Consider the following 44,364-nt stretch of genomic DNA (forward strand, 5'->3'; position numbering starts at 1 on the left):
GAAGATCGTCGAGACCCTGATCGAGGAGGCCCTCAAGCTCGCCGAGCAGATGCAGGCCGACGGCGTCGAGTCCGGCGCCCCCACCGTCACCGCCGGGGAGTGACCGGCGGACGGTAGTTTCCGGAAGCGGGGCCGTCCGTCCACGGACGGCCCCGCGGCCGTAGCCGGGTGGGGCCACGGAGTAGGGTGCGGCCAGAGTCGTCTCAGTGAGGTGCTGTCTCGATGCTCGATCGAGGTGTGATGCTCCCCAGCTCGTTCCAGGTCGCCCGCGCGCTGGCGACCACCCGTGTCCTGGAGGCACCGGACCTGGCGGACACCCTGGAGGTGCTGCGCCGCAACCCGGTCGCCAACGCCTTCGTCGCCACCCGGGTCGAGGCCGTCGGGCTCGACCCCTGGCGGCTCGGCGGGGAGATGTGGGGCTGGTACGACGAGCACGGCGAGCTGGACGCGCTCTGCTACGCCGGGGCCAACCTGGTGCTGGTGAACGCCGGGCCGGCCGCCGTCCAGGCCTTCGCCGAACGGGCCCGCCGCCAGGGCCGCCGCTGCTCCTCGATCGTCGGCCCGGCCGACGCGACCGCCGCGCTCTGGGCGCTGCTGGAGCGCAGCTGGGGGCCGGCCCGCGAGGTCCGGGCCCACCAGCCGCTGATGGCCGCCACCGTGCCGTCCGCCGAGATCGCGCCCGACCCGCTGGTGCGGCGGGTGGAGCGCAGCGAGGTCGAGACCGTGATGCCGGCCTGCGTGGCGATGTTCACCGAGGAGGTCGGGGTCTCCCCGCTGGCCGGGGACGGCGGGCTGCTCTACCAGGCCCGGGTCGCCGAACTCGTCTCCACCGGGCGCTCGTTCGCCCGCTTCACGGACGACGGCCAGGTGGTCTTCAAGGCCGAGATCGGCGCCGTCACCGAGGGCGCCTGCCAGGTCCAGGGCGTCTGGGTGGCCCCCGAGTACCGCGGCCGGGGCCTGTCCGAGACGGGCATGGCGGCCGTCCTCGACATCGCCCTGCGCGAGGTCGCCCCGGTGGTCTCGCTGTACGTCAACGACTACAACCTGCGGGCCCGCGCGGCCTACCGCCGGGTCGGCTTCCGCGAGGTCGGCGCCTTCATGAGCGTGCTGTTCTGATCCCCGACCGCGTTCGGGCCGTACGGGTAGTAACGTCCGGGGCATGGATCAGCTGACCGGGGTGACGATCGAGGCCATCGACCTTGCGGCCTGGGCGCCGCAGGCGCTCGAGGTCCAGGCGGTGGCGTTCGGGCTGACGCCCGAGGAGGTCGCCGTCCGGCTGCACATCGTCGGTCGGCACGCCCAGCAGCCCGGGGTGATCGCCTTGGGGGCGCTGAGCGGCGACCGGCTGGTCGGCTTCGGGTACGGGATGCCCAACCGCCGGGAGCACTGGTGGAGCACGGTGATCCAGCCCTACCTGGAGCAGCGCGGGTACGGGGACTGGCTGGACGAGGTCTTCGCGATCACCGAACTGCACGTGCTGCCCGGGTTCCAGGGCCAGGGCATCGGCTCCTCGCTGATCCGCACCCTCTGCGAGCGGTCCGGGCTGCGGCGCAGCATCCTCTCCGCGATCGACGCCGAGACGCCCGCGCGCCGGCTCTACCGGGCGCTCGGCTACCAGGACCTCGCGCGCGCCGTGCACTTCCCGAACACCGACCGGCTGTACGCGGTGATGGGCGCCGCACTGCCGCTGCGCGGGCGGCCGGATCAGAGCGCGCCGGCGAACTCCAGGTAGAGCTCGGCGTCCTCCCGGCGGCCCACCGCGAGGGCGCGCAGTCCGGTGGCCGCGGCGCGGAACAGCGTCCAGCCGCGCAGGCGCTCCTGGTCGACCTCCAGGGCGTCGGAGAGCTGGTGCAGCCGGCGGCGGACGGCGGCGGCCGCGCCGGGGGAGCCGATCAGGGTGTCGGCCCGGTCCATGGCCAGTCGGGCCAGGTCGTAGGCGCGCTCCCCGACCAGCGGCCGGGGGTCGATCGCCAGCCAGGGCGCGCGGTCGGCGGCGAGCACGTTGCCGTGGTGGAAGTCGCCGTGCAGCAGGAAGTCCTCCGTGGCGGAGGCGGTCAGGCCCTCGGCGCGCTCCAGGGCCTCGGTGACCAGGGCGTCGGCGTCGGCCGCGCCGGGAAGTTCGCGGTGGCGGCGCAGTTCGTCGGAGGTGGTCGCGACCCGGTCGGCGAGCGAGGGGAAGGGGTGGCCCTTGGAGGCCGGCACCCAGAGGCGGTGCAGCAGGCTGGTGGCCTCCAGCGTGGCCTTCGCCTCGGCGAGCGAGCGCAGCGGGATGTCTCCGTGCAGCCGCTCCAGCAGCAGGACCCCCTCGGCGGGGTCGGCGGCGAGCAGCAGGACGGCGCCGCGGCCGGCCCAGTGGGTGAGGGCGGCGTGCTCCTGGGCGGTCTCCGGGGTGACCAGCCCGGTCTTCAGGACGGCCGGGGTCAGGTCGTCGCGGTGGACGTACCCGACCAGGCTCAGACTGCCCCCGGGGTCGAGCACCCGCTCCAGCGTGAGGTCCCAGCGCGCGAGGTGGGCGGCCACCCGGGCGGGCAGCTCCGTGAGCCACTGCCGTCCTGCCGCGCCCCCGCCCTCGCCGACGCTTCGCGCCAGCCACTCGGGGACGGTGATCTGCCCTGGTGCTGCCGACATGCTGGCCTTCCGGTTGGTGCTTCCCCCGTGGTGCTACCTGTCCATTGTCGGCCATGCGACCGAAACCGCAGGTCAGCGATGAGGAGGGCGCGGGGGCCGGCTCAGGGGGCGGTGGTGGGGGAGGGCGTGGGGGCCGCAGAGCCGGTCGGGGAGCCGGTCGGGGAGCCGCTCGGGGAGCCGGACGGGCTGGTGGCGGGGTCGGGGTCGGGGAGGCCCGGGAAGGCGGTGGGGGCGGCGCCCCAGCGCTTGGCGCGCAGGGCGCTCTCGCGCAGCGCGTCGGCTGCGGCGGTGCGCTGCGGGCCGGTGACGGCGGTGACCAGGTCCGCGTAGACCGTGGTGAGCCTGGTCTCGAGGTGGGCGGCGAGCTTGGCGGCGCCCGCCGCGTCGGTGACCGCGAACGGCAGCTGGTAGCCGGCCGCGGCGGCACTCGGGGTGGCGCCGGTGCTGCTCACCAGCCGCTGCCAGGCGTCCCGCCGGGCCTGGTGGGCGGCGTAGGCGGTCCGGGCGTCGGTGCGCTGGTCCTCCGGGAGCCGGGCTCCGACCACGCCGTAGCCGTAGACGGCGGCGTGTTCGGCGCTCAGCGCGCCCTGGAATGCGGCGACCGCCTCGGCGCCGAGCGCCGCCCCGGTGCCGGACGCAGCGGCCGAAGCGGAGGCGGAGCTGGAGGGGGACAGCGAGGCCGATGCGGAGGCGGACGTGGAGGCCGACGGCGAGGCGGTGGGGGAGGCCGGGGTGGACGCCGTGGGCGCGCCGGTCTGCACCGGGGCCGGGGCGGCGGCGAGCGGGGCGCTGTCACCGAGCGCGACGGCGTGCAGCACCCCGGCGGCGGAGACCGAGGCGAGCAGCCGGGCCAGCTGCGGGGAGGCGGCGCCGAGGTCGGCGAGCCGGGCCTGCGCGGTCTGTCGTTCGAGCGAGGCGAGCGCCGCGGCGGTGGCGATGCCCGTCCCGGCGGCGGGAGCCGACGGCGAGGCCGCAGCGGAGCCCGCAGCGGAGGCCGGAGCGGAGGTGGTGGGGGAGGCCGATACCGGAGTGGAGGGGGAGGCCGACGGCAGCCCGGCGGCCAGCGCCGCCCGGTGCTGGACGACCTCCGCCCGCAGCGGCTGGAGCTGCGCCGCCTGCCCGGCGCCGGGGCCGGTCAGCAGGGCGTCGTACCCGGCGAGCAGCGTGTCGGTGGCGGCGACCGCGCGCAGCCGGACCGGCTCGTCCGGGTCCGGCCGGCGGCGTTCGCCGGGCGCGGTTGTGGTGTCCTTGCCGTCGTCGGTGCACGCGGTGAGCGCCGCGCCCGCGGCGAGGAGCACCCCGAAGGCCAGGAAGGTCCGTCGGCTGGGCGGCTGCATCGGCGTCACTCCGGGGCGTGTACGGGAGGACGGCCTGCCCGCCTGCCCTCGTTGGCGTGAATGATTACAGAATCCTCACGTTACCGGGCCCCGATTTCGCCGAGCGGTACCGCGGTCGACCGGTGTGAGCTTGCTCGCAGTGGGTGTCGCACGGCGGCCGGGCGCCGTGCGGAATCGGTGGTTGGCTCCCCGACCGGATAGGCTTTGGGCCGAGCTGCCGCGACCCGGCCTGCGCCGAACCGGGCGCCAGGGGGCGCGGTGCGACCTTCTGACAACAGCAGACGCGGCCGAGGAGTCCACCCGGATGAGCACCACCCACATCGACCGGCTGCGTGTGTTGCTGGAGCCCCTGGCCGCCCAGGCGGGCCTGGACCTGGAGGACGTGAAGGTCACCCAGGCGGGCAGTCGCCGGCAGGTGCAGATCGACGTGGACGCCGACGGCGGCGTGGACCTCGACGCCATCGCCGAGTTCAGCCGCGAGGTCGGCGAGGCCCTGGACGCGTCCGACGTGATGGGCAGCGGCGCGTACGTGCTGGAGGTCGGGTCGCCGGGGGCCGAGCGCCCGCTGGGCGAGCCGCGCCACTGGCGCCGCGCCGAGGGCCGGCTGGCGAAGATCCACCTGGTCGACGGCGGGGAGATCGTCGCCCGGGTACTGGAGGCCGACGAGGACGGCGCCCTGGTCGAGGTGCAGCCCGTGAAGGGCCGCGGCCGCGCCAAGGAGCGCCGTCTGGAGTACTCCGAGGTGGACCGGGCGCGCGTCCAGGTGGAGTTCAACCGCAAGGACGAGAAGCTCCTCGACGAGGCCCCGGACTTCGCGGACGACGAAGCCGACGAAGCCTCCGAGGAGGGGGACGACGGTGTGCAGTGAAGGCCTGCGCACCGACCGCACCATGACGAACGTGACGAAAGACGAGGAGGCGTAGCCGTGGACATCGACATGAGTGCCCTGCGCACGCTGGTCAACGAGAAGAACATCCCTTTCGACCTGCTGGTCGAGTCGATCGAGTCCGCCCTCCTCACCGCGTACCACCGCACCGAGGGCTCGCGCCGTCGGGCCCGGGTCGAGCTGGACCGCAAGTCCGGCCACGTCACGGTGTGGGCGACGGAGGACCCGGCGGAGCTGGACGAGGGCGTCGAGCCCAAGGAGTTCGACGACACCCCGAACGGCTTCGGCCGGATCGCGTCCAGCATCGGCATCCAGGTGATGATGCAGCGCCTGCGCGACGCCGCGGACGACCAGACCTTCGGTGAGTACGCCGGCAAGGAGGGCGACATCGTCACCGGTGTCGTCCAGCAGGGCAACGACCCGAAGAACGTGCTGGTCGACATCGGCAAGCTGGAGGCCATCCTGCCGCCGCAGGAGCAGGTCCCGGGCGAGGACTACCGGCACGGCACCCGCCTCAAGTGCTACGTGGTCGCGGTCCGGCGCGGTGTCCGCGGTGCGTCGGTGACGCTCTCGCGCACCCACCCCAGCCTGGTGAAGAAGCTCTTCGCGCTGGAGGTCCCGGAGATCGCGGACGGCAGCGTGGAGATCGCGGCGATCGCCCGCGAGGCCGGCCACCGCACCAAGATCGCGGTCTGGTCGCGCCGGGCCGGCCTGAACGCCAAGGGCGCCTGCATCGGCCCGATGGGCAGCCGGGTGCGCGCGGTGATGGGCGAGCTGCACGGCGAGAAGATCGACATCGTCGACTGGTCGGAGGACCCCCGGGACATGGTCGCCTCGGCGCTGTCCCCCGCGCGGGTGACGAGCGTCGAGATCGTGGACCTCCAGCAGCGCTCCGCACGGGTGATCGTGCCGGACTACCAGTTGTCGCTGGCGATCGGCAAGGAGGGGCAGAACGCCCGCCTGGCCGCCCGCCTCACCGGCTGGCGGATCGACATCCGTCCGGACACCGAGGGCCAGCCGGAGGACCGCCCCGAGGGCGGCCACCGGGAATCCTCGGACCAGTAGTCAGCGTTGTCCTGGGCTCCCCGCCGGTCCTCCCCGGATCGGCGGGGCGGCGCCATGTCCCTTCGGAGGGGTAGACTTGCCTTCGTCTGGCCGGACGCATGTCCGAGCACGCCCGGAACGCACCTGCGTGGGCTGCCGCAAGCGAGCGGCCAAGCACCAGCTGTTGCGTGTCACGGCGGTTGAGGGCGTCTGCGTCCCCGATCCCCGTGGCGCACTGCCGGGCCGGGGCGCGCACCTGCACCCCGATCCGACCTGCCTCGACCTCGCGGTCCGCCGCCGGGCGTTCCCCCGGGCCTTCCGGCTCCAGGGCACGCTCGACACGGAGCGGCTCCGCGAGTACATCGGGGAGCGGGTGGACGGCACCCCGGCGCCCTGATCCACTCAGGCCCGTTCGGCGGAGCACCACCCGCTACGGCCGCCGCTCCACGCGGCGGAGAACCACCGCAACAAGCACAGTGCGCGGGCAGCCGCACGCCGTGCCACCAGTCAGGTACCTCGCGATGTGGAAGTAGGTCGAGATTGCGATGAGCACTCGATGAGTACGCGATGAGTACGCGATGGGTACGCCCATGAAGTAGCGACGGTCCGGCGGACGAGACACCCCGGACTCATAGACAGGAGTGAAGTGGCTAAGGTCCGGGTATATGAACTCGCCAAGGAACTTGGCTTGGAGAGCAAGGCCGTCATGGCCAAGCTCACCGAGCTCGGTGAGTTCGTCCGTTCGGCGTCCTCGACCATCGAGGCGCCGGTCGTACGCAAGTTGACTGACGCGCTGGGCGTCGCCCCCACCGGTGGCGCTGCCAAGCCTGGCCCGCGGAAGCCCGCGGCGCCCCAGCCGGCCGGCGGTTCCGCCGCCGGTTCGGCCGCACCCAAGCCGGGTGCCCCCACCCCGGGTCCGCGCCCCGCCGCGACCCCGGGACCTCGTCCCACCCCCGCTGCCGCGGCGCCCGCCGCCCCGGCCGCGACCCCCGCCGCCGCCCCGCGCCCGGCCGGTGCGCCGACCCCGGGCCCGCGCCCGGCGGCCCGCCCGGCCACGCCGGCGGCTCCGGCCGCCCCGGCGGCCGAGTTCTCCTCGCCGGCCCCCGCCGGTGACGCCGCTCCCGCCGAGCGTCCGGCCGCCCCGGCCGCGCGTCCGGCTGCGGCCGCTCCCTCCGCCGGTGCCGGCGCCCGTCCGGGCCCGCGTCCGGCCGGTCCGCGTCCGGGCAACAACCCGTTCACCTCCGGCAGTGCGACCGGCATGGCCCGCCCCGGCGACCGCCGTCCGGCCGCGCCGGGTGCGCGTCCGGGTGCCGGTGCTCCCGGTGGCGAGCGTCCGCCGCGTCCCGGTGGCGACCGCCCCCGTCCGGGTGCCGGTGCTCCCGGTGGCGAGCGCGCGCCCCGTCCAGGTGGCGACCGTCCGCGTCCGGCCGGTGCCCCCGGTGCCGACCGTGGCGCCCCGCGTCCCGGTGGCGACCGTCCGCGTCCGGCGGGCGGCCCCGGTGCCCCCGGTGCCGGTGCCCCCCGTCCGGGTGGCGCCCCGCGTCCCGACGGCATGCCCCGTCCGGCCGGTCCGCGTCCCGGCGGCCCGAGCCCGTCCGGCATGCCGCGCCCGAACCCGGGCATGATGCCGCAGCGTCCGGCTCCGGGCCCGCGTCCCGGCCCCGGTGGCCGTGGTCCCGGTGGCCCCGGCGGCCGTCCGGGTGGTCCCGGTGGCGCCGGTGGCGCCCGTCCGGGCTTCGCCGGTCGTCCGGCCGGTCCGGGCTCGCGCCCGGCCGGTGGCTTCGGCGGCCCCCGTCCCGGTGGCGGTGCCCCGGGTGGCGGCGGCGGCTTCGGCCCCCGTCCCGGCGGCTTCGGCGGCCGTCCCGGCGGCCCGGGTGCCCGTGGTGGCACGCAGGGCGCCTTCGGTCGTGGCCCGGGCGGTCGCCCGGCTCGCGGTCGCAAGTCGAAGCGGGCGAAGCGCCAGGAGTACGAGGCCATGCAGGCCCCGTCCGTCGGCGGTGTGATGCTGCCTCGCGGCAACGGCCAGACCGTTCGCCTGTCGAGCGGCGCCTCGCTGATGGACTTCGCGGAGAAGATCAACGCCAACCCGGCCGCGCTCGTCTCCGTCATGTTCAACCTCGGTGAGATGGTCACCGCGACCCAGTCGGTCTCCGACGCCACGCTGCAGCTGCTGGCGGACGAGATGGGCTTCGTCCTGGAGGTCGTCAGCCGCGACGACGAGGACCGCGAGCTGCTGGAGTCGTTCGACATCGACTTCGGCACCGACGAGGGCGACGAGGACCAGCTGGCCCCGCGCCCGCCGGTCGTCACCGTCATGGGTCACGTCGACCACGGTAAGACCCGACTGCTGGACGCGATCCGCAAGTCGAACGTGGTGGCCGGCGAGGCGGGTGGCATCACCCAGCACATCGGCGCCTACCAGGTGGCCACGGTCGTGAACGGCGAGGACCGCCCGATCACCTTCCTCGACACCCCGGGTCACGAGGCGTTCTCCGCCATGCGTGCCCGTGGTGCCAAGTCCACCGACATCGCGATCCTGGTGGTCGCGGCCAACGACGGTGTCATGCCGCAGACGGTCGAGGCGCTCAACCACGCCAAGGCCGCGGGTGTGCCGATCGTGGTCGCCGTCAACAAGATCGACGTCGAGGGCGCCGACCCGACCAAGGTCCGCGGTCAGCTGACCGAGTTCGGTCTGGTGGCCGAGGAGTACGGCGGCGACACCATGTTCGTCGACATCTCCGCGCGCCAGGGTCTGAACATCGACCAGCTGCTGGAGGCGGTCGTGCTGACCGCCGACGCCTCGCTCGACCTGCGGGCCAACCCGGACCAGGACGCGCAGGGTATTGCGATCGAGGCCCACCTCGACAAGGGCCGCGGCGCCATGGCGACCGTGCTCGTGCAGCGCGGTACCCTCCGCGTCGGCGACTCGATCGTGGTCGGCGACGCCTACGGCCGCGTCCGCGCGATGCTGGACGAGAACGGCAACAGCCTCAGCGAGGCCGGCCCGTCCCGTCCGGTGCTGCTCCTCGGTCTCACCTCGGTGCCCCGCGCCGGCGACAGCTTCATCGTCGTCGACGAGGACCGCACCGCGCGTCAGATCGCCGAGAAGCGCTCGGCCCGTGACCGCAACGCCGCGTTCGCGCAGCGCCGGGTCCGGGTGTCCCTGGAGGACCTGGACAAGGCCATCGCCGCCGGCGAGATCGAGCAGCTCAACCTCATCATCAAGGGTGATGTCTCCGGTTCCGTGGAGGCCCTGGAGGACGCGCTCGTCAAGCTGGACGTGGGCGAGGAGGTCGAGCTCCGCATCCTGCACCGCGGTGTGGGTGCGATCACCGAGTCCGACGTCAACCTGGCGATGGGCTCCGACGCCATCATCATCGGCTTCAACGTGCGCGCCGAAGGCCGTGCGCGTACCGCGGCCGACAAGGAAGGCGTGGACGTCCGGTACTACTCGGTCATCTACCAGGCGATCGAGGAGATCGAGTCGGCCCTCAAGGGCATGCTCAAGCCGGAGTACGAGGAGGTGCGCCTCGGTTCCGCGGAGGTGCGCGAGGTGTTCCGTTCCTCCAAGTTCGGCAACATCGCCGGTGTGCTGGTCCGCGAGGGCCTGCTGCGCCGCAACGCCAAGGCCCGCCTCATCCGCGACGGCCGCCTGGTGGCGGAGAACCTCTCCATCGAGGGTCTGCGCCGCTTCAAGGACGACGCGACCGAGGTCCGCGAGGGCTTCGAGGCCGGTGTGACCCTGGGGTCGTTCAACGACATCAAGGTCGACGACGTCATCGAGACCTACGAGATGCGCGAGAAGCCGCGCGGCTAAGCAGGGCTCACCGGGGCCGGTCGACGGGTGGAAATTCCCGTCGACCGGCCCCGGTCTCGCTGTGTAGGGTCCGGGGTAGTCAGACGAGCACCACCAGCCCGGTTCAGGGCTGTCCCCGAGGCCCCCAGGTCGGCGAGACCTGTCATACATGTTCGTGGGAACACTCACCTTCGACCTGCTGCTGGGCGACGTCCACTCGCTCAAGGAGAAGCGTTCGATCGTGCGGCCCATCGTGGCCGAACTGCAGCGCAAGTACAGCGTGTGCGCTGCCGAGACCGGGAACCAGGATCTGCACCGCAGGGCCGAGATCGGCCTCGCGGTGGTGTCCGGCGAAGCCGGGTACGTCACCGAGATCCTGGACAGCTGTGAGCGGTTGGTCGCCGGCCGCCCCGAGGTACAGCTGCTCTCCGCCAGGAGGCGCTACCACAACGACGACGATGAATGAGGTCTGCGGTGAGGTCCGGCGCACGTCGCCGTTCTCACACAGATCAGGACCGAGAGCGCCCACAAGGCTGGGCGCGGGCCGGTACTTTGGGGCATGGGCCCCGACGGGTGAGCGATCGACCCGGATACCCGGCCCACTGCACGAGGAGGCAACGTGACCGACACCGCAAGGGCGCGCAAGCTCGCCGACCGCATCCAGGTGGTCGTCGCCCAGACCCTGGAGCGCAGGATCAAGGACCCGCGTCTGGGGTTCGTGACCATCACCGACACCAAGGTGACCGGCGACCTGCGCGAGGCCACCGTCTTCTACACGGTCTACGGCGACGACGCCGAGCGCGAGTCCACGGCGGCCGCGCTGGAGAGCGCCAAGGGCGTGCTCCGCTCCGAGGTCGGCAAGCAGACCGGGGTGCGCTTCACCCCGTCGCTGACCTTCGTCGCGGACGCCCTGCCGGAGAACGCCCGGAACATCGACGACCTGCTCGACCGGGCCCGGCAGATCGACGCGGCGGTGCGCACCACCGCCGCCGGCGCGACCTACGCCGGTGACGCGGACCCGTACAAGGTCCCGGGCGCCGAGCGTGACGACGAGGACGAGTAGTCATGGCAGGTGAGCCGGCGAAGGCCGGTTCGGTAGCCGGAGCAACCGCGGGGGCGTCCTCCACCAGCACGGTGGAGGGTGCCCTCGCGGTGCTTCCGGGGCCGCGCGCCGAGGCGCCCGGCTTCGAGCTGGTCTGGCAGCAGGTGGTCGCCGAGATCGGGCGGGCCCGGTCCATCGACCTGATCTGCCACATCTGCCCGGACGGCGACGCGCTCGGCTCGGCCCTGGCGGCCGCGCTGGCGCTGCGCGGGCTCGGCCACGAGGTCCGGGTGTCCTTCGGCGACGACCCGCAGATCGTGCCCGAGTCGCTGGCCTTCCTGCCCGGCCAGGAGCTGATCGTCCCGGCCTGCGAGGTGCCCGACGAGCCGGAGCTGGTGCTCTGCTTCGACGTGGCCGCGGAGAGCCGGCTCGGCCTGCTGCACGACAAGGCCTTCGCGGCGCCCGTCCTGGTGGTGTTCGACCACCACGCCTCCAACCCGGGCTTCGGCACCCACCAGCTGATCGACCCGAGTGCCCCGGCCACCGCCGTCCTGGTGGACGAACTGCTGCGCCGGCTCGGCGTGGAGCTCGACCAGGACCTCGCCACCTGCCTCTACACCGGCGTCGCCACCGACACCGGCTCCTTCAAGTACGCGGCCACCACCCCGGCCACCCACGAACTCGCCGGGCGGCTGCTGGCCACCGGCATCCGGCACGACCTGATCTCCCGGCGGCTGTGGGACACCTCCTCCTTCGGCTACCTCAAGGTGCTCGCCCGCGCGCTCGACCGGGCCGTGTACGAGCCCGACGCGGCCGACGGCCTCGGCCTGGTGTGGACCTGGGTGCCCTACCAGGACATGGTGCTGTTCAGCGTCACCGTCGAGGAGATCGAGGGCCTGATCGACATCGTGCGGCGCCCGGCCGAGGCCGAGGTCGCACTGGTGCTCAAGCAGGACCCGGACGGCACGCTGCGCGGCTCCTCGCGCTCCAAGGGCGCGGTGGACGTCGCCGCCGCCTGCGCCGCGCTGGGCGGCGGCGGCCACACCTACGCGGCCGGGTTCTCCACCCGGGACGACGTGGCGGCCGTGGTGGAGCGGTTCCGCGGCGCGCTGCGGCCCGCCAACTGATCATTTCCAGAGAAAGAACCCGATGAAGCGCAAGGGAACCGGCCCGGACGGCCTGGTCATCGTCGACAAGCCGGAGGGCATCACCTCGCACGGGGTGGTCGCCAAGCTGCGGTGGCTGGCAGGCACCCGCAAGGTGGGCCACGCCGGCACGCTGGACCCGATGGCCACCGGCGTCCTGGTGATCGGCGTCGAGCGGGCCACCCGGCTGCTCGGCCATCTGATGCTGACCGCCAAGACCTACGAGGCGACCATCCGGCTCGGCCAGACCACCGTCACCGACGACCGGGAGGGCGAGGTCACCGCCTCGGCCCCGGCCGACGGGGTGACCCGGGAGGCCGTCGACGCCGGCATCGCCGCACTCACCGGCGAGATCATGCAGGTGCCGTCCAAGGTCAGCGCGATCAAGATCGACGGCAAGCGGTCGTACGCGCGGGTGCGCGAGGGCGAGGACTTCGAACTGGCCGCCCGCCCGACCACCATCCACTCCTTCACCGTGCACGGGCAGCGCGCGGCCGTGGCCGAGGACGGCACGCCCGTGCTCGACCTGGACGTGACCGTGGAGTGCTCCTCGGGCACCTACATCCGGGCGCTGGCCCGCGACCTCGGCGCCGGGCTCGGGGTCGGCGGCCACCTCACGGCGCTGCGCCGCACCAGGGTCGGCCCGTACGGCGTGGAGTCGGCGCGGACCCTGGACCAGCTGGAGGAGGCGGTGAAGGGCGAGTCCCCCACCGGGCTGGAGGTGCTGCCGATCGGCGAGGCCGCGGCCGCGGCCTTCCCGCGCTGGGACCTCGACGCCGACCAGGCGAAGCAGCTGTCGCACGGCGCGCGGCTGAAGGCCCCCGGCCTGGGCGTGGACGGGCCGATCGCGGTCTTCGGGCCGGACGAGCGGTTCCTCGCCCTGGTGGAGGAGACGGGCGGCCAGGCGAAGCCGGTCGCGGTGTTCGTCGGCTGAGGCCGCACGGGAGTCGCGAGCCCCCGGTCGCCGTCCTCGGACGGCGGCCGGGGGCTCTTCGCTGCGTCGTTCACCCGGACTGGGGAGCGCGCGAGGTGAACCGCGGTGGTGACCGGCGCAGGCGCGGTCGGGCCGCGCCGGGGAGGGGCAGGCTCCCGGCGGCGAGCAGGTCGCCGCGGCGAGTCCCCTCCCGGGCCGCCCGGCCCTGCGGGGAGGCTGCGCGAGATGCCGGATTTCCTGGACGGCGACGGGGTGGCGGGCGATCCGGGGCGGTACCTGCTGCGGATCCGCGACCTCGGCGGACGGCTGCACGGGCTGGGGTTCGTGGTCGACCCGCAGGGCACCGTGCTCACGGCGTACGAGGGCGTGGCCGGCCTCGACCGGATCGTCCTGCACACCCCCGGCGGGCAGACCCGCGTCCTCGGCCCCGACAGCGTGCTGGCGCTGCCGCAGCACGGGCTCGCGCTGCTGCGCACCGACGCGGTCGGCGGGCTGCCGGTACCGCCGCTGCCGATCGCGTCGGCCGGCCCGGGGCACCGGGTCGCGCTGGCGGGGCTGAGCGGGGAGGGCGAGCGGGCGGTGGCGCTGCGGGCCGCGGTGCTGGGCACCGCCACCGTCGTCCACCCGGTGCGGGGGGAGCGCCGCCACCCGGTCGGCGGGGTGCTGCTGCTCGACCTGGCGGCAGGCGGCGCGGCGGCCGCGGTACCGGCCGGGGCGCCGGTGCTGGACGCCCGCAGCGGCGCGGTGGTCGGCGTCGTCGCGCCCTCGCTGGGCGGCTCGCAGTCCGAGGGCCCGCAGGGTGGCGGTGCGCAGCCCGGCGGTGCGCTGACGGCGGTGCCGGCTACGGGCGGCGGGCCCGGGGAGCCGGCGCCCGAGCTGGCCGAGGCACTGGCCAGGAACGCGGAGGGCGTCCCCGGGTACGGCCCCGCGCTCAACCTGGCCGGGGTGCTGCGGCTGGCCGCCGTGCAGCTGGCCGCCGCCGGCGCGGGCCCTGGGCGGGTCGCCGCCCTGGCCGCCGACCGGGTCGACCGCCCCGACGGGCCGCCCGGGGAGGAGCCGCCGCAGCCGTTCACCGCGCTGGTCGGTGCCCCGGGTAGCGGCCGGACCACCGAGCTCGCCGCACTCGCCGTCCGGCGGACGGCCGCCGCCCGGCCGCTGCCGACGCTCTGGCTGCGCGGCGCCGACCTCCGCCCGGAGGACGGCTCGCTCGCCGACGCGGTCGGGCGGGTGCTGGCACCGGCCGCGCTGGAGCTGGGCACGCCGCCACCGCCGCCGCCGGGCGAGGTGGCGGCGCTCTGCGCGGCGGCGGGGCGCCCGCTGCTGGTGGTCCTGGACGGCCCCGAGGAGGCCCCCGCCCCGCTCGGGCCCGCCTGGCTGCGGGCCACCGCGCAGTGGCTCGCGGACAGCGGCGCAGCGCTGCTGACGGCCTGTGGCGAGGAGACCTGGGAATGCCTCTCGGCAGGGGCCTGCGACGAGGCCGCCGCCGTCCACCGGCTCGGGCCGCTGCCCGCGGAGGCCGCGGAGCGGGTGCGGCGGCGCTACGGGGTGCCGCCCGGCTGGGCGGCTGAGGCGGACGCCCGGCACCCGCTGGCGCTGCGGCTGGCGGGGGAGCTCTGCGCGGAGGGGCTGGCCGGGGAGGCCGTCCGGCGCGGCGAGCTGTTCGCGGCCCACCTCGACCTGCGCTGCCTGCGGGTGGCCCAGCGGATCGCGGCGGACGGGCACCCCCGCCGCCCCGGCGCCCACCGGAAGGGCGCCACCCGCCCCGCGGGCCGCCGGCCCGGCCGGTCCCGGCGGCTGGCGGCGGCGGTGGCCGGCCGGGTGCACGAGGCGGCCCGGCGGATGCTCGGCGCCGGGCAGGGCGGCCTGGACCGGGCCGCCTTCGAGGAGCTGTTCCCGACCGCCGGCGGCTGGGCGGCGGCGGTTCTCGCCGAGGGCCTGTTCGTCCCCGCCGGGCCCGGCTACCGGCTGGCGCACGGCGAACTGTCCGACTGGCTGCAGGGCCTGCACCTGGATCTCGACGCGGCGCTGCGGCTGCTGCTGGGCGAGGCCGAGGACACCAGGCCCGCCGGGCAGGCCCGGGGCGTGCCCAGGCACCGGATCGGCCCGGTGGCGGCCGCGCTCCAGCGGCTGGCCGAGACCTGGGGCGCGCCCGCGCTGGACCCGTGGCTGCACCGGATCTGGCGGGCCCTGGACCTGCGCCCGCCCGGCAGCGAACCCGCCTGGTGGGCGGGCGGCCTGCTGGCCGCCGGGCTGGCCGCCAGCCCGGACGTCGGCGAACACCGCGCACTGCTGGACCAGTTGGCCGGCCGGATCGCCGAACGGGCCGCCGCGGCAGGCGGGTTCGAGCAGCTCCCGGCGGCCGGGCTGGGCCGCTTCGGCCCGGCGTTCTGGACCGGCCTCGGGCTGCCCGCCGGGCACGAACTGGCCCTGCTGCGCCGCCTGGTGGCCGTGGACGGGCCCGGGCAGCCCTTCCTGACCGCCGTCGCCGACCGGCTGCGCACCGACCCGGCGGCCGCGATCCCGTGGCTCTGCACCTGGTTCGACGACCCGCACGGCCTGGTGGCCAGGCCCGGCACCACCGTCGCCGACCTCGCCCACGACCTGCTGTACGCCCACCGCAGGCTCGCCCTGGACGATCTGACGGAGGCGCTCGCCGACGCCGCGCGCCCGGGGGCCGACGCCCTGCTGACCGTCCTCGCCGCCGAGGAGCCCTCCGCGCTCTGTCGGGCGGTGGACCGCTGGAGCCACGACCCGCGGCCGGAACGCCATGTCGCCGCCGCCGTCCACGCGCTGCGCACCGCCCCGCACGCGAGCGGAGCCGGCCGGGAGCTGCTGCGGTACACCGCGCAGACCCTGCTCGCCCGCGAGGAGGAGCCGGGCCTGCACGGCGCCGCGCTCGCCCTGCTGGTCCAGGACGGACCGGCCGGGGCGGCCCACCTCCCGGCCGCCCTCGCCGTCTACCGGCGCGGCGAGGACCCCTTCCTGACCGCGCGGGCGCTGGCCCCGGCCCTGGAGAGCGACCCGGAGGCGGTGCTCGCCGCCCTCGCCGAGCGGCTGCCCGAACCCGGCGCGGCGGTGGCCGAGGCGCTGCGCGTCCTGGCCGACGCCCGCTCGCCGCTCGCCGCCCGCCGGGGCGCCGAGCTGGCCGGGCGGCTGCTGCGGGAGTGCCCGGTCCTGGCCGGACCGATCGCGGTCGACTACCTGGGCCGCCGGCTGGCCCGGGGCGGCGCCGAGGGCCCGGCCGCCCGGCTGGAGCTGCGGCTGCTGCTGGGCGGCGCCCTGGCGGCCCGCACGCCGGCCGTGCGCCGGCCGTTCGCCGAGGTGCTGGCGACCCCGGTGCCCGGAACCGGCGCGGACGCCCTGCGGCGCGACCTGCTGGACACCCTGCTGGCCGCCGAGGGAGACCCGGCGGTGCTCACCGCCGCCCTGGAGCGGCTGGCCGAGGGCTGCGCCGGCGACGGGCGACCGGACCGGACCCGCGCCCTGGTGGCCAGGGCGGCCGCCGGACTCCCCGCGGCGGACGAGCTGCTGGTGCGCTGCGCCGACCGCTGGCCGGCCTTCGCGCTGCTGCTCCTGCGGTGGCCCGGGGAGGCCTCCCCGCCCCCGCCCGCGGGGCCCCGGCTGGACCGGCTGCGGGCCCTCGTGGCGGTCGGCCGCGACCCGCGGTACGCCGCCGCCGAGGCCGTCCGCGAGCCCTCGCCCGGACCGGTACCCGAGCCCGTGCGGCCCGCCGGACCCCCGGCGGTGCGCCCAACCCGCCTTCCGGTGCCGAAGCAGGGCCAGACGCATGGCACGCTATAGGGGTTCGGGTTTTGAGCGTTTGAGCGTACAGAAGGTACGCGCCGTACGGAACAAGGAGCGGTCAGGGTGCAGCGCTGGCGTGGCCTGGAGGAGATCCCCGGTGACTGGGGACGCAGCGTCGTCACCATCGGTTCGTTCGACGGTGTGCACCGCGGACACCAGCTGATCATCAACCGGGCGGTCGAGCGCGCCCGGGAACTCGGCGTCCGCTCGGTGGTGGTCACCTTCGACCCGCACCCGAGCGAGGTCGTCCGCCCGGGCAGCCACCCGCCGCTGCTCGCGCCGCAGCCCCGCCGCGCCGAGCTGATCGAGGCGCTGGGCGTGGACGCCGTCCTGGTGCTGCCGTTCACCGCGGAGTTCTCCCAGGAGGCCCCGGAGACCTTCGTCCGGCAGGTGCTGGTGGACGCGCTGCACGCGCGCACCGTCATCGAGGGGCCGAACTTCCGCTTCGGGCACCGGGCGGCCGGCAACGTGGCGCTGCTCGCCGAGCTGGGCGTCCCGGCCGGCTTCGACGTCGAGGTGGTCGACCTCCAGGTGAGCGGGGAGGCGGGCGGCGGCGAGCCGTTCTCCTCCACCCTGACCCGGCGGCTGGTCGCGGCCGGCGACGTGGCGGGCGCGGGTGAGGTGCTGGGCCGTCCGCACCGGGTCGAGGGCGTGGTGGTGCGCGGTGCGCAGCGCGGCCGCGAGCTGGGCTACCCGACCGCGAACGTGGAGACCGTGCCGCACAGCGCCGTCCCGGCCGACGGCGTCTACGCGGGCTGGCTGACGGCCGACGGCGAGCGGATGCCGGCCGCGATCTCGGTCGGCACCAACCCGACCTTCGACGGCACCGCCCGCACGGTCGAGGCCTACGCCATCGACCGGGTGGGCCTGGACCTGTACGGGCTGCACGTGGCCGTCGACTTCCTGGTCTACCTGCGCGGGATGGAGAAGTTCGACTCCATCGAGGCGCTGCTCGACCGGATGGCCGACGACGTCAAGCAGTCCCGCGAGCTCACCGACGCCGGCTGACCCGCAGGACCGGGCCGACCCGCACAGCGCACAGGGGCCCGCCGACCGCTCGGAGACGAGTCGGTCGGCGGGCCCCTGCGTTGCCGCTACTGCTGCGGCGGCGGGCCCTGCTGGGGGTAGCCGTACCCGGCCGGCGGTGCGGGCGGTTGCTGCTGGCCGTCGGGCTGCGGATAGCCGTAGCCGCCCTGCTGCGGGGGCTGCTGCTGCCAGTCCTGCGGCAGCGGCTGCGCACCCGGCGCCCCGGGCTGCGGCTGGGGGTAGCCGTACCCGGGCGGGGGCGGCGGGGCCTGGCCCGGCTGCGGGGCCCACGGCGCGCCGGGGGCCGGCTGGCCGCCCGGGTAGCCGCCCTGGCCGGGCTGCTGCGGCTGGTACGGCTGCTGCTGCGCCTGCTGCGGGTAGCCCTGCTGCTGCGGGTCCGCGTACGGCTGCGGCTGGCCCGGGTACTGCTGGGTCTGCTGCTGCCAGCCGGCCTGCTGGGCGGCGGCCTGCTGGGCGCGGATGATGTCCTCGCCGACCAGGGTGGCCAGGTCGAAGTAGGCCTCGCGGACCTTGGGCCGCATCATGTCGAGGTTGACCTCGGCGCCGGCCGCCAGGCTCTCGTCGAAGGGGACCACGATCACGCCCCGGCAGCGGGTCTGGAAGTGCGCGACGATGTCCTCGACCTTGATCATCTTGCTGGTCTCGCGGACTCCGGAGACCACCGTGATGCTGCGCTGGACCAGGTCGGCGTAGCCGTGCGCGGACAGCCAGTCCAGGGTGGTCGAGGCGCTGGAGGCGCCGTCCACGCTGGGGGTGGAGACGATGATCAGCTGGTCGGCGAGGTCCAGCACCCCGCGCATCGCGCTGTAGAGCAGACCGGTGCCGGAGTCGGTCAGGATGATCGGGTACTGGCGGCCGAGGACGTCGATGACCTGGCGGTAGTCCGAGTCGTTGAAGGTCGTCGAGACGGCCGGGTCGACGTCGTTCGCCAGGATCTCCAGGCCCGAGTGCAGGTCCTGCGAGGTGAACTGACGGATGTCCATGTAGCTGCGCAGGTGCGGGATGGCCGTCACCAGGTCGCGGATGGTCGCGCCGGTCTGGCGCTTGACCCGGCGGCCGAGGGTGCCGGCGTCCGGGTTGGCGTCGATCGCGATCACCTTGTCCTGGCGCTCGCTGGCCAGGGTCGCGCCGAGCGCGGTGGTGGTCGTGGTCTTGCCGACGCCGCCCTTGAGGCTGATCACGGCGATCCGGTAGCAGCTCAGCACCGGGGTGCGGATGACCTCCAGCTTGCGGCCGCGCTCCGCCGCGGCGGCCTTGCCGCCGAACTGGAAGCGGGGCTGCTGGCGTTGCTGCTTGGGCTGGTTGCGCAGCAGGCGGTCCGAGGACAGCTCGACGGCGGCGGTGTAGCCGAGCGGCGCGCCGTGGGCGACCTGCTGCGGGGCGGGGCCCTGCTGGAAGGCGGCGGGCGCCTGCGGGACGCCGGCCTGCTGCTGCCAGGGCTGGCCGCCGGTGGCCGGCGGCATCGGCTGCTGCGGCTGGGGCTGTTGCTGCTGCGGGGGCTGCTGGTAGGCGTTCGGCTGCGGCCAGCCGCCCTGCCGGGGGTCGACCGGCGGGGACTGCGGACCGGGCGCCTGCGGACCGGGCAGCGGCTGGCCGGCCTGCTGAGCGGCGGCGGCCTGCTGGCGCGCCTGTTCGGCGGCCCACGCGGCGGACTGCTGCGGGTCCGGGTACGGCTGGGGCTGGACCGGCTGAGCGGCCTGCTGCGGGTCGGCGTACGGCGGTTGCTGGGCGTGCTGTGGGTCCGGGTACGGCGGAGCCTGCGGGGCGGCGTGCTGCGGGTCCGGGTAGGGCGGCTGCTGGGCGTGCTGCGGGTCGGCGTACGGCGGTTGCTGCTGCGGGTCCGGGTACGGCGGAGCCTGGGGCGCGGCGTGCTGCGGGTCCGGGTAGGCCTGCGCCTGCTGCGGCGGGGCCTGCTGGTCCGCGTACAGCCGGGCCGGGCCGGGCTGCTGCTGGTACGCCGCGCCGTCCGCGGGCGGCCACGGCTGGGCGGCGGCCTGCGGCTGCTCGGGCACCTGGGTGGGCGCGGGGCCCTGGGTGGGCGCGGGCGCCGGGGCGGGCCCGGGTGCGGGCACCGGCGGCGCGGCGAACGGGACGTGCTGCGCCTCGACGTGGGTGGCCGGCACCGGTGCGGGGGCCTGCACCGGCTCCGGGGCGGCGGTCTGCGGCGCCACCGGCGCGGGACCGGGCGCCGGCGCGGCCGCGGACTCGGGGACCGGGGGCGGGACCGGGACAGGGGTCGGCACCGGCGGGGCGGCGGCCTCCACCGGGGGAACGGGCGGCGCCACCACGGTCGGCGTGGGCGCCGGACCGGGCGCAGCAACCGGCACCGGGGTCGGCACCGGCACCGGCACCGGCGCGGGGCCGGGCGCCGGGCCCACCACTCCCGGCGGTCCGGGGGCCGGCCCGGGCGCCGTGGGAGCGGCGGGCGCGGGCGCGGGCGGTGGAGCCGCCGCGGAATCCGTCTGGATGTACCAGGACGGGGGAGTGTAGTCGGGCGCGTCGGACCAGTCGTCGTCGTCCTCCGCCGCGTTGTCGCCGACGTAGACGCCGTCCCGATCGCTGCTCACCTTGGGCTCCCTCGTGTTCGCCGCCGCTGTCCGCGGTGCCGTTGCCGCATCAAAGACTAGGGCGTGTGCCACCCCTCGTTGAAGGCGGAGTCACATCTCGCCGGGTGTACGCCGGAGGAGTGAACACGACCCGCGACGGCACCGCGGGGGCCCGTCAGTCCATCCGGCGCGGGCCTCCGAGGACCTGCTGCTCGGCCTGTCCGGGAATGGTGCGCACGTACTGGCGGCGCATCCGCGTCGTCCAGAGCGTGATGTCCTCGCCCAGGTTGGGCAGCGACTCGACGTCCTGGCGGCCGAGCGAGAGCACCCGTCCGAGCAGGTCCGCCTCCTGCGGGGAGACCCGCTGCACGCCGACCAGGTCGGCCGCGTTCAGCACCCGGGCCGCGTTCGGGCCCAGGTACGGCAGCAGGGTCAGCGTGGTCTGCCAGGGCGCGGCGGAGAGCCGGCTGCGCGGCGGGCGGGCGCCGAGGTCGCGCACCACCAGCACCGGCGAGGTCACCGAGGCGCCCTGCGGGCCGAGCCTGCCGACCTGGTGGACCGTCACGCACGGCTGGCCGCCGCCCGCGGCCTGTGCCATCGGGCCCCACAGCTGCGCGCGGCCGGTCTCCACCGCGATCCGGGCGCCGGTCGCGGCGGCCCGCAGCGCGATGATCTGGGCGGTCCAGACGCCGCCGACCAGGACCAGGTCGTAGGCGGTCGGCCGGAACAGGCCCAGTACGGCCGGCTGCTTGTGCGAGTCCTCGCCGATCACCACGCCGTCGTCGCCGACGGGGAAGGCGAGCGCACCGAGGTCCTCGGTGGTCAGCACGTGCTTCTCCCGGCGCGGGCCGCGCAGTCCGAAGCCCGGCAGGATGCGGGGCCGGACCCGGGCCTGGCCGTCGCCGGGCTGCGGGGCGGGGGCGGTGAAGGTCTGGTACGCCATCAGGACGCTCCTCCCAGGGGCAGGGTGGCGAGCAGGCCGGGGGCCTGCTCCAGGTCGAGCCGGGCCAGCCCGAGGCCGGCGCTCTGCGCCCGGGCCTCCACCAGGCGCCCGACCTGGTCCACCTCGCTCTCGCTGCGCCCGGTCACCCGGACGTGTCCGCTGATCGTCACCGAGCCGCCGGTGCCGTGTCCGGCGGTGAGGCTGAAGGTGCTGGCCAGCGCGGGTGTGCCGGTGACCAGGTTGACCAGGTCGGGGGCGGCGATCCGGCCGGGGGTGCCGCCGGGGCGGCTGAGCTGCGGCCAGCGGGAGATCCAGTACGTGCTGTGCCAGCGGTCGTCGATCCGCCAGAACCGGTTGCTCTCCTGGGTGCGGCGGCCGCTGCCGGCACCGCCGCCGGTGCCCTGGCGCCCGGCCACCGCGAGCGGGTTGGCGCAGGTGGAGATGGCCAGGGCGGCGATCAGCTCGCGCTCGTCGAGCACGGTCGCGTTGAAGCCGGCGCCGTTGAGCCGCCCGGCCAGCTGGTCGGTGACCCGCTGGAGGGCCTTGCGGGCGCCCTCCTCGCCGCCGCCGCGGGCCCGGACGGCGGTGGCGGCCCGCTCGGGGTCGAGCTTGAGCGCGACCCAGGTCAGCCGCAGGCCGGGGGTGGCGGTGCCGTCCGGGAGCTCCTGGTAGGCGCGGGCGGCCAGCGACTGCTCGGGCAGGTGCGGGGCCGGCGCGGGCTGGGTGTGCTGGACCAGCTGGACGGACTCCAGCGTGATGTCGTCCACCTGCAGTGCCGAGCAGACCACGTCCAGCGGGAGCGGCAGCGCGGTGCGCGCCGGGCGCAGCGGCTGGTCCTTGGCCTGGACGAGCAGCACCGAGCTGAGGAAGGTGCCGTCGCCGACCATGCCGGTCTCGCGGCGCACCGGGCGCCCGCCGAAGTCGGCCTCGGTGGCGTGGGTGCAGGTGCGCAGGGCCGGTTCCAGCTCCAGCGCGGGGGCGAGGGCCGGGTCGGTGCCGGCCGGCGGGACCGTGGTCCTGGCCTGCTTCCGACGGGCCTTCAGGGCGGCCCGCACCCGCAGCGCGTCCGGGATGGTGCGGCCGCGCAGCGGGATCACGGCGAGCACGACCAGCGCCAGGGCGACCGCGCCGAAGGCGCCGGCGACCGGCTTGCTGATCGTCCAGCCGACGGCGACCAGCGCCACCGCGACCTCGACCAGCACGAGTTGCTGGAGCCTCAGGCGGCCGCCGAGCAACCCCGGCCGGGGGTGGACCCGGACCGGTACGGGGGCGCCGGAGCCGCCGGCGGGCGCGGGCAGCGGCGCTCCGGCGGGGGCCGGATCGTGCTGTGCGCGGCGGCCCGACCGGCGCGACCCCCTGCCCTGTGCCGTGCTGCGGCGCCCTGGAGCGGTCTGACTTGGCATCCCCCGAGTGACCCTCTCTGATCAGTTGTCGCGGCCCGGTTGGCCGGTTCGCGAACCGTACCCGTACCGTACTCACCGTCTGCTGCCGCATCGTAGAGGGTTCGACGCCACTCGCGCCCGGCGGGTGCGGACCACGGGGTATGTCGGTCAACAGGGGAGACGACGAGCATGGCATCGCGCCGGGACGAACTGAACGCCTACACCTTCGCCCGCAAGCGCACGGTCGGGGCCTTTCTGCTGCCCGGCGGCGGTGGCAGCGACGAGGACGCGCCGCGCCCGGTCAAGGCGGTCCTGCCGAGCGTCATCGTGGCGGCGCTGGTGGTCGGCGGGTTCGGCGTGTGGGGCGTCTTCAAGCCGGGGGCGCCGGTGGGCTGGGACGACGGCAAGAACGTCGTCCAGGGCAAGAAGTCGACCACCCGGTACGTGGTGCTGACCGACCCGGACGGCAAGACCAAGCGGCTGCACCAGGTGCTCAACATGTCCTCGGCCCGGCTGGTGCTGCCGGTGGACGCCAAGGTGGTGGTGGTCTCCGACGACGTGCTGGACAAGTACCCGCACCACGGTCCGACGATCGGCATCCCGTACGCGCCGGACAAGCTGCCCGCCAAGGACCGGGCGAGCAAGCCGATGAAGTGGTCGGTCTGCGACCGCCCGGGCTCGGACCAGTACCAGCAGACCGTCAACCAGGCGGTGTTCGTGGCGGCTGGCGACGATGCGACGGCGCTGGCGGCCAGGGACCGGGTGCTGGACATCGACCAGGCGCTGCTGGTGCAGCTGACCGACGAGCAGCAGGTCGTCGCGCAGCCCGGCGCCGGCCAGCCGCCGGTCGACCAGAGCAAGCTGAACCTGTACCTGGTCGATGCGCAGGGCCGCAAGCACGCCATCGGCGGCACCCAGACCTCCGACAAGGACAAGCAGTCGCTGATGACGGCCGTGTTCGGGGCGACCGCGCAGCCGCAGAAGGTGAAGAAGGACTGGCTGGACACCCTGGCGACCGGCAGCGCCGTCCAGTTCCCGACGGTCGACGGGCTGGTGCCGGACGTCAAGGCCCCCAACTCCACGGTGGCGCTGCAGAACCCGGAGGACCGGAAGATCGGCCGGCTGGTCCGCTACGGCGACCAGCACTACGTGGTCGGCAAGGACCAGCTGTTCACCATCACCGCCTTCCAGGCGGAGCTGATCCGTCAGAACCCCGCCCTGCAGGGCCTGTACAACCAGGACGCGAACAAGAACCCGCGGGTGGACGAGCTCACCCCGGCCGACCACAGCAGCTTCGGGCTGGCCGCCGGGCCGCTGAAGGGCGTGGGCGCGGACTGGCCCGCCAAGGCGGGTGCGCCGGCCAACAACTGGAAGGCGCCCAAGGACCCGCGGCTGGTGGTCTGCAGCACCTTCGACGGGGTGGCCGACGACGGCAAGACGCCCAGGCGCAGCGTCTGGGCGGGCCCGGACTACCCGGCGCAGTACAGCAACGGCGCCGGCTCGGCGCACGTGACCCCCGGTCACGGCCTCTTCTACCGGGCGATGGACAACGGGATGGGCGGCTCCGGAAGCGACTTCCTGATCACCGAGACGGGTCTGCGCTACTCGGTGCCCGCCAACACCGACGGCGGCAACAAGGACGCGCAGGCGGCGGCCGGCCAGCCGGCCGCGAGCGGTGCCCCGAAGGCGCCGACGGCCCAGCCCAGCGCCTCGGCGGCCGCGCCGCAGGCGCAGGAGGAGGCGGGCGGGAACCAGGCCCGGCTGGGCTACCAGGGCCTGCAGCCGATCCCGGTGCCCAAGGAGTGGTCGAGCCTCGTCCCGGCCGGTCCGGCTCTGAACGCCAAGAACGCCAGGCAGCAGCAGAACGCCTGACGCCGTGTCCGGTAACGGAATTGGCCTCAGTGTCATGGTCTGGTAACTACGGCTCTCCCAGTGTTGGGCGAGCTGCGTGTGCCGACTACAGTGCTGCTGGACATCACACCGGTGATGCGACGGCCGGGCCGGGATGGCCTGCCGGACACAGCGTCTGTCTCATGGGGGACGGTAGAGCATGGGTCAGTTCAAGACGACCGCGGAAGAGATGCTGGCTTTCGCCAAGCACATGGACCAGGTCATCGGCCAGATCGAGGGCGAGATTCGCACCCTCGACAGCCTGGTCGGCTCGATTGCCGCGGGATGGCAGGGTCAGGCTGCCACCGCCTACAAGTCCCTGCAGACGCAGTTCAACGAGGATGCGGTGGAGCTCAACAAGTCGCTGAAGGCGATCAAGGAAGCGATCGAGGTCACGACCAAGCAGTACTCGGCCACCGACGCGGACCAGCAGGCCGCGTTCAAGGCCTGAGCCTCGGCCTGACGGGTCATCCATCGCCACCCCGGTGACGGGGTGCGCCGCTTCCTCGACTAGGAGACAACGTGTCCGACCAGCACATTCTCGTTAACTTCGAAGCCGTCAAGAGCGCCGGTGCCGAGGTTCGTCGCACCGCCAAGCAGATCTCGAGCCAGCTCGAGGAGCTGAAGAGCGGCGTCACCAAGATCGCCGCCAGCTGGGAGGGTGTCGCCCAGCAGGGCTACCAGGCCCACCAGGCGAAGTGGGACCAGCGCGCCGCGCACCTGCAGCAGGTGCTCGAGCAGATCGCCAAGTCGCTGGACAACGCCGCCGACAGCTACCAGAGCACCGAGAAGAACAACGCCCAGCTCTGGGGCTGACGAGGTGCTCCCACCCCGCGAGGGGTGAGAACGACGCCGCCGTAAGGGGCGGGTGCCCGGTCTCCGGGCACCCGCCCCTGGCGCGCATTCACGGGTGGACGACATGAGGGGTGGCAGGGTGTCGGTAGGCAGGTACCGGAAGACGGCCGCGGCGCTGGCCGTGCTCGCGGTGCTGGGTGGCCCGCTGGCGGCCCCGGCGTACGCCGACGGCGTCCAGACCGGCCCCGGCCTCGCGTCCGCCGGAGACTGCCCCAACCCCGCGCCCGACGTCGAGGTCATGCCGTGGGCGCTGCAGCGCGTGGTGCTGGACGAGCTCTGGCAGGGCGGCAGGACCACCGGTGCCGGCGTCGTCGTCGCCGTCATCGACACCGGAGTGGACGACCACAACCCGCAGCTGACGGGCAAGGTCCAGGACGGCGGCTCGCTGCTGAAGAACAAGGACAAGCAGAAGGTCGAGGGGACGGGCAAGGACGACCTGGTCGGCCACGGCACCAAGGTGGCGGGCATCATCGCCGCCTCCCACCGCGACCAGACCGGCTTCGTCGGGCTCGCCCCGGGCGCCACCATCCTGTCGATCCGCCAGAACGACAGCGAGGGCAACGGCGACGTCTCCTCCCTGGTCGAGGCGATCAACCTCGCGGTGCAGGGCGGCGCCAAGGTCATCAACATCTCGCAGGACGTGCGCGGCGCCGGGACGGCCGAGTTCAACGGCTACGCCGAGCTGAAGGCCGCCGTCGAGGCCGCCGAGGCCAAGGGCGTCGTGGTGGTGGCCTCCACCGGCAACGACGGCAAGGAGGGCGACACCTTCCCCGCGGCGTTCCCGACCGTGCTCGCCGTCGGCGCCTCCGACCGCAACAACGAGCGCGCCCTCTTCTCGCAGTACGGCGACTTCGTGGACGTCGCGGCCCCCGGTGTCGACATGCTCTCGACCGTCCCCAAGGGCGGCCAGTGCGTGGACAACGGCACGAGCTTCGCCGCGCCCTACGTGTCCGGCCTCGCCGCGCTGCTCGTCGGCGCCCACCCGGGCTGGAAGCCCGTGCAGGTGCGCGCCTGGATCGAGCAGACCGCCCAGCGCAACCTGCGCACCAGGGACCGGTTCATCGGCTGGGGCGTGGTGGACCCGCTGAAGGCCGTCACCAAGGCGCCCGAGGTCGCCCCCGTCGAGGCCAAGGACGACCCGCCCGTCGAGCTGGCCGCCGCCCCGATCATTCCGCAGCCGCTCGGTCTCGGCGAGACCCAGGCCGACCGGGACGGCCGCACCGCGACGTACGTCCTCGGCGTCGGGGCGCTGCTCGTCGCGCTGCTCGTCGGCGGCGGCATCGTGCTCCGCGACCACCGCCGCCGCCCGCAGGGCCTCTGACCCCTCCGCGCCCGCGCGCCCGTCCGCCGTGCCGGTGAACCCTCCGCGCCCGCCGATCCGGTGAACCGACCCGGCCGGCCGTCGCGGAAACCTCTTTCGGTCCGGCTGTAACATCCCGCCCCGCCCGCCGCATCCAACAGATGTCAGCGGCAACGCCCCACCGGCGGGGAACAGCCGGTGCTGACCGTGGAGCAGCTGAAGGCCGCCGCCGTCAGCCCGAAGTGGACGCTCAAGAAGTAGCACCGTGCGGACACGGCAGTGCCCCGGGCCTGGGGGAGCCCGGGGCACTGCCGCATGGGGGTGGGGTGGGGGTCGTCAGGCCTGCTCGTCCTCGGGGAGGGTGATCACCCAGCGGGTGTCCTGCCGGGGGCGCAGGTAGAACAGCCAGTAGAGGGTGGCGGCGGCGGTGATGCCGCCGGTCCACAGCAGGGGCTCGGTGTCCAGCTGGGTCATGATGTAGACGAGCACCGCGATCAGCACGACCGGGACGGCCGGCCAGAGCGGCATCCGCCAGGCGGCAGCGTGCTTGTGGTGGTTGCGGCGCGACATCAGGGCGGCGATCGCGACCAGCAGGTACATCCCGGTCACCGCGACGCCGGTGATCTCGCTGAGCAGCTCGCCCTTGACGAAGCACAGGGCGGCGCCGGGCAGGCCCACGGCCAGCGTGGCGATCCACGGGGAGCCGAACCGGCCCAGGGTGGCGAAGGCCTTGTTGACCGGCTCGGGCCAGGCCTTGTCGCGGGCCGAGGCGAACAGCACCCGGGAGTTCTGGATGACCATGACGATGCCGGCGTTGATGATGGCCAGCGCGACGCAGAGGCTGATGAAGGTGCCGACCGCGGAGCTGCTCCAGGCGGTGACCATGCCGGAGATGTCGCCGGAGCTCAGGGTCTCCAGGTCGGGGGCGCCCACGGTGATGGCGACCACCGGGACGAGGATGACGGCGGCGGAGATGCCGAGCGTCCACAGCACGGTGCGCGAGACGTTGCGGCGCGGGTTCTCCAGCTCCTCCGAGAGGTAGACCGCGGTGGAGAAGCCCTGGGTGATGAAGAGTGCGATGCCGAGCGCGCCGATGATGGCGCCGATGCTCACCGTGGTGGTGGCACCGCCCTCGCCGGTCACCACGCCGTGCAGCATGCTGGGCGCGCCGCTGTTGGCGTGGGCGAAGCCGAGCACCGAGACCACCCCGGCGGCGATGACCTCCAGCACCAGGAAGATGCCGGTGATCCAGGCGTTGGCGCGCAGGTCCAGCAGGCCGGCCAGGGTGGCGGCGAGCATCACCGCGGCGCCGGCCATGGGCTTGTCCACGTGCAGTACCGGGGCGAGGTAGTCGGCGGTGCCGAGTGCGATCACCGAGGGGACGATCAGCACCACGATCAGCGACAGCACGAAGACCAGCCAGCCGGCCAGCCGTCCGGCCAGGGTGCCGACCATCGCGTACTCGCCGCCGGCGCTGGGGATCAGGGTGCCGAGCTCGGAGTAGCAGAAGGCCACCGCGATACAGAGCACCGAGCCGATCGCGATGGCCAGCGCGGTGGCGCTGCCGATGCTGGAGAACAGCTCCGGGACGATCACGAAGAGCGTGGAGGCCGGGGTGACGCAGGACAGCGTGAGCAGGGTCCCGCCCACGACGCCGATCGAGCGCTTGAGCTTCTGGGGCGAGGCGGTGGCGCCCTCGGTTGCCGCAGCGGGGGCTACGGCGCGTGGCGGGCGAAGCGTGTCGGTCATGCGGCTTCCGATCGACTCTGTGCGGTCCTGGAGAGGGGAGCGGTATCGCCTCCGCCGGCTGGTTGCTCTGGGTCCTGGTTCTGACGCTCCCGGTTCGCCATGGAACCTGGCCGTATTGATTGCGTCAATGGCCGAATTGCTTCGGAATCCGTTGCATGAAACGGCATAAACATACGATCCGGTGATCGCTCACGGTAATTGTCAAGTATGTCCGAGTTGTTACCTCTGCCACATCGCGATTGAATCCAAGGTGAACGCAGTGTTGCGGTATGGGATTCAAAGGCTGCGGTCGAGTGTGACGGTGGCACGCCCAGGCGCCCCTCGGCGGCCCGCCGGGCCCCGGGGCCACGACGGGAACCGCAGCGCCGGACCGGAAAGATCTAGGTAACGTTTCGGCACGTGGGACGCGAAAGGGGCCGGGCTCCCGAGGAACCCGACCCCTGGTCACTGAACGTGACCGAAACGCGCGGACTATGCGGAGGGCAGCCAGCCCGTCTGCACCATCTGCCCGTTGGTGATCCGGCGCGACACGAACACCCCGCGGCCGGCCGGCAGCGGCTGCGGCTTCACGGTGCCCAGCAGCGCGCCCTCGTCCTTGCTGCCGGACAGGATCACGCCCTGGCCGCCCAGCTCGCGCATCCGCTGCATCACCGGCTCGTACAGCGAGCGCCCGGCGCCGCCGGCGCTGCGCGCGATGATCATGCGCAGGCCGATGTCGCGGGCGAACGGCAGGAACTCGGCCAGCGGCGCCAGCGGGTTGCCCGAGGAGGTCGCCACCAGCTCGTAGTCGTCCACGATCACGAACATGTCCTTGCCGCTGTACCAGCTGCGGTTGCGCAGCTGCTCGGCGGTCACGTCCGGGCCGGGGAGGCGGCGCGAGCAGGCCCCGCGCAGCATCTCCACGATGCTCGTCATGGCCGGCTGCGCGGCCGCGTACTCCACCAGGTACTCCGGCGGCACCGTGCCGAGCAGCGCGCGCCGGTAGTCGCCGACCACGATGCCCGCCTGGTCCGGGGTGTACCGCTCGGTGATCTGCTTGATCAGCATCCGCAGCAGCGCCGACTTACCGGACTCGCTCTCGCCGAAGACGATGAACAGCGGGTCGGTCTCGAAGTTGACGAAGGCCGGAGCCAGCTCCACCTCGTCCACGCCGAACGCGACACCGCGCTCGGGGACCTCGAAGCCCTTCGGCAGCGACTGCCCGTCGAGCACCGTCGGCAGCATCCGGACCTGCGGCGCGCGCGGGCCCGACCAGGCCGCGTTGACCGCCTCGACCAGACCGGCCACACCGCTCTGCAGGTCCTCCACCGTGGACAGGCCGTCCACCCGCGGCAGACCCGACAGGAAGTGCAGCTTCGACGCGGTGACACCGCGCCCGGGGGAGGACGGCACGTTCTGCGCCACCCGGCGGTCCACCTCGGACTCCATCGCGTCACCGAGCTTCAGCTCGGTCCGGTTCTGCAGCAGGTCCTTCAGCGCCGGCCGCACCTCGGCGTACCGGGCCGCCGTGATGACCAGGTGGACGCCGTAGCCGAGGCCGCGCTGGGCGATGTCCCCGATCACCGGCTCCAGCATCTCGAATTCCTGCTTGAAGGTGTTCCAGCCGTCGATCATCAGGAACACGTCGCCGAACTGCTCGTCCGGCAGCTGCCCGTTCGCCCGGCGGGTGCGGTACGTGGAGATGGTGTCGATACCGGTCGCGCGGAACAGCTCCTCGCGCCGGTTGAGCACCCCGTGCACCTCGCTGATCATGCGGCGGACCTTCTCGCCGTCCAACCGCCCGGCCACCCCGCCGACGTGCGGCAGGTCCTGCAGCCCCTGGAAGCCGCCGCCGCCGAAGTCCAGCAGGTAGAACTGCGCCTCCAGCGGGGTGTGGGTGAGCGCGAAGGCCGCCACCGTGGTGCGCACCAGGGTCGACTTGCCGGACCGCGGACCACCGACGATCAGGCCGTGGCCGGCCGCGCCCGAGTAGTCCTGGTGCAGCACGTCGCGGCGCTGCTCGCGGGGCTTGTCGACGATGCCCACCGGCACCACCAGCCGGCCCAGCGCACCGAACCCGGGCGAGGTCAGCCCGCGCTCCGGCGTCGGCTGCAGCGGCGGCAGCAGCTGGTCCACGCTCATCGGCTCCTCCAGCGGCGGCAGCCACACCTGGTGCGCGGCCGGCCCCTGGCCCGCCATCCGCTGCACGAACACGTCCAGCACGGTGTCGACCAGCGCGTCGTCCAGCTCCTCGACCTCCGGCTCCACCTCCTGCACCAGCGGCTCCAGCACCGGCACCTCGGCGGCCGTGAACAGCACCGGCTGCGCGGTGACCAGCCGCCCGCCGCCCGACCGCTGCTGGCCCGGGGCGCGGTACGGCCCGGACACGTACGCGGCCTTGAACCGGTCCATCACGTCGGTGCCGAACTTCAGGTACCCGACACCGGGCACCGGCGGCAGGTGGTAGGCGTCCGGCACACCGATCGCCGCCCGCGACTCGGCCGCCGAGAAGGTCCGCAGACCGATCCGGTACGAGAGATAGGTGTCCAGACCGCGCAGCTTGCCCTCCTCCAGGCGCTGCGAGGCGAGCAGCAGGTGCACACCCAGCGAACGGCCGATCCGGCCGATCTGGATGAACATGTCGATGAAGTCCGGCTTGGCGGTGAGCAGCTCGGAGAACTCGTCGATGATCAGCACCAGCGAGGGCAGCGGGTCCAGCGCCGCACCCGCCCCGCGGGCCCGCTCGTACTCGTTGAGGTTGGCGTAGTTGCCGGCCGAGCGCAGCAGCTCCTGGCGCCGGCTCAGCTCGCCCTCGATCGCGTCGCGCATGCGGTCGACGAGGGTGAGCTCGCCCTCCAGGTTGGTGATCACCGCCGAGGTGTGCGGCATGTCCGCCATCCCGGAGAAGGTGGCACCACCCTTGAAGTCCGCGAGGACGAAGTTCAGCGTCTCCGAGGAGTGGGTCATCGCCAGACCCAGCACCAGGGTGCGCAGCAGCTCCGACTTGCCGGAGCCGGTCGCGCCGACGCACAGGCCGTGCGGGCCCATGCCGTCCAGCGCGGCCTCCTTGATGTCCAGGTAGACGTGCTCGCCGCCGGCGCCGACGCCGATCGGCACCCGCAGCTTCTCGTGCTGGGCGCGGGTGCGCCAGCTGCGGGTCACGTCGAAGGAGCCCGGGTCGCCGGAGCCCATCAGCTCGGTGAAGTCCAGGTTGGACAGCAGCGGCTCGTCGTCGCCGCCGGCCGAGATCCGGTACGGCGCGAGCTGGCGGGCCAGCGCCTCGGACTGCCAGGTGGACAGCGTGTCCGGCTTGCCGGCGTAGGTGGCACCGGAGGCCGAACGCAGCATCAGCTCCTGCGGGGTGACGGTGACGATCAGGTGGCCGGTCGGCTCGTCCAGATCGCCCGGGACGACCTCGACGATGGTCACCCCGTGCACACCCTCGGCGCCGGCCAGCAGCGAGTCGTGCGGCACAGAGGCACCGTCCATCACGACGATGATGTGCGGCTGGTCGGCCGCGGGAGCGGCGTCCCGGACGAAGCGCTGGCGCCCCGCCAGTTCGTCCTGGAGCAGGTCCTCCAGCTCACCGAGGCCGGTGGCGATCAGCCGCCGCGAGCCGGCGCCGTCGTTCTCCTTGCGGTGCTGGTTGTGCGGGAGCCACTTGGTCCACTCCCACTCGTCCACCGCGCCCGGCGCCGCGGCGACCGTGACCAGCAGGTCGTCCGGCGAGTGCAGGGTCGTCAACTGGGCGATCATCGCCCGGACGTTGCCGTACACCGTGTCAGGATCGCCGCAGACCGTGATGTGGTAGAAGGCGCGCAGCGAGACCGCCAGCGGCAGGTCCTGCAGAGTGCCGTGGGCCTTGAGGAAGGTGTGCATCGCGGCGGCGGACAGCGGCTCCAGCTCGTCCATCGGCGCGGTCTGCGGGGCCACCAGCGGAGTGGACAGCTGCACCGGCCCCCGGCCGACCCGGATCTGCGCGAAGTCGGCGTCCCCGGTACGGCGTTCCCACAACCGGCGGCCGTCCGCGACGATCGACCAGAGCTGGTCGGGCTCGGGGTTGAGGAACAGCTGGGCGCCGCGCTGGCGCTCCGCGGTGCGCCGCACCTGGCGGCGCATCTGCTGCAGGTACTTGAGGTAGTCGCGCCGCTCGTCCGCGGTCGCGGTGGAGCCGCCCTTGCGCGCCCGCACGATCTGCGCCAGCGCCATCCCGACCGTGGAGACGATCATCAGACCGCCCATGATCTTCATCGGGGGCGCGGCGCCCGGCGAGAAGAAGAACACCGCCGAGCCGCCCATGCCGAGCATCGGCAGGATGCTCATCACCCAGTCCTCCCCGCCCGCCCTGGGCAGTTCGGGCGGGGTGACCAACTCCACCGGCTCGTCCGGCACCACCGGCGGATAGGCGCGGGCAGGCCGCTTGACCATGACAACACTCATGCGCCCACCCAATGGTCCTGAACGGTTCGCTCGCTCACTTCGGCATCAGCCCTCACGCAACTGGATACGTACGGGTGAGGACGCCCCGTGTGACGCCGCCCCCGCTCCGCCGACCGCAGGCACCCGGGGAGGAGCGCGGCCCCTGCCCCCGTCGCCTTGCGCAGGGGCCGATCCTACTGGTCGCCCCCGCGGGCCGTACCGGCCCTACCCCACCGCACCCTGCGCGGCACCGGGCACGAACGGAGCGGGTAGGGTAACGCCGCGCCAACTCATGGCCGGATCGAGCCAGTTCCGCCCCGGCCGCGCGCCCGCGCAGCAGCCAGACCAGACCACCGCCGGTACGCGGCACAGTCAACCAACAAGGGGGAGCGCCCAGTGCGCCGAGCGATCGAGGGGTGCGCATGAGCACCGCCGCCACGACCGGCTTCTGCCGGGTCACCGTCGTCGCACCGGACAGCCGGATCGACGTCGCCCTGCCCGAGGACGTCCCGCTCGCGGACGTCTACCCCGAGGTGCTGCGCCTTTCCGGCCAGGCCCAGCCCGACGGCGCCCCGACCGGGTTCCACCTGGTCCGCCGCGACGGCACCGTGCTCGACAGCGGACTGCCGCTCGCCGCCCAGCAGGTCCGCGACGGCGACCTGCTCAGCCTGCGCCCGTTCGCCGAGTCGCTGCCGCCGGCCGTCTACGACGACGTCGCCGACGCCATCGCCAGCGCCGTCGAGGCCGACCGCCGCTTCTGGACCCCCGAGCTGATGCGGGCCTTCGGCCTGATCGGCGCCGGAGTCCTGCTCACCCTGCTCGGCTTCGCCCTCTGGTTCTCCGACCTGCTCCACGACATGCACGGCCTGCCCGGCGTGCTGTCCGGCGTCACCGCCGTCGTGCTCACCGCACTGGCCGGCGTCCGGGCCCGGGTCTACCAGGACCCGTACGCCGCCCTGGCACTCGGCCTGGGCGCGCTGCCGCACGCCATGATCGGCGGCAGCGGCATCATCGCCGTCGCCCACAAGTGGGACGGCCCGGGCCGGCTCCAGTTCCTCACCGGCTGCGTCGCCGTCCTGGTCGTCGCCGTCCTGCTGGTCGGCCTGCTGCCCGAGAAGGACTCGCTGTTCGTCGCCGCCGCCTTCCTGGCCGCGGCCGGCGCGCTCTCCACCTTCGCCGCCGTCCTCCTCCCGCAGACCCCGGCCGGCCACATCGCCGCCGTCACCGGTGTCGCGGCCGTCGCCGTGATCGGCTTCCTGCCCGGCCTGTCCGCGCGCTTCGCCCGGCTGCCCGTCGGCTTCAGCGCCCCCGGCCAGACCCGCACCCGCAGCCGCGACTACGACGAGGAGGCCGGCCGCGCCGAGGCCGTCCAGTACGAGCGGATCGCCCAGCAGGCCCGCCGCGGCCACGAGGTGCTGGTCGGCCTGGTCGGCGGCTGCGCCGCGGTGATCGTCGGCGCCTGCGCGGTGCTCGGCTTCACCGACCAGGTCTACCCCGAGCTGCTCGCCCTGGCCATCGGCATCGCCACCATGCTGCGCGCCCGGCTGTTCCGCTACACCGCGCAGGTCTTCAGCCTCACCATCGCGGGCCTGCTCGGCCTGTCGCTGCTGATCATCGGCCTGTCGCTGCACACCCCGCTGTTCATCCTGAAGGCCACCAGCTCCACCGACGTCGACCTGCGCACCATCTGGATGGCCGCCTCGATCGCCTTCGGTGCGGCGGTGCTCACCGCCATCGCCCTGGTGGTGCCCCGACTCGGCGTCTCCCCCTTCTGGGGACGCATCCTGGACCTGGTCGACAGCATCACCCTGATCGCCCTCGTCCCGATCGCGCTGGCCGTGCTCGACGTCTACAACCTGGTACGCGGCGCCACCGGCTGACCGGCCCGAGGACGGGCACTGGTACGCTTGGCCTTCGAGCGCAGCCGTGTGCCCGGCCCCGGGTCGGAGGCAGCAGGCGGCGCCCGCATTACGACACCGAGTTCTCCAAGAGTCCTGTGCCGTAGACCAGGACTGCTCGGTATCACCTCTGAAGGAGTTGCAGTGGCTCTCGCCTCTGACGTCAAGAAGCAGATCTTCGCCGAGTTCGGCCAGAAGGAGGGCGACACCGGCTCCCCCGAGGTCCAGGTCGCCATGCTCTCGCGCCGTATCTCGGACCTGACCGAGCACCTCAAGACCCACAAGCACGACCACCACTCGCGTCGTGGCCTGCTGATCCTGGTCGGCCAGCGCCGCCGCCTGCTGCAGTACCTGGCCAAGAAGGACATCGAGCGCTTCCGTACGCTCGTCGACCGCCTGGGCATCCGCCGCGGTGCCGCCGGTGGCGCCCGCTAAGACCGCCGCACGGGGCGGCTCCCCACACCGGGGAGCCGCCCCTCGCGCGTATGCCGCGGCCGACGATCCGCGGCGCCCGAACATAACAACTCGCGCGCACCTCCCCAGGTGGCCGAGGATTGCACCGTAGGGTTGTGGGCATGCCGGGTGATGGCGCCAATGGCGCGCCACCCGAACCAGGACCCCAACCCCCCGCGGGACGAAGGCTTCAAACGGAAGCCGCCCGCATCCGAGAGAGCGTCCAGACGCGGACCGCCCGTCCAGGCCTGGCAGCCGAGAGGCGCCGGTCCTCGGTAGTGGCCGTCGGAAGTCCCGCAGACCGAGCGGGCACTCCGGAGGCTTCGATCGAAGACCGGCCCGGCTGGTCCAGGGCCCACCGGCAGGCCAAGCGCGGGGACGCTCTCCCGGAGACGTACGAAAGAGGAGATCTTCCAGGTGGAAGAGAACGTGTTCTACGCCGAAGCCGTCATCGACAACGGTTCCTTCGGCACCCGTACCATCCGCTTCGAGACCGGCCGCCTGGCCCGTCAGGCCGCCGGCTCCGCCGTGGCCTACCTGGACGACGACACCATGGTGCTGTCGGCCACGAGCGCCTCCAAGCAGCCGAAGGAGCACTTCGACTTCTTCCCGCTGACCGTGGACGTCGAGGAGCGGATGTACGCCGCGGGCCGCATCCCCGGCTCGTTCTTCCGTCGTGAGGGCCGGCCCTCCGAGGACGCGATCCTCACCTGCCGCCTGATCGACCGCCCGCTGCGCCCGTCCTTCGTCAAGGGCCTGCGCAACGAGATCCAGGTCGTCTGCACGATCATGGCGCTCAACCCCGACCACCTGTACGACGTCGTGGCCATCAACGCCGCCTCCGCGTCCACCCAGCTGGCCGGCCTGCCGTTCTCCGGCCCGATCGGCGGCGTCCGCGTCGCGCTGATCAAGGGCCAGTGGGTCGCGTTCCCGACCCACAGCGAGCTGGAGGACGCCGTCTTCGACATGGTCGTCGCCGGCCGCACGCTGCCCGACGGCGATGTCGCGATCATGATGGTCGAGGCCGAGGCCACCACCAAGACCATCAAGCTGGTCGAGGGCGGCGCCGAGGCGCCGACCGAGGACGTCGTGGCCGCCGGCCTCGAGGCCTCGAAGCCCTTCATCAAGGTGCTCTGCGCCGCGCAGTCGCAGCTGGCCGCCCAGGCCGCCAAGCCGACCGCCGAGTTCCCGATCTTCCTGGACTACCAGGACGACGTGCTGGCCGCCCTGACCAACGCGGTCAAGGACGAGCTGTCGCAGGCGCTGACCATCCCCGGCAAGCAGGAGCGCAACGCCGAGCTGGACCGCGTCAAGGCGATCGCCGCCGAGAAGCTCCTGCCGGAGTTCGAGGGCCGCGAGAAGGAGATCAGCGCCGCGTACAACGCGCTGACGAAGAAGGTCGTGCGCGAGCGCGTCATCAAGGACAAGGTCCGCATCGACGGCCGCGGTGTCACCGACATCCGCACCCTGGCCGCCGAGGTCGAGGCCATCCCGCGCGTCCACGGCTCGGCCCTGTTCGAGCGCGGCGAGACCCAGATCCTGGGCGTCACCACGCTGAACATGCTCCGCATGGAGCAGCAGCTCGACACGCTCTCCCCGGAGACGCGTCGCCGCTACATGCACAACTACAACTTCCCGCCGTACTCGGTCGGCGAGACCGGCCGCGTGGGCTCGCCCAAGCGCCGCGAGATCGGCCACGGCGCGCTGGCCGAGCGGGCGATCCTGCCCGTGCTGCCGACCCGCGAGGAGTTCCCCTACGCGATCCGCCAGGTCTCCGAGGCGCTGAGCTCCAACGGCTCCACCTCGATGGGCTCGGTCTGCGCCTCGACCATGTCGCTGCTGAACGCCGGTGTGCCGCTGAAGGCCGCCGTCGCCGGTATCGCGATGGGCCTGATCTCGCAGGAGATCGACGGCGAGACGCACTACGTCGCGCTGACCGACATCCTGGGCGCCGAGGACGCGTTCGGCGACATGGACTTCAAGGTCGCCGGTACCCGCAACTTCATCACCGCCCTGCAGCTGGACACCAAGCTGAACGGCATCCCGGCGTCGGTGCTGGCCGCCGCGCTGAAGCAGGCCAAGGACGCCCGCCTGCACATCCTCGACGTGATGAACGAGGCGATCGACACTCCGGACGAGATGTCGCCGAACGCCCCGCGCATCATCACCATCAAGATCCCGGTGGACAAGATCGGTGAGGTCATCGGCCCCAAGGGCAAGATGATCAACCAGATCCAGGAGGACACCGGCGCGGACATCACCATCGAGGACGACGGCACCATCTACATCGGTGCGGTCGACGGTCCCTCGGCGGAGGCTGCCCGTACGACGATCAACCAGATCGCCAACCCGACCATGCCGGAGGTCGGCGAGCGCTACCTGGGCACCGTGGTGAAGACCACGACGTTCGGCGCGTTCGTTTCGCTCATGCCGGGCAAGGACGGCCTGCTGCACATCTCGCAGATCCGCAAGCTCGCCGGTGGCAAGCGCGTGGAGAACGTCGAGGACGTGCTGGGCGTCGGCGCCAAGGTCCAGGTCGAGATCGCCGAGATCGACCCGCGCGGCAAGCTCTCGCTGATCCCGGTCGTCGAGGGCGAGGAGGGCGGCGAGGCCGCTTCCGAGTGAAGCGCCGCTAGCCACCCCGTTCCATAGAAGCGGCCGCGGCCCGCACGCCCCGTCGGCGTGCGGGCCGCACCCTGTTGTTCTCGCATCACTACGGAGGTACACCCCGTGGCTCAGGCCTCGGCGGCGACGCAGCGCCCCGGCACCACCCGGACCCTGCTCAAGGGGGTCGACGGTGCCGGCACGGTACGCCGCACCGTCCTCCCCGGCGGCCTGCGGGTCGTCACCGAGACCCTGCCGACGGTGCGCTCCGCGACCTTCGGCATCTGGGTCGGCGTCGGCTCACGGGACGAGACCCCGCAGCTGAACGGTGCCACCCACTACCTGGAGCACCTCCTCTTCAAGGGCACCGAGCGGCGCAGCGCGCTGGACATCTCGGCGGCCCTGGACGCGGTCGGCGGCGAGATGAACGCCTTCACCGCGAAGGAGAACACCTGCTACTACGCCCGGGTCCTGGACACCGACCTGCCGCTGGCCATCGACGTGGTCTGCGACATGCTCACCGGCTCGCTGATCCGCCCCGAGGACGTGGAGGCCGAGCGCGGCGTCATCCTCGAGGAGATGGCGATGGCCGAGGACGACCCGGGCGACGTGGTGCACGACCTCTTCGCCAAGGCGATCTTCGGCAGCGGCCCGCTCGGCCGCCCGATCCTCGGCACCCAGGAGACCGTCCAGGGCCTCACCCGGGACCAGATCGCCGGGTTCTTCCACCGCCGCTACAAGCCCGAGCTCCTGGTGGTCGCGGCGGCCGGCAACCTGGACCACCGCAAGGTCGTCAAGCAGGTCGAGCAGGCCTTCGCACCGCTGCTGGCGCGCTCCGAGGCGGCCCCCGCCGCGGCCCGCCGCGGCGTCAAGGCGCTCCGCACGGCCGGCCGGGTCGAGGTGCTCAACCGCTCCACCGAGCAGGCCCACCTGGTGCTGGGCGTGCCCGGCGTGCCCCGGCACGACGAGCGCCGCTGGGCGATGGGCGTGCTCAACGCGGCCCTCGGCGGCGGCATGAGCTCGCGGCTCTTCCAGGAGGTCCGGGAGAAGCGCGGCCTGGCGTACTCGGTGTACTCCTACTCCTCCTCCTACGCGGACAGCGGCCTGTTCGGCATCTACGCCGGCTGCCAGCCCAAGCGGGTCGAGGAGGTGCTGCGGATCTGCCGCGAGGAGCTCGCCAAGGTGGTCGCCGACGGCATCACCGAGGAGGAGCTGCGCCGGGCGATCGGCCAGATCTCCGGCTCCACCGTGCTCGGCATGGAGGACACCGGCTCGCTGATGAACCGGATCGGCAAGGCCGAGCTGAGCTACGGCCACCACCTCTCGGTGGACGAGATGCTGGCCAAGATAGCGGCCGTGACCCTGGACGACGTCCACGCCGTGGCCCGTGATGTGCTGGGCGCGTACCGGCCGTCGCTGGCGCTGATCGGCCCGATCAACGACAAGCGGGCCGCCAGGCTCGCCGACCTGCTGGTCTGAAGGGACTAATCGCTATGACGCTGCGTGTCGCCGTGATCGGCGCCGGGGGCCGGATCGGCTCCGAGGCCGTCAAGGCCGTCGAGGCCGCCCCGGACATGGAGCTGGTCGCCGCGCTGGGCCGGGGCTCCGACCTCGACGAGCTGACCAGGGCGGGTGTGCAGGTCGCCGTCGAGCTGACCCACCCCGACTCGGTGATGGGCAACCTCGACTACTGCCTGCGCCACGGCATCCACGTGGTCACCGGCACCACCGGGTGGACGGACGAGCGGCTGGCCACCGTCGGCGGCCTGCTGGACGAGGCGCCCGAACTGGGGCTGCTGATCGCGCCGAACTTCTCGCTCGGCGCCGTGCTGGGCATGAAGTTCGCGCAGACCGCGGCCCGGTACTTCGAGTCGGTCGAGGTCGTCGAGCTGCACCACGACCGCAAGGCGGACGCGCCCAGCGGCACCGCCACCCGCACCGCGCAGCTGATCGCCGCCGCCCGCGCGGAGGCCGGCCTGCCCGCGCAGCAGGACCCGACCACGCACAGCCTGCCCGGCGCCCGCGGCGCCGACGTGGACGGAGTGCCGGTGCACGCCGTCCGGCTGCGTGGCCTGCTCGCGCACCAGCAGGTGATGTTCGGCGACACCGGTGAGACGCTCACCATCCGGCACGACTCGCTGCACCACAGCAGCTTCATGCCCGGCATCCTGCTCGGTGTCCGCAAGGTCGTGGAGCACCACGGGCTCACCGTGGGCCTCGAGAACTTCCTGGACCTGTGAGCACCGGATGACCTCCCGTACCGGTTTCTTCGTCCTCTCCGGCGTCCTGCTGCTGGTGGCCCTGGTCTGCGTGGGCGAGGGCGTCCAGCTGATCGCCACCGGCAAGCCGCTCGGCATCGGCATGGGGCTCTGCGCCTTCGTCATCCCGCCGATCGGGGTCTGGTTCCTGCGGCAGACGGTCCGCTTCGGCCGGGCCAGTGAGCGGCTCGCCCGCGAGCTGGAGGCCGAGGGCGGCCTCCCGGTGGACGAGCTGAAGCGCACCACCGGCGGACGGATCGACCGGGCCTCGGCCGACGAGGTGTTCGCCCGCCGCAGGGCGGAGGCCGAGGAGGCGCCCGGCGACTGGCGGGTCTTCTTCCGCCTCGCGGTGGCGTACGCCGACGCCGGGGACACCCCGCGTGCCCGCAAGACCATGCAGCACGCGATCACACTGCACAGCCGCACCGAACCCGCAAGGAGTAGCGCGTGACCGATGAAACGACGGCCCCCCAGTTCCGCAGCGATGTGACCGTGGAGCTGGTCCGCAGCGCCGCCGCCGACTCGGACGTCATCTGGGCGGCCCGCGTCTCGACGGCGGGCGAGCAGTCCCTGGAGGCGCTCCAGCAGGATCCGGAGAAGTCCAAGGGCCTGATCAACTACCTGATGCGGGACCGGCACGGCACGCCGTTCGAGCACAACTCGATGACCTTCTTCATCAGCGCGCCGATCTTCGTCTTCCGCGAGTTCCACCGCCACCGCAGCGGCTGGTCCTACAACGAGGAGTCCGGCCGCTACCGCGAGCTGCAGCCGGTCTTCTACGTGCCGGGCGAGGAGCGCAAGCTCGTCCAGCAGGGCCGTCCGGGCCGCTACGAGTTCGTCGAGGGCACACCCGAGCAGTTCGACGTGGTCGGCGAGCAGATGCAGTCCGCGTACCGGGCGTCCTACCAGGCGTACCAGGAGATGCTGGACGCCGGCGTCGCCCGCGAGGTGGCCCGGGCCGTCCTGCCGGTCGGCCTGTTCTCCTCGATGTACGCGACCTGCAACGCCCGCTCGCTGATGCACTTCCTGTCGCTGCGCACCAAGAAGGAGAACGCCGCCGTGCCGTCCTTCCCGCAGCGCGAGATCGAGATGGTCGCCGAGCAGATGGAGGAGCAGTGGGCCGGGCTCATGCCCCTCACCCATGCGGCCTTCGAGAAGCACGGCCGCGTCGCCCCCTGACCTGGGGTGATAGGCATATGGACGGTTTGCCGGGCATGTCTGGATTGCGGCTTTTCTGGCCGCTCCCTACGCTCGTGACACGGATTCCGGTGCTGCTTGAACCCCCGAGCATGCAGCACCGGAATCCCACTGTCTGCGCCGACCTGAGTGCTACACCTGTCCGAACCCTGGACCGGCATGGGTACCGCCCCACCGCCTACGAGTAGCTTTGGACGCATGGCTCCGACCTCCACCCCCCAGACGCCTTTCGGCCGGGTCCTGACCGCCATGGTCACCCCGTTCACCGCCGACGGCGGCCTCGACCTCGACGGCGCCCAGCGCCTCGCGGCCCACCTCGTCGACTCCGGCAACGACGGCCTCGTCGTCAACGGCACCACCGGCGAGTCCCCGACCACCAGCGACGCCGAGAAGGCCCGCCTCGTACGCGCCGTGGTGGAGGCGGTGGGGGACCGCGCCCACGTCGTGGCCGGTGTCGGCACCAACGACACCCACCACAGCGCCGACCTGGCCCGCCAGGCCGAGGCCGCCGGAGCCCACGGCCTGCTGGTCGTCACGCCGTACTACAGCAAGCCCCCGCAGGAGGGCCTGTACCGGCACACCACGCACATCGCCGACGCCACCGGGCTGCCGGTGATGCTCTACGACATCCCCGGCCGCAGCGGTGTCGCGCTGAGCCACGAGACGCTGGTCCGGCTCGGTGAGCACCCGCGGATCGTCGCCAACAAGGACGCCAAGGGCGACCTCGGCGCCGCCGCCTGGGCGATCGCCCGCTCGGACCTCGCCTGGTACTCCGGCGACGACATCCTGAACCTGCCGCTGCTGTCCGTCGGAGCGGTCGGCGTGGTCAGCGTGGTCGGACACGTGGTCGCGGGCGAGCTGCGCAGCATGGTCGAGGCCTTCCAGAGCGGCGATGTGGCCAAGGCCACGGCGATCCACCAGAGCCTGCTGCCGGTCTTCAGCGGTATGTTCCGCACGCAGGGTGTCATCCTCACCAAGGCCGCGCTGGAGCTCCAGGGCCTGCCGGCCGGGCCGCTGCGGCTGCCGCTGATCGGTGCGGACTCCGAGGAGATCGCGCAATTGAAGAAGGATCTCGCCGCAGGCGGGGTACACCTGTAACAGACACAGACGTGCGCGCCCCGGCTCGCCGGACCCCTCACGGGCCCGTCGCTGGACCGGACGAAGGCGCGAGAGCACCGACCCAGTAGGAAACCGACACTGAGTACGCACGCCATATGTCTCCAGGGGGAGGACCCCGGGCATATGGCGTGCGTCGTGAGGAGAGTCTTTTGAGCCACCCGCACCCCGAACTCGGCGCGCCCCCCGCTCTCAAGGAGGGCGCCCTCCGCATCACCCCGCTCGGCGGTCTCGGTGAGATCGGCCGCAACATGACGGTCCTGGAGTACGGGGACCGCATGCTCATCATCGACTGCGGTGTCCTCTTCCCCGAGGACGAGCAGCCCGGCGTCGACCTGATCCTCCCGGACTTCAGCTACATCCGGGGCCGTCTCGACAAGATCGACGGCATCGTCCTGACCCACGGGCACGAGGACCACATCGGCGCGGTGCCGTTCCTGCTCCGGGAGAACCCGGACATCCCGCTGATCGGTTCGAAGCTCACCCTCGCCCTGATCGAGGCCAAGCTCGCCGAGCACCGCATCCGCCCGTACGTGCTGGAGGTCAAGGAGGGCGACCGCGAGCGGATCGGCCCCTTCGACTGCCAGTTCATCGCGGTCAACCACTCCATCCCCGACGCGCTGGCCGTGGCCGTCCGCACGCCGGCCGGCATGGTCGTCGCCACCGGCGACTTCAAGATGGACCAGCTGCCGCTCGACGGCCGCCTCACCGACCTGCCGGCCTTCGCCAAGCTGGCGGAGGAGGGCATGGACCTGCTGCTGGTGGACTCCACCAACGCCGAGGTCCCCGGCTTCATCCCGTCCGAGCGGGACATCTCGGCCGCGCTGCGAAACGTTTTCGCGAGCGCCGAGAAGCGGATCATCGTGGCCTCCTTCGCGAGCCACGTGCACCGGATCCAGCAGGTGCTGGACGCCGCGCACGAGCACAAGCGCAAGGTCGCCTTCGTCGGCCGCTCGATGGTCCGCAACATGGGCATCGCGCGGGACCTCGGCTACCTGAAGGTCCCCGGCAACATGATCGTGGACGTCAAGCAGCTGGACGACCTGCCGGACAAGGACGTCGTGCTGATCTGTACCGGTTCGCAGGGCGAGCCGATGGCCGCGCTGTCCCGGATGGCCAACCGCGACCACCAGATCCGCATCGTCGAGGGCGACACCGTCGTCCTCGCCTCCTCGCTGATCCCCGGCAACGAGACCGCCATCTACCGGGTGATCAACGGCCTGACCCGCTGGGGCGCCAAGGTCGTGCACAAGGGCAACGCCAAGGTGCACGTCTCGGGCCACGCCTCGGCAGGCGAGCTCCTGTACTTCTTCAACATCTGCAAGCCGCGCAACCTGATGCCGGTCCACGGCGAGTGGCGCCACCTGCGGGCGGCCGCCGACCTGGGCATCGCCACCGGTGTGCCGCGCAACCGCACGGTCATCGCCGAGGACGGCGTCTGCGTCGACCTGGAGGGCGGCGTCGCGCGGATCGTCGGCAAGGTGCAGGCGGGCTACGTCTACGTCGACGGCTCGTCGGTCGGCGACATCACCGAGGCCTCGCTCAAGGACCGCAGAATCCTCGGCGAGGAGGGCTTCATCTCGGTGTTCGTGGTGGTCGACTCCACCAACGGCAAGATGGTGAGCGGCCCGACCATCCAGGCCCGCGGCTCCGGTATCGACGACAACGCGTTCGTCCCGGTCGTCGCGAAGCTCCAGGAGGCCCTGGAGCGCTCGGCCGGTGACGGCGTCCTCGAGGTCCGTCAGGTTCAGCAGCTGGTCCGCCGGACCATCGGCAAGTGGGTGGCGGACAACTACCGCCGCCGGCCGATGATCCTGCCGGTCGTGGTCGAGGTCTGATCCTCCCGCTGGTCGGTTTGACGTGGGGCAGCCCGGTGCGTAATGTTCTCCGGGTTGCCCCACGGGACGGCCCCGGCAGAAGTTCTCGAAATGAAATTCGAGAACGGAGCGCGGAAAACGGCCCGAGAAACTCTGGTAGAGTTCGGGAGCGCCGAAAGGCCAAAGCAAATCAGATAAACGAAACTCCGGAAAACGGAGCGGAAAACATCTGATAAGCTGGAAACACGAAAGAACGAAGCGCCCGGAGGGCCCGCTGGAAGGCGGTCCGAAGGAA

32 protein-coding genes are annotated in these 44,364 nt (G+C 73.2%); 25 read left to right on the forward strand and 7 right to left on the reverse strand.

Translation table 11 applies throughout. The annotated features are described in order from the left end of the window. Positions 1-240 precede the first annotated feature (240 nt). Together ACGFZP_RS38630 and ACGFZP_RS38635 are read left to right on the forward strand one after the other, a co-directional pair. Positions 241-1,116, forward strand: a complete 876-nt coding sequence (locus ACGFZP_RS38630) for a GNAT family N-acetyltransferase (RefSeq protein ID WP_392941983.1) — start codon at positions 241-243, stop codon at positions 1,114-1,116. A gap of 43 nt (positions 1,117-1,159) precedes the next feature. Continuing rightward, the gene (locus tag ACGFZP_RS38635) at positions 1,160-1,732 is read left to right on the forward strand and encodes a GNAT family N-acetyltransferase (RefSeq protein ID WP_392941919.1); all 573 of its coding nucleotides are present in this window, start codon (positions 1,160-1,162) and stop codon (positions 1,730-1,732) included. On the opposite strand, the gene ACGFZP_RS38640 is transcribed toward ACGFZP_RS38635, so the two are convergent. Both ACGFZP_RS38640 and ACGFZP_RS38645 read right to left on the reverse strand, forming a co-directional pair. Then, positions 1,705-2,628: an aminoglycoside phosphotransferase family protein gene (locus tag ACGFZP_RS38640; protein ID WP_392941921.1), complete on the reverse strand. Its 924-nt coding sequence runs from the start codon at positions 2,626-2,628 to the stop codon at positions 1,705-1,707. The two genes, ACGFZP_RS38635 and ACGFZP_RS38640, sit on opposite strands and share 28 nt — an antisense overlap. 101 nt (positions 2,629-2,729) lie before the next feature. Further along, positions 2,730-3,302, reverse strand: coding sequence for a ferritin-like domain-containing protein (locus tag ACGFZP_RS38645; protein ID WP_392941986.1), 573 nt, complete (start codon positions 3,300-3,302; stop codon positions 2,730-2,732). A 967-nt stretch (positions 3,303-4,269) separates the two neighbouring features. Between ACGFZP_RS38645 and rimP the strand changes: the two genes are divergently transcribed. From rimP to ACGFZP_RS38695, 10 genes are all read left to right on the forward strand, one after another. Continuing rightward, the gene (gene rimP, locus ACGFZP_RS38650) at positions 4,270-4,833 is read left to right on the forward strand and encodes a ribosome maturation factor RimP (RefSeq protein WP_392941924.1); all 564 of its coding nucleotides are present in this window, start codon (positions 4,270-4,272) and stop codon (positions 4,831-4,833) included. A 57-nt stretch (positions 4,834-4,890) separates the two neighbouring features. Then, on the forward strand, positions 4,891-5,916 hold the full coding sequence (nusA, locus tag ACGFZP_RS38655; RefSeq protein ID WP_387952675.1) for a transcription termination factor NusA: 1,026 nt from the start codon (positions 4,891-4,893) through the stop codon (positions 5,914-5,916). A 76-nt stretch (positions 5,917-5,992) separates the two neighbouring features. Further along, positions 5,993-6,292 carry a YlxR family protein gene (locus ACGFZP_RS38660; protein WP_392941928.1) on the forward strand — a complete coding sequence of 100 codons (300 nt, stop codon included), beginning with the start codon at positions 5,993-5,995 and terminating at the stop codon, positions 6,290-6,292. 249 nt (positions 6,293-6,541) lie between these two features. Then, positions 6,542-9,712 carry a translation initiation factor IF-2 gene (gene infB / locus ACGFZP_RS38665; RefSeq protein ID WP_392941930.1) on the forward strand — a complete coding sequence of 1,057 codons (3,171 nt, stop codon included), beginning with the start codon at positions 6,542-6,544 and terminating at the stop codon, positions 9,710-9,712. Between the two features lie 148 nt (positions 9,713-9,860). Further along, entirely contained in the window at positions 9,861-10,157 is a 297-nt protein-coding gene (locus tag ACGFZP_RS38670) for a DUF503 domain-containing protein (protein WP_030397729.1), read from the forward strand. Between the two features lie 153 nt (positions 10,158-10,310). After that, positions 10,311-10,754: a 30S ribosome-binding factor RbfA gene (gene rbfA / locus ACGFZP_RS38675; protein WP_387951977.1), complete on the forward strand. Its 444-nt coding sequence runs from the start codon at positions 10,311-10,313 to the stop codon at positions 10,752-10,754. A gap of 2 nt (positions 10,755-10,756) precedes the next feature. Beyond that, entirely contained in the window at positions 10,757-11,860 is a 1,104-nt protein-coding gene (locus ACGFZP_RS38680; RefSeq protein ID WP_392941935.1) for a bifunctional oligoribonuclease/PAP phosphatase NrnA, read from the forward strand. A gap of 22 nt (positions 11,861-11,882) precedes the next feature. Further along, positions 11,883-12,812, forward strand: coding sequence for a tRNA pseudouridine(55) synthase TruB (truB, locus tag ACGFZP_RS38685; RefSeq protein ID WP_392941937.1), 930 nt, complete (start codon positions 11,883-11,885; stop codon positions 12,810-12,812). A 225-nt stretch (positions 12,813-13,037) separates the two neighbouring features. Beyond that, the gene (locus tag ACGFZP_RS38690; protein ID WP_392941940.1) at positions 13,038-16,613 is read left to right on the forward strand and encodes a trypsin-like peptidase domain-containing protein; all 3,576 of its coding nucleotides are present in this window, start codon (positions 13,038-13,040) and stop codon (positions 16,611-16,613) included. 66 nt (positions 16,614-16,679) lie between these two features. Further along, positions 16,680-17,624, forward strand: a complete 945-nt coding sequence (locus tag ACGFZP_RS38695; RefSeq protein ID WP_392941942.1) for a bifunctional riboflavin kinase/FAD synthetase — start codon at positions 16,680-16,682, stop codon at positions 17,622-17,624. 86 nt (positions 17,625-17,710) lie between these two features. On the opposite strand, the gene ACGFZP_RS38700 is transcribed toward ACGFZP_RS38695, so the two are convergent. The 3 genes from ACGFZP_RS38700 to eccE all read right to left on the reverse strand — a co-directional run bounded on the left by ACGFZP_RS38700 (position 17,711) and on the right by eccE (position 22,555). Then, positions 17,711-20,230: an AAA family ATPase gene (locus tag ACGFZP_RS38700; protein WP_392941944.1), complete on the reverse strand. Its 2,520-nt coding sequence runs from the start codon at positions 20,228-20,230 to the stop codon at positions 17,711-17,713. 154 nt (positions 20,231-20,384) lie between these two features. After that, complete coding sequence (locus tag ACGFZP_RS38705; RefSeq protein WP_392941946.1) at positions 20,385-21,152, reverse strand: hypothetical protein; 768 nt, start codon at positions 21,150-21,152, stop codon at positions 20,385-20,387. Next, complete coding sequence (gene eccE, locus ACGFZP_RS38710) at positions 21,152-22,555, reverse strand: type VII secretion protein EccE (RefSeq protein WP_392941949.1); 1,404 nt, start codon at positions 22,553-22,555, stop codon at positions 21,152-21,154. Before eccE ends, ACGFZP_RS38705 begins: the two co-directional genes overlap by 1 nt. 168 nt (positions 22,556-22,723) lie before the next feature. Here eccE and ACGFZP_RS38715 point away from each other — a divergent pair, with 168 nt between their 5' ends. The 4 genes from ACGFZP_RS38715 (at position 22,724) to mycP (ending at position 26,600) form a co-directional block, all read left to right on the forward strand. Further along, positions 22,724-24,406: a type VII secretion protein EccB gene (locus ACGFZP_RS38715; protein WP_392941952.1), complete on the forward strand. Its 1,683-nt coding sequence runs from the start codon at positions 22,724-22,726 to the stop codon at positions 24,404-24,406. 178 nt (positions 24,407-24,584) lie between these two features. Then, positions 24,585-24,875: a WXG100 family type VII secretion target gene (locus ACGFZP_RS38720; RefSeq protein ID WP_387951960.1), complete on the forward strand. Its 291-nt coding sequence runs from the start codon at positions 24,585-24,587 to the stop codon at positions 24,873-24,875. A gap of 71 nt (positions 24,876-24,946) precedes the next feature. Beyond that, positions 24,947-25,240 (forward strand): WXG100 family type VII secretion target, encoded by a 294-nt coding sequence (locus ACGFZP_RS38725; RefSeq protein WP_387951958.1) that lies wholly within the window; start codon positions 24,947-24,949, stop codon positions 25,238-25,240. 103 nt (positions 25,241-25,343) lie between these two features. Continuing rightward, entirely contained in the window at positions 25,344-26,600 is a 1,257-nt protein-coding gene (gene mycP / locus ACGFZP_RS38730; RefSeq protein ID WP_392941956.1) for a type VII secretion-associated serine protease mycosin, read from the forward strand. Positions 26,601-26,915: 315 nt separating this feature from the next. Here the strand turns inward: mycP and ACGFZP_RS38735 are convergent, their stop codons facing one another. Further along, complete coding sequence (locus ACGFZP_RS38735) at positions 26,916-28,328, reverse strand: APC family permease (protein ID WP_392941958.1); 1,413 nt, start codon at positions 28,326-28,328, stop codon at positions 26,916-26,918. Between the two features lie 471 nt (positions 28,329-28,799). Continuing rightward, complete coding sequence (eccCa, locus tag ACGFZP_RS38740) at positions 28,800-32,747, reverse strand: type VII secretion protein EccCa (RefSeq protein ID WP_392941960.1); 3,948 nt, start codon at positions 32,745-32,747, stop codon at positions 28,800-28,802. 401 nt (positions 32,748-33,148) lie between these two features. Here eccCa and eccD point away from each other — a divergent pair, with 401 nt between their 5' ends. The 9 genes from eccD to ACGFZP_RS38785 all read left to right on the forward strand — a co-directional run bounded on the left by eccD (position 33,149) and on the right by ACGFZP_RS38785 (position 44,090). Beyond that, the gene (gene eccD, locus ACGFZP_RS38745; RefSeq protein WP_392941963.1) at positions 33,149-34,606 is read left to right on the forward strand and encodes a type VII secretion integral membrane protein EccD; all 1,458 of its coding nucleotides are present in this window, start codon (positions 33,149-33,151) and stop codon (positions 34,604-34,606) included. Between the two features lie 162 nt (positions 34,607-34,768). Continuing rightward, positions 34,769-35,059, forward strand: a complete 291-nt coding sequence (gene rpsO / locus ACGFZP_RS38750; protein ID WP_031072625.1) for a 30S ribosomal protein S15 — start codon at positions 34,769-34,771, stop codon at positions 35,057-35,059. A gap of 435 nt (positions 35,060-35,494) precedes the next feature. Beyond that, on the forward strand, positions 35,495-37,702 hold the full coding sequence (locus tag ACGFZP_RS38755; protein WP_392941965.1) for a polyribonucleotide nucleotidyltransferase: 2,208 nt from the start codon (positions 35,495-35,497) through the stop codon (positions 37,700-37,702). Between the two features lie 105 nt (positions 37,703-37,807). Continuing rightward, positions 37,808-39,160: a M16 family metallopeptidase gene (locus tag ACGFZP_RS38760; protein WP_392941968.1), complete on the forward strand. Its 1,353-nt coding sequence runs from the start codon at positions 37,808-37,810 to the stop codon at positions 39,158-39,160. A gap of 14 nt (positions 39,161-39,174) precedes the next feature. Next, positions 39,175-39,921 (forward strand): 4-hydroxy-tetrahydrodipicolinate reductase, encoded by a 747-nt coding sequence (dapB, locus tag ACGFZP_RS38765; protein ID WP_392941971.1) that lies wholly within the window; start codon positions 39,175-39,177, stop codon positions 39,919-39,921. 7 nt (positions 39,922-39,928) lie between these two features. Beyond that, positions 39,929-40,390, forward strand: coding sequence for a hypothetical protein (locus ACGFZP_RS38770; protein WP_392941973.1), 462 nt, complete (start codon positions 39,929-39,931; stop codon positions 40,388-40,390). Further along, positions 40,387-41,118 (forward strand): FAD-dependent thymidylate synthase, encoded by a 732-nt coding sequence (thyX, locus tag ACGFZP_RS38775; RefSeq protein ID WP_392941976.1) that lies wholly within the window; start codon positions 40,387-40,389, stop codon positions 41,116-41,118. Before ACGFZP_RS38770 ends, thyX begins: the two co-directional genes overlap by 4 nt. 216 nt (positions 41,119-41,334) lie before the next feature. Next, the gene (dapA, locus tag ACGFZP_RS38780) at positions 41,335-42,234 is read left to right on the forward strand and encodes a 4-hydroxy-tetrahydrodipicolinate synthase (protein ID WP_392941978.1); all 900 of its coding nucleotides are present in this window, start codon (positions 41,335-41,337) and stop codon (positions 42,232-42,234) included. A 170-nt stretch (positions 42,235-42,404) separates the two neighbouring features. Next, a complete protein-coding gene (locus ACGFZP_RS38785; RefSeq protein WP_392941980.1) occupies positions 42,405-44,090 on the forward strand; it encodes a ribonuclease J in 1,686 nt (561 codons plus the stop codon). Positions 44,091-44,364: the final 274 nt, after the last annotated feature.

The organism is Kitasatospora sp. NPDC048239 (assembly GCF_043202015.1).
GTDB lineage: Bacteria > Actinomycetota > Actinomycetes > Streptomycetales > Streptomycetaceae > Kitasatospora.

What these genes read in the sequence shown, in the direction of transcription:
- ACGFZP_RS38630 (WP_392941983.1), top strand. Translation starts at nt 241, where the DNA reads ATGCTCCCCAGCTCGTTCCAGGTCGCCCGCGCGCTGGCGACCACCCGT.
- ACGFZP_RS38635 (WP_392941919.1), top strand. Translation starts at nt 1,160, where the DNA reads ATGGATCAGCTGACCGGGGTGACGATCGAGGCCATCGACCTTGCGGCC.
- ACGFZP_RS38640 (WP_392941921.1), bottom strand. Translation starts at nt 2,628, where the DNA reads ATGTCGGCAGCACCAGGGCAGATCACCGTCCCCGAGTGGCTGGCGCGA.
- rimP (WP_392941924.1), top strand. Translation starts at nt 4,270, where the DNA reads ATGAGCACCACCCACATCGACCGGCTGCGTGTGTTGCTGGAGCCCCTG.
- ACGFZP_RS38670 (WP_030397729.1), top strand. Translation starts at nt 9,861, where the DNA reads ATGTTCGTGGGAACACTCACCTTCGACCTGCTGCTGGGCGACGTCCAC.
- ACGFZP_RS38680 (WP_392941935.1), top strand. Translation starts at nt 10,757, where the DNA reads ATGGCAGGTGAGCCGGCGAAGGCCGGTTCGGTAGCCGGAGCAACCGCG.
- truB (WP_392941937.1), top strand. Translation starts at nt 11,883, where the DNA reads ATGAAGCGCAAGGGAACCGGCCCGGACGGCCTGGTCATCGTCGACAAG.
- ACGFZP_RS38690 (WP_392941940.1), top strand. Translation starts at nt 13,038, where the DNA reads ATGCCGGATTTCCTGGACGGCGACGGGGTGGCGGGCGATCCGGGGCGG.
- ACGFZP_RS38705 (WP_392941946.1), bottom strand. Translation starts at nt 21,152, where the DNA reads ATGGCGTACCAGACCTTCACCGCCCCCGCCCCGCAGCCCGGCGACGGC.
- eccE (WP_392941949.1), bottom strand. Translation starts at nt 22,555, where the DNA reads ATGCCAAGTCAGACCGCTCCAGGGCGCCGCAGCACGGCACAGGGCAGG.
- ACGFZP_RS38715 (WP_392941952.1), top strand. Translation starts at nt 22,724, where the DNA reads ATGGCATCGCGCCGGGACGAACTGAACGCCTACACCTTCGCCCGCAAG.
- ACGFZP_RS38720 (WP_387951960.1), top strand. Translation starts at nt 24,585, where the DNA reads ATGGGTCAGTTCAAGACGACCGCGGAAGAGATGCTGGCTTTCGCCAAG.
- mycP (WP_392941956.1), top strand. Translation starts at nt 25,344, where the DNA reads ATGAGGGGTGGCAGGGTGTCGGTAGGCAGGTACCGGAAGACGGCCGCG.
- ACGFZP_RS38735 (WP_392941958.1), bottom strand. Translation starts at nt 28,328, where the DNA reads ATGACCGACACGCTTCGCCCGCCACGCGCCGTAGCCCCCGCTGCGGCA.
- eccCa (WP_392941960.1), bottom strand. Translation starts at nt 32,747, where the DNA reads ATGAGTGTTGTCATGGTCAAGCGGCCTGCCCGCGCCTATCCGCCGGTG.
- eccD (WP_392941963.1), top strand. Translation starts at nt 33,149, where the DNA reads ATGAGCACCGCCGCCACGACCGGCTTCTGCCGGGTCACCGTCGTCGCA.
- dapB (WP_392941971.1), top strand. Translation starts at nt 39,175, where the DNA reads ATGACGCTGCGTGTCGCCGTGATCGGCGCCGGGGGCCGGATCGGCTCC.
- ACGFZP_RS38770 (WP_392941973.1), top strand. Translation starts at nt 39,929, where the DNA reads ATGACCTCCCGTACCGGTTTCTTCGTCCTCTCCGGCGTCCTGCTGCTG.
- dapA (WP_392941978.1), top strand. Translation starts at nt 41,335, where the DNA reads ATGGCTCCGACCTCCACCCCCCAGACGCCTTTCGGCCGGGTCCTGACC.